53 protein-coding genes (1 of these 53 cut by a window edge) are annotated in these 56,353 nt (G+C 74.6%); 36 read left to right on the top strand and 17 right to left on the bottom strand.

The window, feature by feature from the left end; all coding sequences use genetic code 11:
* The 4 genes from IQ279_RS19740 to IQ279_RS28160 form a co-directional block, all read right to left on the bottom strand.
* A protein-coding gene (locus IQ279_RS19740) for a response regulator transcription factor (protein ID WP_206350105.1) crosses the window boundary here: on the bottom strand, positions 1-97 show its 5' portion. The gene continues 518 nt to the left of window position 1, outside the view; the window shows 97 of its 615 coding nt (coding positions 1-97); its start codon is at positions 95-97; its stop codon lies beyond the left edge, outside the window.
* Between the two features lie 49 nt (positions 98-146).
* A complete protein-coding gene (locus IQ279_RS19735; protein ID WP_206350103.1) occupies positions 147-1,412 on the bottom strand; it encodes a sensor histidine kinase in 1,266 nt (421 codons plus the stop codon).
* A 103-nt stretch (positions 1,413-1,515) separates the two neighbouring features.
* Positions 1,516-3,930, bottom strand: coding sequence for a TOMM precursor leader peptide-binding protein (locus tag IQ279_RS19730; RefSeq protein ID WP_307792439.1), 2,415 nt, complete (start codon positions 3,928-3,930; stop codon positions 1,516-1,518).
* A complete protein-coding gene (locus tag IQ279_RS28160) occupies positions 3,927-4,295 on the bottom strand; it encodes a hypothetical protein (RefSeq protein ID WP_241028407.1) in 369 nt (122 codons plus the stop codon). Before IQ279_RS28160 ends, IQ279_RS19730 begins: the two co-directional genes overlap by 4 nt.
* Before the next feature lie 239 nt (positions 4,296-4,534).
* Here IQ279_RS28160 and IQ279_RS19725 point away from each other — a divergent pair, with 239 nt between their 5' ends.
* The 9 genes from IQ279_RS19725 to IQ279_RS19685 all read left to right on the top strand — a co-directional run bounded on the left by IQ279_RS19725 (position 4,535) and on the right by IQ279_RS19685 (position 14,345).
* Positions 4,535-5,329 (top strand): AfsR/SARP family transcriptional regulator, encoded by a 795-nt coding sequence (locus IQ279_RS19725; RefSeq protein WP_206350099.1) that lies wholly within the window; start codon positions 4,535-4,537, stop codon positions 5,327-5,329.
* A gap of 215 nt (positions 5,330-5,544) precedes the next feature.
* Entirely contained in the window at positions 5,545-7,110 is a 1,566-nt protein-coding gene (locus IQ279_RS19720) for an acyl-CoA carboxylase subunit beta (RefSeq protein ID WP_241028418.1), read from the top strand.
* A 296-nt stretch (positions 7,111-7,406) separates the two neighbouring features.
* Positions 7,407-8,675, top strand: a complete 1,269-nt coding sequence (locus tag IQ279_RS19715; protein ID WP_206350095.1) for a beta-ketoacyl-[acyl-carrier-protein] synthase family protein — start codon at positions 7,407-7,409, stop codon at positions 8,673-8,675.
* Positions 8,672-9,946, top strand: a complete 1,275-nt coding sequence (locus tag IQ279_RS19710) for a ketosynthase chain-length factor (protein WP_206350093.1) — start codon at positions 8,672-8,674, stop codon at positions 9,944-9,946. Before IQ279_RS19715 ends, IQ279_RS19710 begins: the two co-directional genes overlap by 4 nt.
* Before the next feature lie 125 nt (positions 9,947-10,071).
* Positions 10,072-10,347 (top strand): acyl carrier protein, encoded by a 276-nt coding sequence (locus tag IQ279_RS19705; RefSeq protein ID WP_206350092.1) that lies wholly within the window; start codon positions 10,072-10,074, stop codon positions 10,345-10,347.
* A 184-nt stretch (positions 10,348-10,531) separates the two neighbouring features.
* On the top strand, positions 10,532-12,406 hold the full coding sequence (locus IQ279_RS28520; protein WP_277402558.1) for an acyltransferase domain-containing protein: 1,875 nt from the start codon (positions 10,532-10,534) through the stop codon (positions 12,404-12,406).
* Positions 12,403-12,606: a hypothetical protein gene (locus IQ279_RS28515; RefSeq protein WP_206350091.1), complete on the top strand. Its 204-nt coding sequence runs from the start codon at positions 12,403-12,405 to the stop codon at positions 12,604-12,606. Before IQ279_RS28520 ends, IQ279_RS28515 begins: the two co-directional genes overlap by 4 nt.
* Positions 12,607-12,738: 132 nt before the next feature.
* The gene (locus tag IQ279_RS19690; protein WP_206350090.1) at positions 12,739-13,347 is read left to right on the top strand and encodes an SRPBCC family protein; all 609 of its coding nucleotides are present in this window, start codon (positions 12,739-12,741) and stop codon (positions 13,345-13,347) included.
* A 101-nt stretch (positions 13,348-13,448) separates the two neighbouring features.
* The gene (locus IQ279_RS19685) at positions 13,449-14,345 is read left to right on the top strand and encodes a DUF4184 family protein (protein ID WP_206350089.1); all 897 of its coding nucleotides are present in this window, start codon (positions 13,449-13,451) and stop codon (positions 14,343-14,345) included.
* On the opposite strand, the gene IQ279_RS19680 is transcribed toward IQ279_RS19685, so the two are convergent.
* Together IQ279_RS19680 and IQ279_RS19675 are read right to left on the bottom strand one after the other, a co-directional pair.
* The gene (locus IQ279_RS19680; RefSeq protein WP_206350088.1) at positions 14,335-15,363 is read right to left on the bottom strand and encodes a rod shape-determining protein; all 1,029 of its coding nucleotides are present in this window, start codon (positions 15,361-15,363) and stop codon (positions 14,335-14,337) included. The genes IQ279_RS19685 and IQ279_RS19680 overlap by 11 nt on opposite strands.
* Before the next feature lie 171 nt (positions 15,364-15,534).
* A complete protein-coding gene (locus tag IQ279_RS19675) occupies positions 15,535-17,502 on the bottom strand; it encodes an ABC transporter ATP-binding protein (protein ID WP_206350087.1) in 1,968 nt (655 codons plus the stop codon).
* 278 nt (positions 17,503-17,780) lie between these two features.
* Here IQ279_RS19675 and IQ279_RS19670 point away from each other — a divergent pair, with 278 nt between their 5' ends.
* Both IQ279_RS19670 and IQ279_RS19665 read left to right on the top strand, forming a co-directional pair.
* Positions 17,781-18,146 carry a metalloregulator ArsR/SmtB family transcription factor gene (locus IQ279_RS19670; RefSeq protein ID WP_206350086.1) on the top strand — a complete coding sequence of 122 codons (366 nt, stop codon included), beginning with the start codon at positions 17,781-17,783 and terminating at the stop codon, positions 18,144-18,146.
* Between the two features lie 245 nt (positions 18,147-18,391).
* Positions 18,392-18,631 (top strand): DUF397 domain-containing protein, encoded by a 240-nt coding sequence (locus IQ279_RS19665; protein WP_093852146.1) that lies wholly within the window; start codon positions 18,392-18,394, stop codon positions 18,629-18,631.
* On the opposite strand, the gene IQ279_RS19660 is transcribed toward IQ279_RS19665, so the two are convergent.
* A complete protein-coding gene (locus IQ279_RS19660; RefSeq protein WP_206350085.1) occupies positions 18,618-19,226 on the bottom strand; it encodes an ATP-binding protein in 609 nt (202 codons plus the stop codon). The two genes, IQ279_RS19665 and IQ279_RS19660, sit on opposite strands and share 14 nt — an antisense overlap.
* A gap of 345 nt (positions 19,227-19,571) precedes the next feature.
* Between IQ279_RS19660 and IQ279_RS19655 the strand changes: the two genes are divergently transcribed.
* The 4 genes from IQ279_RS19655 (at position 19,572) to IQ279_RS19640 (ending at position 23,820) form a co-directional block, all read left to right on the top strand.
* Positions 19,572-20,411, top strand: coding sequence for a Sco1979 family transcriptional regulator (locus tag IQ279_RS19655; RefSeq protein ID WP_206350084.1), 840 nt, complete (start codon positions 19,572-19,574; stop codon positions 20,409-20,411).
* Positions 20,412-20,606: 195 nt separating this feature from the next.
* Complete coding sequence (locus IQ279_RS19650; RefSeq protein ID WP_206350083.1) at positions 20,607-21,170, top strand: DinB family protein; 564 nt, start codon at positions 20,607-20,609, stop codon at positions 21,168-21,170.
* Between the two features lie 103 nt (positions 21,171-21,273).
* Entirely contained in the window at positions 21,274-21,912 is a 639-nt protein-coding gene (locus tag IQ279_RS19645) for a PadR family transcriptional regulator (RefSeq protein ID WP_206350185.1), read from the top strand.
* Positions 21,913-22,095: 183 nt separating this feature from the next.
* On the top strand, positions 22,096-23,820 hold the full coding sequence (locus IQ279_RS19640) for a threonine/serine exporter family protein (RefSeq protein ID WP_206350082.1): 1,725 nt from the start codon (positions 22,096-22,098) through the stop codon (positions 23,818-23,820).
* A gap of 145 nt (positions 23,821-23,965) precedes the next feature.
* On the opposite strand, the gene IQ279_RS19635 is transcribed toward IQ279_RS19640, so the two are convergent.
* Positions 23,966-24,463, bottom strand: coding sequence for an inorganic diphosphatase (locus IQ279_RS19635; RefSeq protein ID WP_093657646.1), 498 nt, complete (start codon positions 24,461-24,463; stop codon positions 23,966-23,968).
* Between the two features lie 122 nt (positions 24,464-24,585).
* On the opposite strand from IQ279_RS19635, the gene dacB reads away from it, so the two are divergent.
* From dacB to IQ279_RS19575, 12 genes are all read left to right on the top strand, one after another.
* Positions 24,586-26,067, top strand: a complete 1,482-nt coding sequence (gene dacB, locus IQ279_RS19630; RefSeq protein WP_307792438.1) for a D-alanyl-D-alanine carboxypeptidase/D-alanyl-D-alanine endopeptidase — start codon at positions 24,586-24,588, stop codon at positions 26,065-26,067.
* Positions 26,068-26,285: 218 nt separating this feature from the next.
* Positions 26,286-27,422: an Rv3626c family coenzyme F420 biosynthesis-associated protein gene (locus IQ279_RS19625; RefSeq protein WP_206350081.1), complete on the top strand. Its 1,137-nt coding sequence runs from the start codon at positions 26,286-26,288 to the stop codon at positions 27,420-27,422.
* A gap of 155 nt (positions 27,423-27,577) precedes the next feature.
* Complete coding sequence (tilS, locus tag IQ279_RS19620; RefSeq protein WP_206350080.1) at positions 27,578-28,723, top strand: tRNA lysidine(34) synthetase TilS; 1,146 nt, start codon at positions 27,578-27,580, stop codon at positions 28,721-28,723.
* Between the two features lie 36 nt (positions 28,724-28,759).
* Complete coding sequence (hpt, locus tag IQ279_RS19615; RefSeq protein ID WP_093657861.1) at positions 28,760-29,299, top strand: hypoxanthine phosphoribosyltransferase; 540 nt, start codon at positions 28,760-28,762, stop codon at positions 29,297-29,299.
* Positions 29,300-29,579: 280 nt separating this feature from the next.
* Positions 29,580-31,622, top strand: coding sequence for an ATP-dependent zinc metalloprotease FtsH (gene ftsH / locus IQ279_RS19610; RefSeq protein WP_206350075.1), 2,043 nt, complete (start codon positions 29,580-29,582; stop codon positions 31,620-31,622).
* A 126-nt stretch (positions 31,623-31,748) separates the two neighbouring features.
* Entirely contained in the window at positions 31,749-32,354 is a 606-nt protein-coding gene (gene folE, locus IQ279_RS19605) for a GTP cyclohydrolase I FolE (protein ID WP_206350072.1), read from the top strand.
* A 99-nt stretch (positions 32,355-32,453) separates the two neighbouring features.
* Positions 32,454-33,320, top strand: coding sequence for a dihydropteroate synthase (folP, locus tag IQ279_RS19600; protein WP_206350070.1), 867 nt, complete (start codon positions 32,454-32,456; stop codon positions 33,318-33,320).
* Positions 33,317-33,814 carry a nuclear transport factor 2 family protein gene (locus IQ279_RS19595; protein ID WP_206350068.1) on the top strand — a complete coding sequence of 166 codons (498 nt, stop codon included), beginning with the start codon at positions 33,317-33,319 and terminating at the stop codon, positions 33,812-33,814. The genes folP and IQ279_RS19595 overlap by 4 nt, the downstream gene beginning before the upstream one ends.
* Before the next feature lie 145 nt (positions 33,815-33,959).
* A complete protein-coding gene (folB, locus tag IQ279_RS19590) occupies positions 33,960-34,319 on the top strand; it encodes a dihydroneopterin aldolase (protein WP_206350066.1) in 360 nt (119 codons plus the stop codon).
* Entirely contained in the window at positions 34,316-34,912 is a 597-nt protein-coding gene (gene folK / locus IQ279_RS19585) for a 2-amino-4-hydroxy-6-hydroxymethyldihydropteridine diphosphokinase (RefSeq protein WP_206350064.1), read from the top strand. Before folB ends, folK begins: the two co-directional genes overlap by 4 nt.
* Before the next feature lie 197 nt (positions 34,913-35,109).
* Positions 35,110-35,601 (top strand): DUF3180 domain-containing protein, encoded by a 492-nt coding sequence (locus IQ279_RS19580; protein ID WP_206350062.1) that lies wholly within the window; start codon positions 35,110-35,112, stop codon positions 35,599-35,601.
* Positions 35,602-35,642: 41 nt separating this feature from the next.
* Positions 35,643-36,854 (top strand): amidase family protein, encoded by a 1,212-nt coding sequence (locus IQ279_RS19575; protein ID WP_372445185.1) that lies wholly within the window; start codon positions 35,643-35,645, stop codon positions 36,852-36,854.
* A gap of 21 nt (positions 36,855-36,875) precedes the next feature.
* Here the strand turns inward: IQ279_RS19575 and IQ279_RS19570 are convergent, their stop codons facing one another.
* The 5 genes from IQ279_RS19570 to egtA all read right to left on the bottom strand — a co-directional run bounded on the left by IQ279_RS19570 (position 36,876) and on the right by egtA (position 41,912).
* A complete protein-coding gene (locus IQ279_RS19570) occupies positions 36,876-37,343 on the bottom strand; it encodes a hypothetical protein (RefSeq protein WP_206350060.1) in 468 nt (155 codons plus the stop codon).
* 80 nt (positions 37,344-37,423) lie between these two features.
* A complete protein-coding gene (gene egtD / locus IQ279_RS19565) occupies positions 37,424-38,398 on the bottom strand; it encodes an L-histidine N(alpha)-methyltransferase (protein WP_206350058.1) in 975 nt (324 codons plus the stop codon).
* Positions 38,395-39,210: an ergothioneine biosynthesis protein EgtC gene (egtC, locus tag IQ279_RS19560; RefSeq protein ID WP_206350056.1), complete on the bottom strand. Its 816-nt coding sequence runs from the start codon at positions 39,208-39,210 to the stop codon at positions 38,395-38,397. Before egtC ends, egtD begins: the two co-directional genes overlap by 4 nt.
* Complete coding sequence (gene egtB / locus IQ279_RS19555; protein ID WP_307792447.1) at positions 39,211-40,539, bottom strand: ergothioneine biosynthesis protein EgtB; 1,329 nt, start codon at positions 40,537-40,539, stop codon at positions 39,211-39,213.
* A 77-nt stretch (positions 40,540-40,616) separates the two neighbouring features.
* The gene (gene egtA / locus IQ279_RS19550) at positions 40,617-41,912 is read right to left on the bottom strand and encodes an ergothioneine biosynthesis glutamate--cysteine ligase EgtA (protein ID WP_206350052.1); all 1,296 of its coding nucleotides are present in this window, start codon (positions 41,910-41,912) and stop codon (positions 40,617-40,619) included.
* Between the two features lie 234 nt (positions 41,913-42,146).
* Between egtA and IQ279_RS19545 the strand changes: the two genes are divergently transcribed.
* Positions 42,147-43,394: a hypothetical protein gene (locus IQ279_RS19545; RefSeq protein WP_206350050.1), complete on the top strand. Its 1,248-nt coding sequence runs from the start codon at positions 42,147-42,149 to the stop codon at positions 43,392-43,394.
* Between the two features lie 50 nt (positions 43,395-43,444).
* Here the strand turns inward: IQ279_RS19545 and IQ279_RS19540 are convergent, their stop codons facing one another.
* Together IQ279_RS19540 and IQ279_RS19535 are read right to left on the bottom strand one after the other, a co-directional pair.
* Positions 43,445-44,761: a PH domain-containing protein gene (locus IQ279_RS19540; RefSeq protein ID WP_206350048.1), complete on the bottom strand. Its 1,317-nt coding sequence runs from the start codon at positions 44,759-44,761 to the stop codon at positions 43,445-43,447.
* A 25-nt stretch (positions 44,762-44,786) separates the two neighbouring features.
* Positions 44,787-45,329 (bottom strand): PH domain-containing protein, encoded by a 543-nt coding sequence (locus IQ279_RS19535; RefSeq protein WP_206350046.1) that lies wholly within the window; start codon positions 45,327-45,329, stop codon positions 44,787-44,789.
* A 226-nt stretch (positions 45,330-45,555) separates the two neighbouring features.
* Here IQ279_RS19535 and IQ279_RS19530 point away from each other — a divergent pair, with 226 nt between their 5' ends.
* The 4 genes from IQ279_RS19530 to IQ279_RS19515 all read left to right on the top strand — a co-directional run bounded on the left by IQ279_RS19530 (position 45,556) and on the right by IQ279_RS19515 (position 49,837).
* Entirely contained in the window at positions 45,556-46,650 is a 1,095-nt protein-coding gene (locus IQ279_RS19530) for an NADH-quinone oxidoreductase subunit D (RefSeq protein WP_206350182.1), read from the top strand.
* Between the two features lie 8 nt (positions 46,651-46,658).
* Complete coding sequence (locus IQ279_RS19525) at positions 46,659-47,732, top strand: SAM-dependent methyltransferase (protein ID WP_206350044.1); 1,074 nt, start codon at positions 46,659-46,661, stop codon at positions 47,730-47,732.
* A 36-nt stretch (positions 47,733-47,768) separates the two neighbouring features.
* Positions 47,769-48,995, top strand: a complete 1,227-nt coding sequence (locus tag IQ279_RS19520; RefSeq protein WP_206350042.1) for a sensor histidine kinase — start codon at positions 47,769-47,771, stop codon at positions 48,993-48,995.
* A 155-nt stretch (positions 48,996-49,150) separates the two neighbouring features.
* Positions 49,151-49,837 (top strand): response regulator, encoded by a 687-nt coding sequence (locus tag IQ279_RS19515; RefSeq protein WP_206350041.1) that lies wholly within the window; start codon positions 49,151-49,153, stop codon positions 49,835-49,837.
* A gap of 19 nt (positions 49,838-49,856) precedes the next feature.
* On the opposite strand, the gene IQ279_RS19510 is transcribed toward IQ279_RS19515, so the two are convergent.
* Positions 49,857-51,080, bottom strand: a complete 1,224-nt coding sequence (locus IQ279_RS19510; protein ID WP_206350040.1) for a threonine aldolase family protein — start codon at positions 51,078-51,080, stop codon at positions 49,857-49,859.
* Positions 51,081-51,163: 83 nt separating this feature from the next.
* Positions 51,164-52,273 carry a DUF5937 family protein gene (locus IQ279_RS19505; RefSeq protein WP_206350039.1) on the bottom strand — a complete coding sequence of 370 codons (1,110 nt, stop codon included), beginning with the start codon at positions 52,271-52,273 and terminating at the stop codon, positions 51,164-51,166.
* 98 nt (positions 52,274-52,371) lie between these two features.
* On the opposite strand from IQ279_RS19505, the gene IQ279_RS19500 reads away from it, so the two are divergent.
* From IQ279_RS19500 to IQ279_RS19485, 4 genes are all read left to right on the top strand, one after another.
* Positions 52,372-52,584: a hypothetical protein gene (locus IQ279_RS19500; RefSeq protein WP_206350038.1), complete on the top strand. Its 213-nt coding sequence runs from the start codon at positions 52,372-52,374 to the stop codon at positions 52,582-52,584.
* 151 nt (positions 52,585-52,735) lie between these two features.
* A complete protein-coding gene (locus tag IQ279_RS19495; RefSeq protein WP_307792437.1) occupies positions 52,736-53,647 on the top strand; it encodes a Rossmann-like and DUF2520 domain-containing protein in 912 nt (303 codons plus the stop codon).
* A gap of 32 nt (positions 53,648-53,679) precedes the next feature.
* Complete coding sequence (gene panC, locus IQ279_RS19490) at positions 53,680-54,591, top strand: pantoate--beta-alanine ligase (RefSeq protein WP_206350035.1); 912 nt, start codon at positions 53,680-53,682, stop codon at positions 54,589-54,591.
* 5 nt (positions 54,592-54,596) lie between these two features.
* Positions 54,597-56,300 (top strand): L-aspartate oxidase, encoded by a 1,704-nt coding sequence (locus tag IQ279_RS19485; RefSeq protein WP_206350181.1) that lies wholly within the window; start codon positions 54,597-54,599, stop codon positions 56,298-56,300.
* Positions 56,301-56,353: the final 53 nt, after the last annotated feature.

Genomic DNA, 56,353 nt, shown 5'->3' with positions numbered 1-56,353 from the left:
CCACGACGCTGAAGTCGGGCTCCAGCTCCAGCAGGGCGACCAGCGCCCCCCTGATCATGTGCACGTCCTCGGCGAGCAGGATCTTCACCAACAGCATTGGCCCCCCAGAACAGGATCGCGCCCGGCCCCCGGACCGGACGCTCGTGTCAGGCCGCGGATCTCGCGGCGTCCGCCGTGCCCGCCCCCCCGGTCTCCGGCTGATGCGCCGCCGCCGCGGGATGCGCGGGGGCCCGCGCGACGAGGTGGAACCGGCCGTCCTCGCGCACGCCCGCATCGACCCGGCCTCCGATCGCCGCGAGCCGGTCGCGGAGGTTGCCCAGGCCGCTGCCGCTGTGCGCCGAGCGGTCCGGACGCCGCTCGGCCACCCCGTCGTTCACCAGGCTGAGCACAACGGTCTCTCCTCTCGACTCGACCGATATCACGCAGGTCTGGGCCTTGCTGTGGCGGAGGATGTTGGTGACGCCCTCCCGCAGCGCGGTCGCCAGCACGGTGTCGGTGACCGGGTGCAGCCGCGTGCAGGCGACATCCGCCTGCGCCCGGATGTCGGCCGTCGCCAGGATCGCGGCGGCCGCCTCCGCCTCCGCCTCCAGCGACATGTCGCGGTAGCCGCTGGCCACCAGCCGTACGTCCGACAGCGCCTGCCGGGACACCTCCAGGACGGAGGCGATCTCCTCACGCGCCCGGTCGGGGCGGGAGTGCACCAGGCGGTAGATCAGCTCGCTCTTGAGCGTGATGGCCGACAGGCTGTACCCCAGCAGGTCGTGCAGGTCGCGGGCGAACCTCAGGCGCTCCTCGGTGACCGCCATCCGGGCCATCTCCGCCCGCGAGGCCTGGACCTCGGCCACCAGATCGCTCAGCCGCGCCGTCCCGTAGAGGATCAGCCCCGCCATCATGGTCGAGGTCGTCAGATAGGCGACCGTCACCCAGTCCAGGCCGGCCGAGACGGTCATGGCCAGCATGGTGCTCGTGATCACGCCGTAGGAGGGCCAGGCCACCCTGCCGGGCAGCAGGAGCAGCAGCGAGCCGGCCAGCGGGCCCGCCATGCTCCCCCAGTTGAGGCCGAAGAAGAGGAACGGCAGATAGGTCAGCACGGCCTGTGCGAGCAGGGTGGCGCAACGGCGGCGCAACGACCAGCGCTGCGAGCGGGGGGATATGTGGAGGAACTGGAAGACGAAGACCACGGTCACGCACCCCAGGCACAGCAGCACCTGGTTCCGCTCGGCGCCGCTGCGCAGGACGTTGAGCAGCGAGATCCCCGAGTAGTAGACAAGGGTGGCCACCGCGATCGTCCTGGCCAGCTTCGGCGCGGGCAGTTCGCGGTGGCGCGCCTGCGACCGCGGGGGAGACGTGCTCCGGGCCCCCGCTTGAGCGGGAGCCCGGAGGGAGGAGGCGCTGTCCGGGGTGTCGTGCACCTGGCTGCTCCTCGGTCAGAAGTCATGAAGTTGAACCATGAGTTGACCGCATCGTATTGGCCATTGGCTGACTCTGGCCACCGGTGAGGAGCGGCGTCCGAAATCAGACGAACAGCGGGATCGGATTGAGGTTCTCGTAGGGTGTCGGCCGCTCGAGTCGGCCGAGTGTCACCGGTATGTCGAACAGGCGACCCGGCGCGAAACGCGCCCAGAAGTGGCGCAGACCGGGAGCGATCACCCTGACCACCGGAACGCCCACGTCAGGGCGGGTCTGGTCGAGCACCAGCAGCTCCGTTCCGCAGGTCCCCAGAAGTGAGCGGGCCGCCTCCACATCGTCGTACAGGTCGTTACGCGGGGTGTACGGGTAGCCGTGCGGGGCCAGGGGGGTCGTTGACTGGTCCGGAGCCAAATATGGCTGGTTCTGTACGGTCGCGCGGCTCCACCAGTGCACCAGCTCGGGGGGCGCGGCACCATATCCGGCCCCTCTTCCGTCGTTTCCGTCCTTCCTGTCCTTCCCGCCGTTCCCGCCGACGCGGGCCACCGAGGCGGCCAGCTGCCCCATCTCCGTCAGCGCGCGACGCAGCGCCAGCCGGGGATCGAAGTGGGCGCCGAACCCCAGGACGATGTCCTGGGCGGGCTTGTCCGTGCGCCGCGAAAGCGCCGCCATCACGGGAATGCCCAGGTCGGCGGTGATATCCAGGACCCACAGTTCCCGCCTCATCCGCGCGTAGACCTCCCGCAGCCCGGCGAGCCAGGGTTCGTCGAAGGCGTCCAGGTCCACGGCCGGCTGGCGGGTGCGGTTGTACCACCACAGGGCCACCGCGTCGCGCTCGACCAGTTCCAGGAAACCCTGGACGACGGCGTCCTCCAGGCTGCTGCCGGCCGCGTTCCCGTTGGAGTCGGCGCGGGGCTCGCCCGAGCCGGGGGAGGCGCGGTGGCCGAAATACAGCATGGAGGTCGGCAGCAGCCGGTGGGCCCGGGCCGTCAGGGACCACACGGGCGTCCACTCCACCGGGCGGTCGGCGTCGAAGGGCGCGCACACCTGGTGGAAGGGGGAGGCGGTGGCGTTCCAGCGCTCCCGGTCCCGGAACTGCCGCTCGTCGAAGAGCTGGCACGCGTTGGGGTGGATCGCCCGCTCCCCCAGACCCCGCAGGCTGTCGTACACCACGGGTTCGTCGCCCTGGCGGGTGGCGCTGTAGCGCTCCACCGCCTCGCACAGCGCGCCGACCTCGGCCTCCAGCGCGGTGACGCCCTTGCCGCCGCTGAGACTGCGCAGCCCGCCGCGGAGATCGGCGAGCGTGTGGGCGTCCAGCGCCAGGTTGTGGCCCGAGACGTAGGAGTTGAGGCCGTCGGGCAGCCGGGCGTCCCGCCGCACCTCGCGCACTATCCCCGTGATCGGGTCCACCAGGTGCCCGTAGCGCTCCAGGACCTGCTCGGGGGTGAGGGAGCGGTCGTTGCTCCCGCCCCGGGCCGCCTTCGGCCGGGGCACCAGGGATACCGGCCGCCGCACCTGCCCGGAGACCAGCGACGGATCGCCGCACTCCGGGCACTGGGGGCGCCGGTGCACCGTGTGGTGGCCGGTGCGCAGGGTGAGGGTGTCCAGGACGCGGACGGCGCCCTGGCCCTCGTTGCGCACCCCCGCCAGCCACTTGGCCACCTCCAGCACCGCCATCCGCAGGCCCATCCCGCGCCCGGCCGCCAGGGAGGCGGACGGGCGGGGCAGGGGCGCGTCGCTGCCGATGGCCCGCTGGAGCGGCACCTCCGAGCGGCGGTGGATGCGGATCCGGTGCTCCAGGCAGGACCAGCAGGGCCCCGCGCCCGGCCGGAACACCGGCCCCACCCAGGGCTCGGGGCCGCAGGGGCCGGCCAGCAGCCAGGGCAGCCCCCGCTCGCGGTGCCAGACGTCCACGGACCGCAGACCGGGGGCCAGGTAGTCGTCGCAGAGCACCAGCGAGAAAACGTTACTGCCGGGCCCGTCGTCACCGCCTTCGCCGCCGGTGCGGTCACCGTTGCGGTCACCGGCGCCGTCCCGCCCGGCCCGCTCCCCCTCGGGAGCCGGGAGCGGACCCAGCACCCTCAGACCGGACTCCTCACAGGCGGCGCGGGCCTGGTCGCCGTCCACCCCGCCGACGGTGACCAGCCGTACGGCGGTACGGGCCAGCGCCGCGCCCGCGGCGCCGCCGTCCAGACCGGCCAGCTCCCAGTAGGCGGCCGCCGAGACGTCGGTCCCCTCACCGGGAGCGGACCGGTAGCCGACGAGGTTGGCCCGCGCCAGTTCCCCGATGATCCGGCCGGCCTCCGCCGGTGGGACCAGGGCGCCTGCCTCGCGCAGCACCCCGGCCACCGTGCGGGTGCCGTCCAGCAGCGGGGCGAGCGCCTCGGCGGGCCGGCCGTACAGCGCCCTGACCCCGCGCGGCGAGAGCAGGTAGACCGCCTCGCCGGGTACCACCTCGGCCCGCAGATGGCGACGGAAGCCCACGAAGGGGCCGCCGTCGGCAGCCTCTTCGCGTTGTCTCACGCCCCCACCGGCCCCGGAACCTCCAGGCGGAGGTCGTCCGCGCGGGTGCAGCCGAAGCAGGCCAGCTGCTCGGCGTCGCGGGCGTCGAGCTGCTCCAGGTCCTCGATGAGCAGCGGGGCGCCGGCGTAGACCGGCTCGGACGCGTACAGGCCGAGCTCCGCGAGGATCGCCACGGAGTCCGGCACGCCGCCGTGGGGCGCCTCGGCGGCGGGCAGGCCGAACCCGGACAGCACCGCGACCGGGTCGGCGGTGTACCGGGCCTCCAGACCGGGCTCCAGCCCGGTGCGCACGGCCAGCTCGGCGAAGCGCCGCTCCTCCGCGCCGGTGTTCTCCGTCGAGGCGGTGGCGGACGTGTAGGTTCGCATGTGAAGACCCCCTGTGAGTCGGACGGCCGAGCATTCGAATCAATCGTGATGATTGTGTGAGCCATGCCACCCGGGAGCCCAGTGCGGTGTTCACCACCGGCCCATGAGATTTTCACGACCGCGCTCATGAGCGCCTCACTGTGCGCCGCTCCCGCACCGTGCGAGCCTCACTCAATGCTCCGAGAGGAACCGCCAGGCGGACCGCCGGCGGAATGGGCTCGACAAGGGGAGAGCACACCATGGAGATCAAGGTTCTGGGTCCGCTCACGGCGGTGGAGCGGGGAGTGTCTGTGGTTCCGAGCGCCGCCAAGCCGAGGCAGATCCTCGCACTGCTCGCCCTCCAGGCCGATCACGTGGTGACCGTGCCGACTCTTATGGAGGAGATCTGGGGCGAGAACGTCCCGCGCAGCGCCGCCACCACCCTGCAGACCTACATCCTCCAGCTGCGCCGCAGGATCGCGGTGGCGCTGGAGGGCGATCCGGCGCGGGAGGCCAAGGACGTACTGGTCACCCAGCACGGCGGCTACCTGCTCCAGGTGCAGCCCGGCCAGGTGGACGTCCAGGAGTTCGAGCAGCTCGCCGCGTCCGGCCGGGCCGCCCACGACGCCGGCGACGACCGTACGGCCTCCGAGATGCTGGGCCGCGCGCTGAAGATGTGGCACGGCCCCGCGCTGGTGGACGTGCGGGTCGGCGGCGTCCTGGAGCTGGAGGTCCTGCGCATGGACGAGGACCGGATGGCGGCCCTGGAACGCCGCATCGACGCCGACCTGCGGCTGGGCCGGCACACCGAACTCGTGCCCGAACTCAGGGTGCTGTCGGCCCGTCACCCCATGCACGAGAACTTCTGCGCCCAGCTGATGGTGGCCCTGCACCGCTCCGGCAACTCCTGGCGGGCCCTGGAGGCCTACCAGCGGCTGCGCAACACGCTCATCGAGGAGCTGGGCATGGAGCCCTCGCCGAAGCTCCAGCGCCTGCACCACGCGGTGCTCTCCGGCGACCCGCAGCTGGACGCCACGGCGCACGCGGTGCGCTGACCGGCTCCGGCAGGCCGGCGAGGCACGGGCGAGGCACGGGCGAGGAAACGGCCCGGCGACTGCTCCAGCCGACCTCTAGGCGGCGTTCCTACGTTCGCCCGATGACGATCCTCGACGACATCACGACGAGTGCGCCGGCATCGCGGACCGCCCCGGACCAGGACCGGAACCAGCACCTGGACCTGGAGCTGGAGCCGGGCCGGGGGCCGGAGCGGATGGCGGAACCCGGACCCGACCTGCGCCGGGCCACCGCGGAACTGCTCCGGCTCAAGGAGGAGGTGGGCCGGGGCCCCGACCCGGACGCCACCCGCCGGCAGCACGCCAAGGGAAAGCTCACCGTCCGCGAGCGGCTGGAGGTCCTCTTCGACGAGGGCACCTTCACCGAGATCGAGCCGCTGCGCCGCCACCGCGCCACCGGCTTCGGCCTGGAGGACCGCAAACCGCACGGCGACGGCGTGGTCACCGGCTGGGGCACTGTCCACGGCCGCACCGTCTTCGCCTACGCCCACGACTTCCGCGTCTTCGCCGGAGCCCTGGGCGAGGCCCACGCCGCCAAGGTCCACAAGGTCATGGACCTGGCGCGGGCCGCGGGAGCGCCGCTGGTGTCCCTCAACGACGGGGCCGGCGCGCGCATCCAGGAGGGTGTGACGGCGCTGGCCGGCTACGGCGGCATCTTCCGCCGCAACACCGCCGCCTCCGGCGTCATCCCGCAGATCTCGGTGATGCTGGGCCCGTGCGCGGGCGGGGCGGCCTACTCCCCGGCGCTGACCGACTTCGTGTTCATGGTCCGCGACACCTCGCAGATGTTCATCACCGGGCCCGACGTGGTCAAGGCGGTCACCGGCGAGGAGATCACCCACAACGGGCTGGGCGGCGCCGACGCGCACGCCGCGGTCTCCGGGGTGGCCGGCTTCGCCCACGACGACGAGGCCGAGTGCCTGGAGGACGTGCGCTACCTGCTGTCGATGCTGCCGGCCAACAACCGGGAACTGCCGCCCGCCGTACGCGGCGGCGACCCGGCCGACCGGCGCTGCGAGGCCCTGGCCGACCTCGTCCCCGCCGACGGCAACCGCGCCTACGACGTGCGCGCGGTGATCGAGGAGATCGTCGACGACGGCGAGTACTTCGAGGTGCACGAGGCCTGGGCGCGCAACGTGGTGTGCGCGCTGGCGCGCATCGACGGTCAGGTGGTGGGCGTGGTGGCCAACCAGCCCCAGCAGCTCGCCGGCGTGCTGGACATCCACGCCTCCGAGAAGGCCGCGCGGTTCGTCTCCACCTGCGACGCCTTCAACATCCCCCTGGTGACCCTGATCGACGTGCCCGGCTTCCTGCCCGGGGTGGACCAGGAGCACGGCGGGATCATCCGGCACGGCGCCAAGCTGCTGTACGCGTACTGCAACGCCACCGTGCCGCGCGTCTCCGTCGTCCTGCGCAAGGCCTACGGCGGCGCGTACATCGTCATGGACTCCCAGTCCATCGGAGCCGACCTGACCTACGCCTGGCCGACCAACGAGATCGCGGTGATGGGAGCCGAGGGCGCGGCGGGCGTCGTCTTCCGGCGGCGGATCGCCGCCTCCGACGACCCCGAGGCCACCCGGGCGGAACTGGTCGAGGAGTACAGGTCCGAGCTGATGCACCCCTACTACGCGGCCGAACGCGGCCTGGTCGACGACGTCATCGACCCCGCCGACACCCGGCGGGTCCTGGCCCGCTCCCTGGCCATGCTCCGCCGCAAGCAGGCCGACCTGCCCGAACGCAAGCACGGCAACGTCCCGCTGTAGTGCGCGGACGCCCCCCTCGAAAGCGGTGGCCGCCGGCCCGTCCAGGCAGGCGCGAGTCCCCGTCTAGGGGCGGCTCCAACCATGAGTTCACCGGAAGCGGCGGCACGTCACGAGCGGGCGGCCGCCCGGCCCGGCACCGGGGCGGGGAGGGACCGAACCCCGAACCGCCCCGGCCGCCGAAACCCTCAGCAAGCGCCACGAGAGCGTCACGGACGAAGGGAACGGCAGTGGCCCGCACAGTTCCAACCGCCGGATGCCGACAGCGGCATCCGGTCCCGTCGAAGGGGAGGTAAGCGGTGGTACGCAGAGTCGTGATCACAGGTCTGGGCGTCGTCGCCCCCGGCGGGGTCGGCGTCAAGGAGTACTGGGAGCTGCTCACCGCGGGACGCACCGCGACCCGCACGATCTCCTTCTACGACGCCTCCCCCTTCCGCTCGCGGGTCGCCGCCGAGTGCGACTTCGACCCCGCGGCGGCGGGCCTGAGCCCGCAGGAGATCCGCCGGCTCGACCGGGCCGCCCAGTTCGCCGTCGTCTCCACCCGCGAGGCGCTGGCCGACAGCGGCCTGGACGTCTCCGCCCTGGACCCGTCCCGGATCGGCACCTCGCTCGGCAGCGCGGTGGGCTGCACCACCAGCCTGGAGCGCGAGTACGTGGTGGTCAGCGACGGCGGCCGCAAGTGGAACGTCGACCACGAGTACGCGGTGCCCGAGCTGTACCGCCACTTCGTGCCCAGCTCCATGGCCGCAGAGGTGGGGCAGGAGGCCGGCGCCGAGGGCCCGGCCGCGGTGGTCTCCACCGGCTGCACCTCCGGCCTGGACTCGCTCGGCCACGCGGTCGAGCTGATCCGCGAGGGCACCTGCGACGTGATGATCGCGGGCGCGACGGAGGCGCCGATCTCGCCCATCACCTCGGCCTGCTTCGACGCCATCCACGCCACCACGCCCCGCAACGACACCCCCGAGAGCGCCTGCCGCCCCTTCGACCGGACCCGCAGCGGGCTGGTCCTGGGCGAGGGCGCGGCGATCCTGGTCCTGGAGGAACTGGAGAGCGCCCGCAGGCGCGGGGCACATATCTACGCGGAGATCGCGGGCTTCGCCGCCCGCTGCAACGCCTACCACATGACCGGCCTCAAGCCCGACGGCCGCGAGATGGCCGAGGCCATCGACGCCGCCCTGGACGAGGCCCGCCTGAACCCGACGGCGATCGACTACATCAACGCCCACGGCTCCGGCACCAAGATGAACGACCGCCACGAGACCGGCGCCTTCAAGCGCAGCCTGGGCGACCACGCGTACGCCACCCCCGTCAGCTCCATCAAGTCGATGATCGGCCACTCGCTGGGCGCCATCGGCTCCCTGGAGATCGCCGCCTGCGCCCTGGCGATGGAGCACGGCGTCCTGCCGCCCACCGCCAACCTGCACGAGCCCGACCCCGAACTCGACCTCGACTACATCCCGCTGACAGCCCGGGAGCGGAAGACCGACACGGTGCTCAGCGTCGGCAGCGGCTTCGGCGGCTTCCAGAGCGCCATGCTGCTCGCCCGGCCGGAGAGGAGTGCCCGATGACAGCGACACCGACGGCGCCGGCGGTACGGCCCGCGGCGGCGACCGTGCCGGGCGCACGGACCACCGCGGTCGTGACCGGCCTGGGCATCGCAGCACCCAACGGCCTGGGCACCGAGGACTACTGGAGGGCCACCCTGGCCGGCGAGAGCGGCCTGGGGCGCGTCACCCGCTTCGACCCCTCCCAGTACCCCTCCACCGTCGGCGGCGAGGTCCCCGGCTACGTCGCCGAGGAGCACATCCCCAGCCGGCTGATGCCGCAGACCGACCACATGACCCGCCTGGCGCTCACCGCGGCCGACTGGGCCGTGGCGGATGCCGGCATCGTCCCCGGCGACCTGCCCGAGTACGGCATGGGCGTGGTCACCGCCGCCTCCGGCGGCGCGGTGGAGTTCGGCCAGCGCGAGCTGCAGAACCTGTGGAGCCAGGGCAAGGAGTACGTCAGCGCGTACCAGTCCTTCGCCTGGTTCTACGCCGTCAACACCGGCCAGATCTCCATCCGCCACAAGATGCGCGGCCCCAGCGGGGTGCTGCTGACCGAGCAGGCCGGCGGCGTCGACTCCATCGGCCACGCCCGCCGCCACGTCCGCAAGGGCGTGCCCATGGTCGTCACCGGCGGTGTCGACGCGGCCCTGTGCCCCTGGGGCTGGGTCCCGCAGATCGCCTCCGGCCTGATGAGCACCGTCTCCGACCCCTCCCGCGCCTATCTGCCCTTCTCGGCGGAGGCGAGCGGCTACGTGCCGGGCGAGGGCGGGGCGATCCTCATCGTGGAGGACGCCGAGTCCGCCCGGGAGCGCGGCGCCGAGCACGTCTACGGCACCGTCGCCGGCTACGCCGCCGGCCTCGACCCCGCCCCCGGCAGCGGGCGGCCCCCCGCGCTGCGCCGGGCCGCCGAGAACGCCCTGGCCGACGCCGGCCTGACCCCCTCGGACGTCGACGTCGTCTTCGCCGACGCGGCGGGCACCCCCGAGCTGGACCGGGCCGAGGCGAAGGCGCTGGAGGAACTCTTCGGCGCCCGCGGCGTACCGGTCACCGCGCCCAAGAGCATGACCGGGCGGCTGCTGGCCGGAGGCGCCGCGCTGGACGCGGCCACCGCGCTGCTGGCACTGCGCGACGGCGTCATCCCGCCGACCGCGGGCGTCGCCGAGGCCGACCCCGGCCACCGGATCGACCTGGTCACCGGCGCCCGCGAGGCGGACCTGCGCACCGCGCTGGTGCTGGCCCGCGGCCACGGCGGCTTCAACGCGGCGCTCGTCCTGCGCCGGGCCCACTGAGCCGGACCACCTGAGCCGGACCACCCGGACCGGACCACCTGGACCGGACCACCGAACCGGGCCCACCGGCCCCCGACCCCCCCACACGCACCGCGCATCCACGCACATCACAGAGAGGAACCAACATGTCCACGACCACCACGAAGACCGAGGTGACCCTGGCGGACCTGACCCGGATGCTGCGCGAGAGCGCCGGCGAGGAGGAGGGCGTGGACCTGGACGGCGATGTCCGGGACACCCCGTTCATCGACCTCGGCTACGACTCCCTCGCCCTGCTCCAGGTCATCGGCCAGATCCAGCGCGAGTACGGGATCGCGATACCGGACGACGCGGTCGTCGACGCCGAGACGCCGGGCGCCCTGCTGGACCTCGTCAACTCCGGCCAGGCCTCCCCCGCCTGAGCCGGCCCCGGGCCGCCCTGCCGAACGCTCTCCGGCAGGGCGGCCGCTCCCTTCCCCGCGCCCTGCCCACGCCGCGCGCCCCGTCCGCGCCCCGTCCGCACCGCAGCCCCCGTCACCAGCCAGTCCGCCTCCCGTTTGCCGAAGCCATCCGCCGCCGGGGATCCGGCCGCCGACAGGAGAGCCCATGCCGCTCACCGAACACACCGCAGTGGTCCGCAGACTCACGGTCAGCACCAGGGGGGCACCGGCCGGGGAGGCCGGCCGCGGCGAACCGGTCACGGCCACCGCCGCCGCCGTCTCCGCGGTGCTGCGCGCCTTCGGCCGCCCGCCGAAGGACCTGCCCGCCCGTACGGCCGTCTTCGTCGGCGCCGCCCGCATCGCCGCCGGCCTCGGCCCGGAGCACGAGGGCTTCCCCGTGCACACCGCGTCCTCGCCCGGCCGCGCACTGCGCCGGGCGCACCGCGAACTGCTCGCCAAGAACGTCGACCTCGCGCTCGTCGCCGGATTCGGCGAACCCCGGGCGGAGGCGGTCACCGTACACGCGGTGCGGCGCGCGGCCGAGGCCGTCGCGGACGGCGAATCCGTGCTGGGCGTACTGGACGTCTCCGAAGAGGCCCCCGGAACCCTCGGTGCCCCCGGGACCCCCGACGCCCTCGGCGCCCTCGACGACGCGCCCGTGGTCCGCCCCCTGCGGTACGGCGGCCGCGGCACCGACCCCGGCGGCGTACGGCTGCTGCTGTGGTCGGGCCGGGACGAGGCCGACGAGGCCCGGGTGCGCGGCGAGCTGTGCCCGATGGTCGACCGGCTCTTCCCCGAGGCCTTCCCCCTCCTGCCCACCGCGGTGCCCTGCGGACAGGAGCCCGGCCCGGTGCGCGCCGCGGCCGTCACCACCGGCGAACGGGCCGCGCGGGCGGTGCTCGGGGCGAAGGCCGTCACCACCGGCAGGCCGCGCCCGGTCGCTCTCCTCTTCCCGGGCCAGGGCTCCCAGCACACCGCGATGGCGGCCGGGCTGTACGGCCGGGAACCGGTGTTCACCGCGGCCATGGACGCCGTGCTCGACCTGTTCGGCGAGGACGGCGAGGACGTCCGGGCCGACTGGCTCGCCGACGGGACCGTCCGCACGCCGGGGATCGGCATCGACGACGTGCGCCGCGCCCAGCCGCTGCTCTTCGCCGTGGACTACGCGCTGGGCCGCACCGTCCTCGGCTGGGGCGTGCGCCCCACCGCGTTCCTCGGCCACAGCGCCGGCGAGCTGGTCGCCGCGGTCTTCACGGGCGTGGTGTCGCTGCCGGACGCCGTCGGCATGATGCGCGAGCGGGTGCGGTACGCGGTGGAGATCCCACCGGGCGGCATGCTCGCCGTCGGAGCCTCCGAGGAGGAGCTGCGCCCGTATCTGCACGGCGACGTCGCCATCGCCGCGGTCAACGCGGGCCGGCAGACCATGCTGGCCGGTTCGTGCGAGCCGCTGGGCGAGGTCGAGGCGGCGCTGCGCGCCGACGGCCACACCGTCGTCGCCGTCCCCGCCACCAGCCCCTTCCACTGCCCGGCGATGGCACCGGCGTCCGAGGCCGTCGAGCGCGCCTACCGCGGCGTACGGCTGAGCCCGCCCGCGCTCCCGCTCTACTCCGGCTACACCGGGGGCCCGCTGAGCCCCGAGGACGCCCTGCGGCCGGACTTCTGGGCCCGCCAGCTCACCGACACCGTGTACTTCAGGCCCGCGCTGGACGAACTGCTCGCGGCCGACGACATGCTGCTGATCGAGGCGGGCCCCCGGCAGACCCTCACCGCCTTCGCCCGCCGCCACCAGGCGGTACGGCTCAAGGCCAGCGCGGTGGTGCCGATGCTGCCGGCCCGCCCCGGCGGCCCGGAGGAGGACCGGCGCTCGGTGCTCGCCGCCGCGGCCCGGCTGTGGGAGGAGGGGCACGCCCTGGACCTGGACGCGGTGAGCCGGCTGTGGAGCTGGAGAGCCGACGCCCCGTCCGCCCCGGAGGTCCCCGCGGCGGAGGCTTCCGCGCCGGACGGCCGCTTCGGGGGGCACCGGCCCCTGACGGCCGTATGAGCGCCCGTACGGCCCCGGCGGGCATCTGGTGGGGCGTGTACCGGTCCCTGGCGGCGGCGTGGAACGGCCGGACGCCCCCGCCGCACCTCGCCCTCCCGGTGCCCGGCCACCACGGCTGGCTCCTCCCCGACATCCCCGACGTCCCCGACGTCCCCGGCGCCTCCGGCCTCCCCCGGCCGGCGGAGCGACCGCGGGCGTAACCCGAACGGCTCTCGAACGCAGGACACCGGGAACGCGCGCATCCAGCCTGGCTGTGTAGAGGTGGGCCCGGACGGGCCGGGGCGTTCGGCCGATCGCGTGGGGCCGGCGCTGTCGCTCGCTGGAGGTGCCGGATGCCGCAGGTGCGGGTGTACGTGTCCATACCGCTGCCGGTGGAGGAGGTGTTCGGGCGCCTGGCCGACGGGTGCGGGCTGGCGGCCTGGCACTCGGGCGTGGTGTCGGTGCGCCGGGTGGAGCCGCGGGAGGGGGAGTACCGGTACCGGTTCCCCGGGCGGCGGCGGGAGTGCGTGCTGCGGCGGGTGGTGTGCGAGCCGCCGTCACGGGTGTCGTTCGAGGGGCAGCGGATGTGGACGCCGCTCGGGTGGCAGATGCCGCGCTACGACTTCCGGCTGTGGCCCTGGGAGGGGGGCGGATGCCGGGTGGAGGTGGGGGTGAGGTGCGTGCTGGGGGGCGCGATGGTGCTGCTGTGGCCGGTGGTGGCGTGCGGGTGGCGGCGTGATCTGCCGGTGGACGCCCAGGCGCTGTACGAGCGGCTGACGGGAGTGCGGGAGGCGGAGGCCGCCGTGGCCGAGGCGGGTCCCGCGGCGGGCGGTGGCCCGTCCGGCACCGGCCTCGACCCCGCCGGGGCGGCCCGGAGCCGGGGCGCGGGTCCGCTGCCGCCCGCCTCCCCCCGGCCGCCCCGCTCCGCACGCCGCTTCCGCTTCCCCGCCCCGAACGGCTGACCGTCCCGTCCGCCCACGGCCGGAACGCCCGGCCGCCCCGGGCGATCGGGCGGAACGGATAGGGTGCGGCCGGGCGCACCGAGACGGCCCGGGGGGAATGGATGCCGTTCACACTCAGCCACGCCGCCGCCGCGCTGCCGGGGATCCGCGCGGACGGCGGGGGCAGGGGGCCGCTGGTGGCGTCCGCCCTGGTCGCCGGGACGCTCGCCCCGGACGCGGCCTACTACGCGGCCAGCCTCGCCCCGCGGATCATGCGGCTGGGCGAGTACACCCACTCGGCGCTCGGCACGGTCACCGTGGACGTCCTGATCGCGGCGGTGCTGCTGGGGGTGTGGCTGCTGCTGAGGGAGCCGCTGCTGGCCCTGCTGCCCGAGGGGGCGCGGGGGCGGGCGTACGCGCTCACCCGCGGCCGCCCCTGGCGCGGCCGGCCGCTCGCCGCTCTCCTGCCGTGGTGCTGGATCTCCGCGGCGCTGGGGGCGGCGACCCACGTCCTGTGGGACTCGTTCACGCACATGGACCGGTGGGGCGTGCGGTGGATCACGGTGCTGGACGAGCGGGTGCTGGGCGTCCCCCTCTACCACCAGCTCCAGTACGGCGGTTCCGCAGTGGCCCTGGTGGTCCTCGCGGTCTTCCTGGTCCGGGCGTGGCGCCGGCTGCCGCACTCCCCGGCGCCCGCGCTGTCCGTCCTCTCGGTCCTGTCCGCGCGCGGGCGGGCCGGCGCGGCGGCGCTGCTGGGCGCGGCGGCGGTGGCGGGCGCCGTCCACCGCTGCGTGAGGCGGGCCGGGGCGGAGCCGGAGGCGGTCCCGTGGGACGGGTACGTGCCCACCGCGCTGTTCGGCGCCGGCGCCGGGCTCGCGCTCGCCCTGCCGCTGTACGCGGTGGCCCTGCGGGCGGTGGCGGCCGCGCGGGACCGCCGTGCGGCCCGGACGTCCGGTGCGGGTGCGTCCGGTGCGGCCCGTACGGAGGAGCCGGCCGGCCGGCGGTCCGTCAGCGGCTGAGCGGATCGCGGTGCAGCAGCCGCACCCGCCCCTCCAGCATCGCGCCCAGACCCTCCACCGCGCAGACGGCCGGCTGCTCGGCGACGTGCACCGGCATCCCGGTGGCCTGCCGCAGCATCGAGTCCAGCCCCGGCAGCATCGCGCTGCCGCCGACCAGCATGATCCCGCGATCGGCGAGGTCGGCCACCAGGTCCGGCTGGCACTGGCGCAGCACGCCGCGGATGGCGTCCACCATCGCCGTCAGCGGGGGCCGGATGGCGGCACGCACGCTCTCGGTGTCCACGTTCACCGTGCGGAACAGCCCGGTGGACACGTCCCGGCCGTAAACCTCGGCCTCGGTCTGCTCGGACGGCGCGACGGACAGCGCCAGGTGGAGCGGGTGGACCGCCTGGTTGGGGAGCATCAGCTCGTGCTGGTTGCGCAGGTGCTGGACGACGGCGCGGTCGATGACCTCGCCGCCGACCGGCACCGTCTCGGAGGCGACGATCGACCCCAGCGAGAGCACCGCGACGTGCGAGGCGGCCGCACCGCACATCACGATCATGGTGGCCTCGGGCTCCTCCACGGGCAGCCCGGAGCCGACGGCCGCCGCGATGAGGCTGTCCACCAGCTCCACCCGCCGCGCGCCCATCCCGGTGAGCGTCTCGATCGCGGCGCGCTGGACGAGCGGCTCGGCGTCGTGCGGGATGCACACGGCGGCGCGCAGCATCGGCTTGCGCCGCCAGGCCCGGCGGATGCGGTCGCCCACCAGGGCGCGCAGCATCCGCCGGGCCATGTCGATGTCCACCACGGTCCCGCCCGACACCGGCCGCACCACCCGGATGTGCTCGGGGGTGCGGCCCACCATCCGCTCGGCCGGGGCGCCGACCGCGATCAGGGCCCCGGAGCGGGTGTTGACGGCGACGGCCGACGGCGCGTCCACGATGACGCCGAACCGTTTGAGGTAGACCCGGGTCCTGGCCGCACCGAGGTCGACGGCTACGGAACAGCGGCTCAGTTGCTCAAGACTGACGGTCACAGCGGCATCTCCCCGGACATGGCTCGATACGGGCCGCCGCCCGGCGGCCCCGATTCTCATCGTGGGGGCCGGGCGGCGGTCCCGCGCGCTGGACTGATCCGGATGGGCGAGGGCCGCCGCGGGTGCCGGATGCGGCCGAGTTCCGCGTACCGCCGGGGAGGTGATGGCTGGTCAGGAGGCGGAGCCGGGCACGGCCGGCTCCCCGGCGTCCCGCCCGGGCGGCGTGTCCGGCCGCGCGTCGGCCCGTGCGTCGGCCTGCGTGCCGGCCCGTGCTCCGAACTGGGTGCGGTACAGCTCCCGGTAGCGTCCGCCCGCCGCCATCAGCGTCTCGTGGGTGCCGCGCTCGACGATCCGGCCGCCCTCCACGACCAGGATCAGGTCCGCGGCCCGGACGGTGGACAGGCGGTGGGCGATCACCACGGAGGTGCGGCCGCGCAGCGCCTCCGCCAGCGCCTCCTGGACCGCCGCCTCGGAGGTGGAGTCCAGATGCGCGGTCGCCTCGTCGAGGATCACCACCCGCGGCCGGGCCAGCAGCAGCCGGGCGATGGTCAGCCGCTGCCGCTCACCGCCGGACAGGCGGTAGCCGCGCTCGCCGACGACCGTGTCCAGACCGTCGGGCAGGGAGGCGATCAGCCCGTCGAGCCGGGCGCGGCGCAGCACGTCCCACAGTTCGTCCTCGCTCGCGCCGGGCCGGGCGAACAGCAGGTTGGAGCGGATCGACTCGTGGAAGAGGTGGCCGTCCTGGGTGACCATGCCGAGCGTGGCACGCAGGGAACGGAAGCTCAGATCCCTTACGTCCACGCCGCCGAGCCGCACCGCACCGCCGTCGGCGTCGTAGAGCCGCGGCAGGAGCTGGGCGATGGTGGACTTGCCCGCGCCGGAGGAGCCGACCAGCGCCACCTTCCGCCCCGGCTCGGCGCGGAAGGACACCTGGTGCAGCACCTGCTCGCCGCCGCGCGCGTCGAGGACGGCGACCTCCTCCAGGGAGGCCAGGGAGACCTTCCCGGCCGACGGGTAGGCGAAGTCCACGCGGTCGAACTCCACCGGCACCGGGCCCTCGGGCACCTCGCGGGCGTCCTCGCGCTCCTCGATCAGCGGCTTCAGGTCCAGCACCTCGAAGACGCGCTGGAAGCTGACGAGTGCGCCCATCACCTCCACCCGCGCGCCGGCCAGCGCGGTCAGCGGGGCGTAGAGCCGGGTGAGCAGCAGGGCCAGGGCCACCACCGCGCCGGGGTCGAGCCGGCCGCGCAGCGCGTACCAGCCGCCGAGCCCGTAGACCAGGGCCAGCGCCAGGGCGGAGACGACGGTGAGCGCGGTGAGGAAGACGTGCTGGACCATGGCGGTGCGCACCCCGATGTCGCGCACCCGCCGGGCGCGTGCCGCGAACTCCCGCGACTCCTCCCGCGGTCGGCCGAACAGCTTGACCAGGGTGGCGCCGGGTGCGGAGAAGCGCTCGGTCATCTGCGTGCCCATGGCCGCGTTGTGGGCGGCGGCCTCGTGCGAGAGGCGGGCCAGCCGGGAGCCCATGCGCCGCGCGGGCAGCACGAACACCGGCAGCAGCACCAGGGCGAGCAGCGTGACCTGCCAGGACAGCCGCACCATGACCACCAGGGTGAGCAGCAGGGTGACGAGGTTGCCGACCACCGAGGAGAGGGTGTTGCTGAAGGCCCGCTGGGCGCCGATGACGTCGTTGTTCAGCCGGCTGACCAGCGCGCCGGTGCGGGTGCGGGTGAAGAAGGCGACCGGCATCCGCTGGACGTGGTCGAAGACGGCCGTGCGCAGGTCCAGGATCAGCCCCTCGCCGATGCGCGCCGACAGCCACCTGGCCAGCAGTCCGATCGCCGCCTCGGCCACCGCCACGACCGCGATCAGGGCGGCGAGCCGGCCGACCGTGCCCGCCGCCGAGCCCGCCACGATCGCGTCGACCACCCGGCCCGCGAGCAGCGGGGTGGCCACGGCCAGTGCCGCCGAGACGGTGCTGAGCAGCAGGAAGAGTGCCAGACGCCGCCGGTGCGGGCGGGCGAAGCCCGCGATGCGGCGCAGAGTGGCGCGGGACGGCGCGAAGGAGTGGCGCTGTCCCTCCTGCGGTGCGTGGCGCGCCTGGTACAGGGCGTCCCACGCGGCGGATTCCATACTCATCGCGGATCCTCAGGTCGTCGTTGCCGTGGCCTGGACCGTAGGGCTTCAAGTCGGCTTGAGGTCAAGGGCGACGGGGCCCGGACGCGGCCGTTCAGCCGGTGGGACAGGGTTCCGCTACGGGTGTCCGCCGGGGGATTATTTCGGGGACCACCGGTGGGCCGGCGATGGACCACCGGCCACCCGGGCGGACTGCGAGCGGCCCGGCGCCGCCGACCTGCGGCACCGGCCCGCCTCCTCTCCGCCACCGCCAACTGACCACTGGCTCACAAGGGGGAAACATGACCGCCGTCGACGTACCCGAGGACCGGCTCCGGGAGGACCGGCTCTTCTCCGCCCTCGCCAACCCGACCCGGCGCGAGGTGCTGAGGCTGCTGCGGGTGAAGGGGCCGCAGCCCGTGCAGCGGCTGGCAGACCACTTCGACATGCGCAGGCCGAGTCTCTCGGAGCATCTGAAGGTGCTCCGGGAGGCCGGTCTGGTCAGCGAGCGGCGCAGGGGGAGGGAGAGGCACTACCGGCTGGAGGCCGGACCGCTCAGCGAGGTGCGGCACTGGCTGGGTCCGTACGAGCGGTTCTGGCGCGGGACGGAGGGGCTGGAGGGCCTGCGCGGCCTCCTGGACGGGGGGCCCGGCGACACCGGCGCCTGAACGGCGCGACGGCCGGTGCGTGCGCGGCGGGACGGGGCGGGGAGCGCGCACCGTCCCGCCGCCCGGGCGCGGACCGGGCGCGGACCGGCCTCTCGACAGGTTGTCATGACGCCGTGACAGGCTGTCGTGCACGTGCATCTTCACGTGCATCCGCACGTGAACGGCGTTATGATCCAGGCTGGTTGACCAATTCAGCCCCTGACGCACCCGATCGCCGCCCCCGACCGCACAGCCGGGAGAGTCCGATGCCCCACGCATACAACGGCATGGCAGCCAGGGACCTCCACGGGGTCGTCTGGCAGAAGAGCAGACACAGCAACTCGCAGGGAGCGTGCGTGGAGTTCGCCAAGCTCCCCGGCGGAGAGGTGGCCGTACGGAACTCGCGCCATCCGGACGGCCCCGCACTGGTCTACACCCCGGCCGAGGTCGAGGCGATGCTGCTCGGCGTCAAGGACGGCGAGTTCGACCACCTCATACAGGACTGACGCCGGTTTCCCGTCCGGGGTTCACTCTGAACAGCGCCCAGACCACTTTTCCGGGCATGGCGCCGGCCATCGGCTGCCAGCCCCAGTCGTCGCTGAAGGACTCGACCAGGAAGAGGCCGCGTCCGGACTCCGCCGTGTCGTCGAAGAACCCCCCGCCGAAACCCCCGTCGAACTCGCCGTCGAGTTCGTCGCCGAAATCGCAGCCGATGCCGCCGAGTTCGACGGTGAACCCCTCGCCGGGCCTCTTCGCCACGGGTGCCTTCGCACTGGGATCGCGCACGGCGCACACCAGGCGGCCGGACCAGTGCATCAGATGGAGCCGCACGGGCGGGTCCAGGATTTCGCCGGGGACGGCGCCCGGCACGCCGTGGCGCAGGGCGTTGGTCACCAGCTCCGAGACCACCAGGGCCACGGTGTCGAAGTGCCCGGCCAGCCGCCAGCGCAGCAGTACGTTCCGGGTGAACTCACGGGCGGTCTTCACCGCCTCGTAGCGCGGCTGGAGCGCGCAGGAGGCCGAACCGGAGAGCGCGTCGGGGTCGAGCGACGGGAAGTCATGCCATAACCGGTCGAGCACGGTCGGTCCTTCGGTCCCCATGACGAGACACTCCTGGCATTGCGGCGGCCATGGCCCTGGCGGGCCCCGTCAGCGGTGGTGCTCCGTATCGCGTTCCGCTCGTTGCGCTGCGTCGGTGGATTGTTCGCATGCCCAAGTGCCCCAATCATGCGTGCACTTGTGCTTTCCCCATGGTTCCCAATGCCCACAGCAGATGCAAGGGCAGATGCACGTGCACGAAGGACTTTCGATTCTGTGTAACCACCCGGGCACACAACGAAGGCATTGGTGGCAGACTGCACTGGTGCAGGGGTGGAGAGCTGAATACAAACAGGAGCATTCCCGGTGAAAAACGGAGTGAACGGGGCCAACGGGTCGAGTGGTTCCATGGTGCGCCGCATCCTGCTCGGTTCCCAGCTGCGGCGGCTCCGCGAGTCCCGCGGGGTCACCCGGGAGGCGGCCGGATATTCCATCCGGGCCTCCGAATCGAAGATCAGCCGCATGGAGTTGGGGCGTGTGAGCTTCAAGGCGCGGGACGTGGCGGATCTGCTCACGCTGTACGGCATCACCGACGAGGCGGAGCGCGAGCCGCTGCTGAGCCTCGCCCGTGAGTCCAGCGTCGCGGGCTGGTGGCACAACTACAGCGACGTGCTGCCGAACTGGTTCCAGACGTACGTCGGCCTGGAGGGCGCGGCCTCGCACATCGGCGTCTACGAGGTGCAGTTCGTCTCCGGGCTGCTCCAGACGGAGGACTACGCGCGGGCGGTCGTCACCAGCGGCCACCGGTCGGGGCTGTCGCCGGAGGAGGTCGACCGCCGCGTCGCCCTGCGCCTGGAGCGCCAGAAGCTGCTGCTGTCCGAGCAGGCCCCGGAGTTCCGCTGCGTGCTGGACGAGGCCGCGCTGCGCCGTCCCTACGGCGGCCGCGAGGTGATGGACGCCCAGCTGCGGCATCTGGCGGAGCTCTGCGAACTGCCCCACGTCACGCTCCAGGTGATGCCGTTCGACACCGGCGGGCACCCGGCCGAGAGCGGGGCGTTCACGCTGCTGCGCTTCCCCGAGTCGGAGATCTCCGACATCGTCTACCTGGAGCACCTCACCAGCGCCCTCTACGTCGACAAGCCGGAGGAGGTCGCGCAGTACGAGGACGTCCTCGACCGCCTCCTGCGGGACAGTCTCGGCCCGGAGGAGACCCGTGCGCTCCTCCACGAGGTCCGCGGGCAGATCTGACCGGTCCGGCCGGCGGACGGCGTCCCGGCCGGGGCGCGCGGGGGCGCCGCCGGGGCCGGGAGGGAAATCCGGCCGGCTGACGCGCCGGGAGGGCATTGAGGACAGAAGCCGTCCCCAAGACCTCATAGCGTCGTTATCGGTGAAGGGGCCGGAAGGACGGCCCGACTACCGACCGACGTTGTGAGGAGACCCCCCATGCCCGTTCCTGTCGCTTCCGAGAACCGCGGCGACGAGCGCGGAGCCCTGCTCGACTACCTGGAAGCCCAGCGCGGCGGCATCCGCCGGGCTCTCCACGGCCTCACCGACGAGCAGGCGCGAAGCAGGCCGACCGTCAGCGCCTTCTCCCTGGCCGGCATCCTCAAGCACGTCGCGGTGGGCGAGCGGGGCGCGCTGGCGACGATGCGCGGCGAGCCCTTCGACTTCGAGACCAGGGTGAAGGGGTGGGAGGACAGCCTGGCCGTCAGGGACGACGAGACGGTCGAGGAACTGCTGGACCTCTACGAGCGGGTGGCGCGCGAGACCGAGGAGACGGTCCGGGCCCTGCCCTCACTCGACGACACCTTCGAGGCCCCCAAGATGCCCTGGGACGAGGGCGGGCCCCGCTCCTGGCGCTGGGGCCTGCTCCACCAGATCGAGGAGACCGCCCGGCACGCCGGGCACGCAGACATCATCCGCGAGACGATCGACGGCAAGGGCGCCTTCGACCTGGTCTTCGCCACGGGCGCGCTGCCGGAGCCGGACTGGTCGTCCTTCCGGTGACCTCCCGCGCCGGCGCCCGCCGCCGCCCGTCTACGCTGGTCGCCGGCGGGCGCCGGGAGGACCGGTGAGCCGGTGGGTCGGTGAGGGGACGGTGGTGTCGGTGGTGTCGGCGATCCGGTTGCTGGTGCTGGGCGCTGTCCGCCAGCACGGGCGCGCGCACGGCTACCAGGTCCGCAACGACCTGGAGTTCTGGGGCGCGCACCAGTGGTCCAGCGCCAAGCCGGGTTCGATCTACCACGCGCTCAAGCAGATGGCGAAGCAGGGCCTGCTGACCGCCCACGACACCGAGCCGAGCACGGCCGGCGGCCCGCCGCGCACCGAGTACGAGCTGACCGCCGCCGGCGAGGCGGAGTACCAGGGGCTGCTGCGCCGGTCGCTCACGGCGCACGACGAGAAGCCGGACGTGCTCACGGCCGGGGTCGGCTTCATCGTCGACCTGCCGCGCCGGGAGGCGATCGAACTGCTCGGGCGGCGTGTGGCGGCCCTGGAGGAGTGGAGCGCCGAGGTCGCCCGGGAGTGGACGCCCCCGGGCGCCCCGGAGGAGTGGGGCCACATCGGCGAGGTCATGAGGCTGTGGGTGCACAACGCCACCAGTGGCGCGGAGTGGACCCGGGGCCTGATCGAGCGTCTGGAGAAGGGGGCGTACGTGATGGAGGGCGAGGGCGAGCGGTCGTTGGAGGTGCTGCCCGAGGGCGTGGAGAACCCCTGCGCGGAGCGTCCGCACGACCGCCCACGCGGCTGACGCGGCGCAGGCGCCGCGCTCCGGCGCCTGCAACGCATCTCACACCCGACGGCCACCTTCACGCCCCCTTCCGGATGGGTGACCGGCCGTATCCTCGCTGAGGAGGAACGGACATATCCCGTCCGTAGCGGGAAGCCTGACGTCCGTGCGAGAAGACGACTGGAGGCGTGAGGAGCGACGAGCTTGGCCCTGGAGACCACGAGGAACAGCACGGTGACCGAGACCGGCCGTCCGGAGGACCGCAGGTCCGCACCGGAGGAGACCCACAGCGCCTTCGCCCCGCCCTCCGGCGTACCACTGGCGTCCCCGTACTCCGAGGACGAGCATTCCACCTCCGAGTTCGCCGTCCCCGAGGGGCTGAGGGCCCCCGCGCCCCCGCCGGAGGACGAGCACCCGACCTCCGAGTTCGCCGTGCCCGAGGGCGTGCGCAGGGCGTCGGCCTTCGAGCCCGGATCCGCCTTCACCCCGCCCGAGGGCATCCCGGTGATCAACAACCTGGTGCGGCCGGGCGCGCCCTGGCAGGACCGGATGCGCACCATGGTCCGGATGCCGCTGGGGGAGCGGCCGGTACCCGAACGGCCCCGGCGCACCGACGAGGACGACGCGGACACCGGGCCGTCGGCGCCCCGTGTGCTCGACCTGACCCTGCGCATCGGCGAGCTGCTGCTCGCGGGCGGCGAGGGCGCCGAGGACGTCGAGGCGGCGATGTTCGGGGTGGCCCACGCCTACGGACTGGACCGCTGCGAACCGACGGTCACCTTCACCCTGCTGACGATCACCTACCAGCCGTCGCTGGTGGACGACCCGGTCTCGCTGAGCCGCACGGTCCGCCGCCGCGGCACCGACTACAACCGGCTGTCGGCGGTCTACCGCCTGGTGGCCGACATCACCGACGGCGACGTGACGCTGGAGGAGGCGTACGGCCGCCTCGCCGAGATCCGCCGCAACCGCCACCCGTACTCCAAGGGCGCGCTCACCGTCGCCAGCGGTCTGCTGGCGGGCGCCGCGTCCACCCTGGTGGGCGGTGGCTGGCTGGTCTTCTTCCTGGCCGCGCTCGGCGCGATGCTCGGCGACCGGCTCGCCTGGTTCTTCTCCCAGCGGGGGCTGCCGGAGTTCTACCAGTTCGTGGCGGCGGCCATGCCGCCCGCGGTGCTGGGGGTGCTGGTCCAGCTGTTCGCCGCGGATCTCGGCCTGGTCATCAGGGCGTCCGCGGTCGTCACCGGCGGCCTGTTCCCGCTGATCCCCGGTAGAGCGCTGGTGGCCGCCGTGCACGACGGGCTGACCGGCTTCTACATAACGGCCTCGGCCCGTCTGCTGGAGGTCGTCTACCTGGTCGTCGGCATCGTCTGCGGTGTGCTGCTGGTGCTCTACATCGGCGCCGAGATGGGCGCCGAGTTCGACCCGGAGGGTCTGGACATCCGCAGCCGGCCGCTGATCCAGCTCCTGGCGGCGATGCTGCTGGCGCTGGCCTTCTGCGTCCTCCTCCAGCAGGAGCGCTCCACCGTGCTGCTCGCCACGCTCAACGGCGGCGTCGCCTGGCTGGTGTACGGCGCGATGACCGACGTCGGCGAGATCGACCCCGTCGCGGCGACCGCGGCGGCGGCGGGCCTGGTGGGCCTTTTCGGGCAGCTGATGTCGCGCTACCGGTTCGTCTCGGCGCTGCCGTACATCACGGCGGCCATCGGTCCGCTGCTGCCCGGTAGCGCCATCTACTTCGGGCTGATCGGCATCGCCCAGGGGGACCTGGACCACGGTCTGCCGAACCTGTCGAAGGCGGCCGCCCTGGCGCTGGCGATCGCGATCGGCGTCAACCTGGGGAACGAGCTGGCCCGCCTGTTCATCAAGGTGCCGGGCCAGGAGACCCCGCTGCCGGGGCGGCGCGCGGCCAAGCGCACCCGCGGCTTCTGATCCCGGCCCCCGCGGACGGGCACGCCCACACGACGGGGCACGTCCCGGAAACGGGCCGTGCCCCGGGGCGTACGCGGCGCGGTGGCCGCATACGCCCCGGGGCACGGGGAGCCGGGACGGGTCCGCCGGGGCGGACCCGGCGGTCTCAGTGGTGGCCGCCGCCCGACGCCTCCAGGCGCTTGATCGATGCCTCGACCTCGGCCTCGGCGTCGGCACGGCCGACCCAGTCCGCGCCCTCGACCGACTTGCCGGGCTCCAGGTCCTTGTAGACCTCGAAGAAGTGCTGGATCTCCAGCCGGTCGAACTCGCTCACGTGGTGGATGTCGCGCAGGTGCTCCATGCGCGGGTCGGACGCGGGCACGCACAGCAGCTTGTCGTCGCCGCCGGCCTCGTCCGTCATGCGGAACATGCCGATCGCCCGGCACTTGATGATGCAGCCGGGGAAGGTCGGCTCCTCCAGCAGCACCAGCGCGTCCAGCGGGTCTCCGTCCTCACCCAGGGTGTTGTCGACGAAGCCGTAGTCGGCCGGGTACACGGTGGAGGTGAACAGGTGCCGGTCGAGCCGGATGCGACCGGTCTCGTGGTCCACCTCGTACTTGTTCCGCGAACCCTTCGGGATCTCGATGACGACGTCGAACTCCAAGGGAGACTCCTCCGTATGCTTCAGCACTCGTCAGTGGCCCGGGGGCTTCCCCCGGAGAGCGGCGATGTGGTGGTTAAGTGTCCCTCACGCAGATGTGTGGTCGCGAAAGGGGCTGGTCCGAGGTGCGGGACACATGGCGGGTGGTGGCCGGTTCCGCCGCCGCCGGACTCGCGGTCGCGGTGACGGCTGTGGCCGTCGCCGGACCCTGGGACTCCGGCCAGCGTACGGCCGAGCGGGCCCGCGCCGCCTCCTGGGACCGCGGCAGTGGCACGGACCACACCGGGGCGGGCCCCGCCCCGGCGCCCAGCGCCGCCGAGGTGCTCACCGCCCTGGGCGCGGCCCCCGCCGGGGAGGGCCGGGAGGGCAGGGGCGGCCGGGGCGAGGAGGCCGCCGGCGAGGCCGCGCCGGAGCCGGGCGAGGCGCCCGCCCCCGACCCCGCCGCGCTCGCCGACACGCTCCGGCCGCTGCTGGAGGACGGCGTCCTGGGCACGCTCCGCACCGCCTCGGTGGTGGACGTGGCCACCGGGCGGGAGCTGTACGGCGCCAGGGCCGGCCGTGCCGTCGCGCCCGCCTCCACCGTGAAGATCGCCACGGCGGTCGCCGCCCTGTCGGCCCTCGGCCCGGACCACCGCATCCCCACCCGGGTGGTGTGGGACGCGGACGGCGAGCGGGTCTTCCTGATCGGCGGCGGCGACCCCACGGTCACCCCCGCCGCGCTGCGGCGGCTGGCCGACGCCACCGCCCGGGAGCTGGGAGAACGCGGTGTGAGGCGGGTCGAGCCGGCCTACGACGTCTCGCTCTACTCCGGGCCCGTCCGCCACCCGATCGGGCCGAACGAGAACATCGCGCCGGTCGTCGCGCTGATGGTGAACGAAGGCCGCCTCGACGACAGCACCCGCGGGCCCGCCCCCCGCTCCGGCGACCCGGCCCGGGACGCCGCCGGTATCTTCACCGACCGCCTGCGCGAGCGCGGTATCGGAATCGAGGGCTCCGAGCACCCCGGCCGCGCCCGCGAGGCGCCGCGGGGCGCCGAGGAGCTGGCCGTCCACCGCTCCGCGCCGCTGGCGGAACTGGTGGAGCGGATGATGCTCCACAGCGACAACGACATCGCCGAGGCCCTCTTTCGGCAGACCGCCGTCGCGCGCGGCGAGCCCGCCGGCTTCGCCGGCGCCGGACGGGCGGTGCGCGCGCAGCTCGCCGAGTACGGCAGGGCGCTGCCGCTTGAGGGCGCCCGCTTCGCCGACGGCAGCGGGCTGGACCGGTCCGGCAGGGTCTCGGCCGGCCTGCTGACCCGGCTGCTGGTCCTCGCCGCCGATCCCGCCCGCCCCGAACTGCGGTCCGCGCTGACGGGGCTGCCCGTGGCCCGTTTCAGCGGCACGCTCGGCGGTCGCTACGACGACGAGGCGACCCGCACCGGAGCGGGCCTGGTCCGTGCCAAGACCGGCACACTGACCGGGATCAACACCCTGGCGGGCACGGTCGTGGACGCCGACGGCAGGCTCCTGGCCTTCGCGTTCGCGGCGTCGGGCACCACCGACCGCTACGGCGCCCACGAGGCCCTGGACCGACTCGCCGCCGCCCTGGCCGACTGCGGCTGCCGCTGACCGGGCCGGCCGGCCGCTCCTCCGCCCGGAGTCCGCTCCGGGGCCGCTCCGGGGCCGTTCCGGGGCCCTTCCGGGGCCCTTCGGATCCCGCCCGGTCCCGTCATGACCCCCGCCCGGTGCCCGCCGCCCGGGCAGGAGTGACGGGCAGCCCGCGCGGGCACCCCTGCCCGGGCACCGGTCCGCTCCCGTTCGGGGGCACCGGCACGTACGGTGAAGTCATGACGAGCCTCGGTGGTGTGGAGATGGTCGACTGGAATCTCGCGGTGGCGACCGCGACCCGGCTCGTGAAGCCCGGGCCCGAAGTGAGCCGCGAGGAGGCGCGGGAGGCCGTCGCCGAGCTGCGGCGGCACGCCGCGGCGGCCGAGGAGCACGTGCGCGGCTTCACGCGGATGACGCCCGACGGCGCAGCGGACACCCCCGTGCTCGTCGTGGACCGGCCCGGCTGGATCCGGGCGAACGTGGCGGGCTTCCGCGAGCTGCTGTCGCCGCTGCTGGACAAGATGCGGGCGCGCCGCGGCGCCGGCCCCGGCAACGCGGTGCTCGGCGCGGTCGGCGGCAAGGTGACCGGCGTCGAGGTCGGGATGCTGCTGTCGTTCATGGCCTCGCGCGTCCTGGGCCAGTACGAGACCTTCGCCCCGCCCACCCGCGACCTGCCGGGGGCCCCGGGGGAGGGCGGCGGGCGGCTGCTGCTGGTCGCGCCGAACATCGTGCACATCGAGCGTGAGCTGGACGTCGACCCGCACGACTTCCGGCTGTGGGTGTGCCTGCACGAGGAGACGCACCGCACCCAGTTCTCCGCCGTGCCGTGGCTGCGCGACCACATCGAGGGGGAGATCCACGCCTTCCTGGGGGAGACCGACATGGAGCCCTCCGCGCTGCTGGAGCGGTTGCGCGAGGCCTTCCAGTCGCTGGCCGGGAGCGGCCGCCCGGAGCCGGGCGAGGGCGGGGAGCCGGACGGGGGGCACAGCCTCGTCGAGCTGGTGCAGACCCCGGCGCAGCGCGAGGTCCTGGGCCGCATCACCGCGGTGATGTCGCTGCTGGAGGGGCACGCGGACTACGTGATGGACGGCGTCGGCCCGCAGGTGGTGCCGACGGTCGCCGAGATCCGGGAGAAGTTCCAGAAGCGCCGCGCGGCCGGCGCGGGCCGTCTCGACCAGGCGCTGCGCAGGCTGCTGGGGCTCGACGCCAAGCTGCGCCAGTACCGCGACGGCGAGCGGTTCGTGCGGACGGTGGTCGAGGAGGTCGGGATGGACGGCTTCAACCGGGTGTGGACCTCGCCCAACACGCTGCCCACCAGGGCGGAGATCGCCGAGCCGGCGGAGTGGATCGCGAGGGTGCACCGGAAAGCGGACTGATGACCGCCGAACGCCGGGACAATCACTCTTACGAGGGACCGTGGGCGGCGGGTGCGCGTGCGATGCTCAGGGACACGGCACTTCTCTGTCACCATCGACGCACTCAGCGTAGTCATCGACTGCGCGACCACGACTCCCCGAGGAAGTGAACGGACATGGGTCCCCACCCCGCGGTCGCCGCGATACGCCTGGCGGTTCGCCGCACACTCCGTGACGTACTCCAGGACGCCCCCGGCGCCCCGGCCGGCTCCTTTGCCCCGCACCGGCGCCCTCCGCTCGTGCTCGTCGCCTGCTCCGGTGGCGCCGACTCGATGGCGCTCGCCTCCGCCCTCGCCTTCGAAGCCCCCCGCCTCGGCCTGCGGGCCGGGGGCCTCACCGTCGACCACGGCCTGCAGCCCGGCTCCGGCGACCGGGCCCGGGAGGTCGTCTGCCGCCTCACCGAGCTCTCCCTCGAACCGGCCGAGGCCCTCACCGTGGCCGTCGGCCGTGACGGCGGCCCCGAGGCCGCCGCCCGCACCGCCCGCTACACCGCCCTCGACGAGGCCGCCGACCGCCTCGGCGCCGCCGCGGTCCTCCTCGGGCACACCCGCGACGACCAGGCCGAGACGGTACTCCTCGGCCTGGCCAGGGGCTCCGGCACCCGCTCGCTGTCCGGTATGGCCGCCGTGTCCGGCTCGCCGGCCGGGCGCCGGGATCTTGGGCACCGCTATCTGCGGCCGTTCCTCACCGTGGACCGGCAGACCACCCGCAAGGCGTGCATGGTGCAGTCGCTGCCGGTCTGGGACGACCCGCACAACACCGATCCCGCGTTCACCCGCTCCCGGGTGCGCCACGACGCGCTGCCGGCCCTGGAGAAGGCGCTCGGCAAGGGCGTGGTCGAGGCACTGGCCCGCACCGCGCAGCTCTCGCGGGACGACGCCGACGCCCTCGACGCCTGGGCCCGCGAGGCCGAACGGGAGGTCCGCGCGGAGCTTCCGCCGTCCCGGCGGGCGCCCCGGCCGGCGTCCCGGACCGGAGGGGGCGGCCGGGACGGCGATGCCGCGAATGTCGCGGATCTCACAGAGGAGTCCGGGTCCGCCCTCGATGTCGCCCGGCTCGGCGCCCTGCCGCCCGCCGTCCGCCGGCGCGTGCTGCGCCGCGCGGCGGTCGCGGCCGGTTCCCCGGCGGGTTCGCTGTTCGCCCGCCACATCGAGGAGGTGGACCGGCTGGTCACCGAGTGGCACGGCCAGCGGGCCATCACCCTGCCCGGCCGGGTGGCCGCCCGTAGGCAGGGTGGCACACTGGTCATCCGGCAAGTGTGATCCCCGACCGAGAGCAGCAGGGTGGACGACAAGGACATGGGCGCCGACCTCAAGTCGGTGCTCATCACCAAGGAAGAGATCGACGCGAAGCTGGCCGAGCTGGCGGAGGCGATCGACGCGGAGTACGAGGGCGAGGACCTGCTCCTGGTCGGGGTCCTCAAGGGCGCGGTGATGGTCATGGCGGACCTCGCCCGGGCCCTGTCCTCGCCGGTCACCATGGACTGGATGGCGGTGTCGTCCTACGGCGCGGGCACCCAGTCCTCCGGCGTGGTCCGCATCCTCAAGGACCTGGACACCGACATCAAGGGGCGCCACGTCCTGATCGTCGAGGACATCATCGACTCCGGCCTGACGCTTTCCTGGCTGCTGTCGAACCTCGGCTCGCGCGAGCCCGCCTCGCTGAACGTCTGCACCCTGCTGCGCAAGCCGGACGCGGCGAAGGTGGCGATCGACGTGAAGTGGGTCGGCTTCGACATCCCCAACGAGTTCGTCGTCGGCTACGGGCTGGACTACGCGGAGAAGTACCGCAACCTGCCGTTCGTGGGGACACTGGCGCCGCACGTCTACGGAGGCTGACGGGCCGGGGCGGGCCCGGGGCGCCGCCCGGGAACGTTCGGGGGGTCTCCCGGCGTTGGAACGGGCGGACGGGGATGTTGTCCACCGTCCGCCGGCGGCGCCCGCCTCGGCAGTGCTTCGGGCTGTGATCCTGGGGTACCGTCCGAAGGTCGGTCTGTTGGGGCAATCTGTTCGTAGGCCGAGCAAGCCGGAGTAATACACCGTACGCACAGGCGATCTCACCCGGGGTCGCGGTGCCTCACTGTGGCAGGAGGGACGGGGCGCACGCCGCCCCGTGTGGATGGACGTGAAGCGCTACTTCCGTGGTCCCGTCATGTGGATCGTGCTGGCCGCCCTCGCCGTGGTCGTGTTGATGAACGTCGTCGGCTCGTCCGGCGGCTACAAGACGGTGGACACCGGCCAGGTCGTGCAGGCGATCAACGAGAACAAGGTCAGGTCCGCCGAGCTGACGACCGGCGACGAGCAGACCGTCAAGGTCGAGCTCGCCGAGGGCACGAAGATCGAGGGCAGTGACAAGATCAAGGCCAGCTACATCGACGACCAGGGCGTCGATCTGGCCAAGCAGTTGCAGTCCAAGTACCAGGACGGGCAGATCAAGGACGGTTACACCGTCTCGCCGCAGAAGCAGAACCCGTTCCTCGGGATGCTGCTCTCCCTGCTGCCGTTCGTACTGATCGTGATCGTCTTCCTGTTCCTGATGAACCAGATGCAGGGCGGCGGCTCCCGGGTCATGAACTTCGGGAAGTCCAAGGCGAAGCTGATCACCAAGGACACCCCCAAGACGACCTTCTCGGACGTCGCCGGTTCGGACGAGGCGGTCGAGGAGCTCCACGAGATCAAGGAGTTCCTCCAGGAGCCCGCCAAGTTCCAGGCCGTCGGTGCGAAGATCCCCAAGGGCGTGCTGCTCTACGGCCCGCCCGGCACCGGCAAGACGCTGCTCGCGCGCGCCGTCGCGGGCGAGGCGGGCGTCCCGTTCTACTCGATCTCCGGCTCCGACTTCGTCGAGATGTTCGTCGGCGTCGGCGCCTCGCGGGTGCGCGACCTGTTCGAGCAGGCCAAGGCGAACGCCCCGGCGATCGTCTTCGTCGACGAGATCGACGCCGTCGGCCGCCACCGCGGCGCCGGCATGGGCGGCGGCCACGACGAGCGCGAGCAGACGCTGAACCAGCTGCTGGTCGAGATGGACGGCTTCGACGTCAAGGGCGGCGTCATCCTGATCGCCGCCACCAACCGCCCGGACATCCTCGACCCGGCGCTGCTGCGCCCGGGCCGTTTCGACCGGCAGATCGCCGTGGACCGCCCCGACATGCAGGGCCGTCTGGAGATCCTCAAGGTGCACGCCAAGGGCAAGCCGATGGAGCCCGACGTGGACCTGTCCGCGGTCGCCCGCCGCACCCCCGGCTTCACCGGCGCGGACCTGTCCAACGTGCTCAACGAGGCCGCGCTGCTCACCGCGCGCAGTGACAAGAAGCTGATCGACAACCACTTCCTGGACGAGGCGATCGACCGCGTCGTGGCCGGACCGCAGAAGCGGACCCGGATCATGAGCGACAAGGAGAAGAAGATCACCGCGTACCACGAGGGCGGCCACGCCCTGGTCGCGGCGGCCTCACCGAACTCCGACCCCGTCCACAAGATCACCATCCTCTCCCGCGGCCGGGCACTGGGCTACACGATGGTCCTGCCCGACGAGGACAAGTACTCCACCACGCGCAACGAGATGCTCGACCAGCTCGCGTACATGCTGGGCGGGCGCGCGGCCGAGGAACTGGTCTTCCACGACCCGACCACCGGCGCCGCCAACGACATCGAGAAGGCGACCGCCACGGCCCGCGCCATGGTCACGCAGTACGGCATGACCGAGCGGCTGGGCGCGATCAAGTTCGGCTCCGACAACTCCGAGCCCTTCCTGGGCAAGGAGATGGGCCACCAGCGCGACTACTCCGAGGAGGTCGCCGGGCTGGTGGACGAGGAGGTCAAGAAGCTGATCGAGACCGCCCACAACGAGGCGTGGGAGATCCTCGTCGAGAACCGGGACGTCCTGGACAACCTGGTGCTGGCCCTCCTGGAGAAGGAGACCCTCGGCAAGGAGGAGATCGCCGAGATCTTCCGGCCGATCGTCAAGCGCCCGCCGCGCCCGGCCTGGACGGGTTCCGCGCGCCGGATGCCCTCCACCCGCCCGCCGGTCTCCACCCCCAAGGAGCTGGCCCTGACCAATGGCACGCAGCCCGGTCAGGAGAAGGGCAAGGAGATCGGCCCGACGGACACCGCGCTCTCCAAGGAGACCCGCCTGCCGTCCGACGAGCCCCGGCCGGAGAGCTGACCGAGGCTCCCGGCGCCGGCCCCCGGGCCGGTGGTGACGGACTCCGAGGAATGCCCGCCGCGCCCCTCCGGTTGACTACCGGAGGGGCGCGGCTTTTCGCCATCCGCAATCGAGAAAGAGGACCACATGATCGACCCGGTGACGCTGGAGGGCGAGGGTCCCGTCGGAGAGTTCGACGAGAAGCGTGCCGAGAACGCCATACGGGAGCTGCTCATCGCGGTCGGCGAGGACCCCGACCGCGAGGGCCTGCGCGAGACCCCGGCCCGGGTGGCCCGGGCGTACCGGGAGATATTCGCGGGCCTGCGGCAGCGGCCGGAGGACGTGCTGACCACCACCTTCGACCTCGGCCACGACGAGATGGTGCTGGTCAAGGACATCGAACTGCTGTCCTCCTGCGAGCACCACCTGCTGCCCTTCCACGGGGTGGCGCACGTCGGCTACATCCCGGCCGACTCCGGCAAGATCACCGGCCTGTCGAAGCTCGCCAGGCTGGTGGAGGTCTTCGCCCGCCGCCCCCAGGTCCAGGAGCGTCTGACGACGCAGATCGCCGACTCCCTGATGGAGATCCTGGAGGCGCGCGGTGTGATCGTCGTCATCGAGTGCGAGCACATGTGCATGACGGTCCGCGGCGTCCGCAAGCCCGGGGCCAAGACCATCACCTCCGCGGTCCGCGGCCAGCTCCGCGACTCCGCCACCCGGGCCGAGGCGATGAGCCTGATCATGGCCCGCTGACCGACTGCCGACCGGCCGCCCGCTGACCGCCGACCGGCCGCGCGCCGCCCGACGGGGCGGTGGCGGGGAGCCGTCCTCGGAGCGCCTACGCTGGAGCGCATGAGTACCTTGCGCGTCCCCCGCGGGGAAGTGGCCGGACTGCCGGCATGGGACCGGTGCGCGGTCATGGGCGTGGTGAACGTCACGCCGGACTCCTTCTCCGACGGAGGCCGCTGGTTCGACACCGGTGCCGCGGTCAAGCACGGTCTGGCCCTGGTCGCCGAGGGCGCCGACCTGGTCGACGTGGGCGGCGAGTCCACCCGGCCCGGCGCGACCCGTGTGGACGAGGCCGAGGAGCTGCGCCGGGTCGTCCCGGTGGTCCGCGAACTGACCCGGGAGGGCGTGGTCATCAGCGTGGACACCATGCGGGCGTCCGTCGCCGAGCAGGCGGTGGAAGCCGGCGCCCGGCTGGTCAACGACGTCAGCGGCGGGCGCGCGGATCCGCGCATGGTCCCGGTGGTCGCCGCCGCCGGGGTGCCGTACGTGGTGATGCACTGGCGCGGCCAGAGCATCGACATGAACGACAGGGCCGTGTACACCGACACCGTCACCGAGGTGATCGGCGAGCTGCACGACGCTCTGGAGCAGGCGGTGGCCGGCGGGATCGCCCCGGAGCGGATCGTCGTCGACCCCGGGCTGGGCTTCGCCAAGCAGGCCGCCCACGATCTGGCCCTGGTGGACGCCACCGCCCGGCTGCGCCGCGAGTTGGGACGGCCGGTGCTGGTCGCCGCCTCCCGCAAGCGGTTCCTGGGCCGGGTGCTGGCGGGCGACGGCGGCGAGGTGCCGCCCGCCCGGGAGCGGGACGCGGCCACCGCCGCGGTCTCGGCGCTCGTGGCGCGCGAGGGCGCCTGGGCGGTACGGGTGCACGAGGTGCGGGCGAGCGCGGACGCGGTCCGGGTGGCCCGGGCCCTGGAGGGAGCCAGGTGAGCGGAGAGGCCCGTACGGACGTCGAGGCCGTGGAGGCGGCCAACGCCGCGCTGTACGACGCGGTGGAGCGCGGCGACCTGGACGCCCTGGCCGAGACCTGGCTGCACGACGACGTCAGCGTCGTGCACCCGGGCTGGCCGGTGCTCACCGGACGCGACGAGGTGCTGCGCTCGTACGCGCTGATCATGGCCAACACCGAGTACATCCAGTTCTTCCTGACCGACGTCGAGGTCTCCGTGGCCGGCGACACCGCCCTGGTCACCTGCACCGAGAACATCCTCAGCGGCGGCCCCGCCGAGGAGGACGGCTCGGCCGGGCCACTGGTCGGCGGGCTGGTGGTCGCCACCAACGTCTTCCGCAGGGCGGAGGGCGGCCGGTGGCGGGTGTGGGCGCACCACGGTTCCCCGGTGCTCGTCGAGGACGAGGACGACGACGAGGACGGCGGGGGCGAGGGGATCGACGGTGTCGACGGCGAGGGCGGGACCGTGCTCTGAACACCGATCTGAGAGAGTGGCTCCCGTGTCCGGTGGGACCGGCGCCGGCCGAGATCCGGCGCCGGTCCCACCGGACACCTGGGTGCGGGGCGTGGAGGCCGCCGGCCCACCGCCGCATCCGTACGACCGACGGGAGTGAGAGCGCGTGGACCGTGTCGCGCTGCGCGGACTGAGGATCCGCGGGCATCACGGGGTGTTCGAGCGGGAACGGGAGCAGGGACAGACTTTCGTGGTGGACCTGGCGATGGGCCTGGACACCCGCCCCGCGGCCGCGGACGACGACCTCACGAAGACGGTGCACTACGGCATCGTCGCCGAGGAGGTCGCCGCGATCGTCGGCGGCGAGCCTGTCGACCTGATCGAGACCCTCGCCCAGCGGATCGCCGACCAGTGCCTGACGCACGACGTGGTGCGCGAGGTGGAGGTCACCGTCCACAAGCCCGAGGCCCCCGTCACCGTCCCGTTCGACGACGTGACCATCACCATCAAGCGGAGCCGCGTATGACGCCGAACAGCGACCCGACCGTACAGCCGGTGCCCGCCTCGGTGGTGCACCAGGTGGACGCCGCCGATGTGACCCTGCACAACCCCAAGCGCGCCGTCGTGGCGCTCGGGAGCAACCTGGGCAACCGCATGGAGACGCTCCAGGGAGCGATCGACGCGCTGGAGGAGACCCCGGGAGTGCGGGTCAGGGCGGTCTCCCCGGTGTACGAGACCGAGCCGTGGGGCGTGGAGCCGGGCAGCCAGCCCTCCTACCTCAACGCCGTCGTCCTGCTCAAAACCACCCTGCCGCCCGGTTCGCTGCTGGAGCGGGCCCACGCCATCGAGGAGGCCTACGCACGGGTCCGCGACGAGCACTGGGGCCCGCGGACGATCGACGTGGACATCGTGGCGTACCAGGACGTCGTCTCCGACGACCCGGAGCTGACGCTGCCGCACCCCCGGTGCCACGAGCGCGCCTTCGTCCTGGCGCCGTGGCACGATGTGGACCCCGGGGCCGAGGTCCCCGGGCACGGTCCGGTGGCCGACCTGCTGGGCGCCGTGGGCCGGGAGGGCGTGGCACGCCGGGAGGACCTGGAACTGAGCCTGCCGGACTGACCGGCATGGGCCGCCGGGGGCCTGCCGGAGCCGCCGGCTCCGGCAGGCCCCCGGCGGGTCCGGGAGTGTGGACGGTGCCGTACGGGCAAGGTTCCTCAACGGCGGCCGCAACGGCTTCGACGCGGCTTCGACGCGGTTTCGACGGTGCTGTTTGGGCGGCGCCCCCTCGGGGAGCGCCGAGTGACGTGGGGAGTCCCGTGAGGGAACTACGGATCAGAACGCTGGCCGGTATCTTCGCGCTCGCGCTGGTGCTGTCCTGGGCAGGGGCCCGGATGTGGGACGCGCTGGGCACCCTGCCCGCCGTGCCCGTCGCGGCCCCGATCGTGCTCGCGGTGATCGCCACGGTCCTGACAGCCACCGCGCTGTCGATCCGCGCCCGGCTGCGCGCCCAGCGCGAGCGGCGGCCCGGCGCGAAGGGCGTGGAGCCGATGATGGCCGCCCGCGCCGTCGTCCTCGGGCAGGCCAGCGCGCTGGTGGCCGCCCTGGCCGCGGGCGCGTACGGCGGCGCGGGCGTCTATCTGCTCTTCGGCGCGATGGACGTGCCCGCACGCCGGGACCAGGCGGTCTACGCGGGCCTGTCGGTGCTGGCGGGCGCGGCGGTGGTGGCGGCGGCCGTCTTCCTGCAGCGGGTGTGCAGGCTTCCGGAGGACGACGAGGAGCCCCCGCCCCCGGCGGCCGAGACGGTCTGAGCCGTACCGCCCGCGCGGGCCAGGAGCGGTGGGGGGAAGCGGTGACGGACGAGGACGGGTACGCGCGGCTGTCGGCGGTGGCGCTGGCCCGGGCCGTGGCACGGCGTGAGGTGTCCGCCGCCGAGATGGTGGAGGCGGCACTGGCCCGGATCGCCCGGCTGGAGCCGTCGCTGTGCGCCTTCCGCGAGGTGTGGGCGGACCGGGCGCGGGCGCGGGCGGCGGAGGTGGACCGCCGGGTCGCGGCGGGTGAGCGGCTGCCGCTGGCCGGGGTGCCCATCGGGGTGAAGACCGGCGCTAAGGGCGCGGCCGGGGTACGGGCCGGGCCCGCCCGGCGGCTGCTGGCCGCCGGCTGCGTGGCGGTCGGCGCGACCTCCGTGCCCGGGCCCGGTACGCCGTGGCGGACCTGGGGCCTGGGCGCGGGCGGCCGTACCGCCAACCCCTGGCGGCCGGACCGGTCGCCCGGCGGCTCGTCCGCCGGTTCGGCGGCGGCGGTCGCGGCCGGGATGGTGCCGATGGCCACCGGCACCGACGGCGCCGGGTCGGTGCGCATCCCGGCCGCGTGGTGCGGGGTGCTCGGGCTGAAGACGACCAACGGGCTGCTGCCCGTGGCGGACCGCTCGGGTCTGGCCGCGCCCGGTGTCCTCGTCCGGTGCGCCGCGGACCTCGCGGCATGGCTGGAGTGCGTGTCCGGCGTACCCGCCCAGAACACCGGAGAGGGAGTCGGCGAGCCGGTGGCGGCGGTGTGGTCGCCGGACCTGGGGTTTGCGGAGAGCGACCCGGATGTCGTCCGGGTGGCGAGGGCGGCGGCGGAACGGCTGGCCGCGGCGGGCTCCGTACGCCTGGAACCCCCGGAGGGGCCGGAAGGGGACGCCGTGCTGCTGGATCCCGGCCCGGCGTGGCTCGCCCTGCGAGCCCCGGACGGGGACCGGGCGGCGGCGGAGCGGACCCGGGCGGAGAACGACGCGCGTCTGGACGCGCTCCTCGCCGGCGACCGGCTGCTGCTGACCCCGGCCACCCCCAACCGGCCTCACGGCCACGACGGACCGGGCGACCGGTACAGCACGGCACTGACCTGGGCCTTCAATCTCAGCGGCCACCCGGCGGTCAGCGTTCCGGCGGGTTTCACCGGTGACGGCTGCCCGGCCGGGCTCCAGATCACGGCCGCCAGGGGAGGGGAGGCGCGGCTCGCCTCGGTGGTGCGGGCGGCCGAGGGCGCGGGCCTGGTGGTGCGGGCGCCCGGCGGAGAGGGATGACCCGTCCGCCGGGCGGCTCCGTCACCGGGGGGCGCGCCCCCGCAGCGCCCGGAGCGTCGCGCCTGCGGCGAGGCCGTACACCAGGTGCGGCACGATGTCCGACAGCCATGCGGAGCGGCTCCAGGAACGGGGATCGGTGACACCGAGCGCGGTGGCGGCCACATCACTGCCGGCCATGGCGGCGGCTCCGAGCAGCGGCGCGGTCACCGATACGGGCGGCGTCCGCCTGCGGCCGCTCACCAGCGTGTAGGCCGCGGTGACGCCGAGGCCGGTGACGAAGCCCAGCAGTGCCCCGGCCGCTTCCCTGCGGTTCGACGCCTCCTCGCCCCCGCCCAGCCCGACACCGGTGCGCTCGGCGAGCCGGTCGACGACCTCGGAGGGCACGGAGCTGGCGGGCCGTGCCCGCAGCAGCATGTCTCCGTAGGTCGTGATGTTGAGAGCGGCCGTGCCGACGGACCCGGCCACCAGTCCCTGGGTCAGTGGACGCATCGCTGTCTCCTTCCGGTCGGGGCGCCCCGGGTACCCTCCCGGCCCGCCGGCATGTCAGTCCGGCATGTCAGTCCGGCATGTCAGCGGGGCACGGCCAGCAGCAGGGCGAAACGCTCCTGGGCGTCGGTCCACCAGCGGGTCACCGTGAAGCCGTGCCGACGCAGTTCCCCGGTCAGTCCGGCGCGGCGGAACTTCACCGAGATCTCCGTGCGTACCTCCTCCCCGCGTGCGAAGGAGATCTTCACACCGAGTGCGGGCAGGGTCACGGTGTGCTCGGTACGGGACCGCAGCCGCATCTCCACGCGCTCCTCCTGCCGGTTCCACAGGGCCAGATGGTCGAAGGAACCGGGGTCGAAGTCGGCGCCCAGCTCGCGGTTGAGCACCCGCAGCACGTTCCTGTTGAACTCCGCGGTGATCCCCCGCGCGTCGTCGTAGGCACGCACCAGGACGTCCTCGTCCTTGACCAGGTCCGCGCCGAGCAGCAGGGCGTCCCCCGGGCCGAGGGAGGAACGCAGCCGGTCGTGGAAGGCGGCGCGCTCCGCCGTGCCGAGGTTGCCCAGGGTGCCGCCCAGGAAGGCGACCAGCCGCGGGCCGGGACCGGTCGGCAGGTGTGGACGGTCGCCGAAGTCGTCGACGGTGGCCGCGATGCGCAGCCCGGGATACTCGTGGCACAGCGCCTCGCCCGCCGCTGACAGGGCGGACTCGCTGACGTCGACGGGTGCGTATCCCTCCAGGGTCCCGCGGCGCAGGAGCGCGTCGATGAGCAGGCGGGTCTTGTCCGAGGACCCCGAGCCGAGTTCCACCAGGGTGCGGGCGCCGGTGAGCTCCGCGATCTCGGCCGCGCGCAGTCGCAGGACCTCTCGTTCGGCGCGGGTCGGGTAGTACTCGGGCAGCCGGGTGATCTCGTCGAACAGCTTGCTGCCGCGGGCGTCGTAGAACCACTTGGGCGGCAGGGTCCTGGGCGGCGCGGTCAGCCCGGCGAGGACGTCGGCGCGCAGCGAGTCGGCGAGGTGACGCTCGGGGAGCCGGCGGTCGAGGGTGAACCGGGACGTCATGCGGTGGGCATCCTCTCGGACGGGGGAGGGGCGGGGCGGGGAGCGGGCGTGGCGGGCAGCGGGGTGATCTCGACGCTCTCCGCCGTGGCCCGAAGCAGGGAGTACTCGGGGACCTCCCGCCAGCCGCCCCCGCCGGAAGGTTCCCCGCCCGACGGACCGGAGGGCTCGGATGCGACGAGCACGGCACCGGGCGCCGTGCGGTACCACAGGGTGTCGCCGCAACGGGTCGCGGTGATGCTCCGGCCGTCGGTGAGGAGCAGGTTCACCCGTGCCTCCGGGCACGCCCGCGCGGTCCGCGCGGCGACGTCGGCCAGCGCCGGCCCGGCGGACCGCCCGGCCCGCAGGCGGTGGCACACCAGGAGCCACAGCAGTGCGGAGTCGCAGCGGGACTCCACCGCCAGCAGGTCCGCGGCCGTCAGGTCCCCCACGAGCCCGGTCAGCGCCCGGGGCCAGTCGGGTACGGCGCCGTTGTGGCTGAACAGCCACCGCCCGTCCCGGTACGGCGCCGCGGCCGACTCGTCCTGGGTGGTGCCCGGCGTGGCCGAGCGGACCGCCGCCAGCACCGCGCCACTGCGCACGGTACGGGCCAGGTCGGTCAGGTTGCCGTCGGCCCACACCGGCACCGCACGCCGGTAGCGCGCGGGCGGCGCCCCGTCCTCCGGATACCAGCCGATGCCGAAACCGTCGGCGTTGACGGTGCCGTACCGCTGTCTGCGAGGGGCCCAGGACTGGGTGTACAGGCCCCCGGGCGGGTCGACCAGCAGCTCGCGCAGACTCAGCGGGGGGCCCAGATAGGCCAGATGGCGGCACATCTACCGGCCTCCGTCTTCCGCGGGGGCGGCATCCCGGGCGGTGCGGAAACCGCAGAAGATCTGCCGCCGGACGGGGAGGTCCCAGTTGCGGAAGGTGCCGCGGCAGGCGACCGGGTGCGCGGCGAAGGAGCCACCGCGCAGCACCTTGTACCCGGCAGGTCCGCCCGGCCCACCGGGGAAGAACACCGCGGAGTACTCCCGGTAAGGGAAGGCGGCGAAGCCGGGGTAGCCGGTGAAGTCGGAGGATGTCCACTCCCACACGTCGCCGAGCAGTTGCCGCGCCCCGCACGGCGCGGCCCCCGAGGGATACGCACCGGCCGGAGCGGGCCGCAGGTGCCACTGGCCGAGATTGGCCAGCTCAGGGGTCGGCTCGGCGTCCCCCCAGGGATGACGCAGCGAACGGCCGGTGGCCGGATCATGGCGGGCGGCCTTCTCCCACTCGGCCTCGGTGGGCAGCCGGCGGCCCGCCCAACGGGCGTACGCGTCGGCCTCGTACCAGCACACGTGCATCACGGGCCCGTCGGGCGGCACCGGTTCGGTGCGGCCGAAGCGGCGGCGCAGCCAGACGCCGTCGCGGCGTTCCCAGAACAGCGGGGCGGACAGCCCCGCCTCCCGCCGGTACGTCCAGCCCTCCAAAGTCCACCAGCGGGGGTCGCCGTATCCGCCGTCGTCGATGAACTCCTGGTACGCGCCGCAGGTGACCGGGACGGTGTCCAGATGGAAGGCGGGCACGTCCACGGTGTGACCGGGCCGTTCGTTGTCCAGCGCCCAGGGATCGGTGGAGGTGCCCATGGTGAACGTGCCGCCGGGCACCAGTACCTCGCGCGGCAGGTCCGCGCCGCCGGCGGGAGCCGCCGGCGGCGCGGGGGCGTCGAGTACCGCGGGGCCCCGGCGCAGCTGGTGGGTGGCCAGCATCGTCTCGCAGTGCTGCTGCTCGTGCTGGGCGGTCATGCCGAAGACGAAGGCGTTCTCCAGCAGGGGCGAGCCCTCCAACGGGGACTCGGCCAGTACCCCCAGCACCCGCTCGCGCACCTCGGTGATGTAGCGCCGGGCCTCCGGCGGGCGCAGCAGGGGCAGCGCCGGGCGGTCGGCGCGGGGGTTGCGGAAGGCGTCGTAGAGCGGATCGAGGTCGGCGCGTAGCGGCTCCCGGCCGCCGACCTCGCGCAGCAGCCAGATCTCCTCCTGGTTGCCCACATGGGTCAGGTCCCAGACCAGCGGGGACATCAGGGGCGAGTGCTGGGCCATCAGCTCCTCGTCGTCGAGGCAGTCGGTCAGGGCCAGTGTCCTGCGCCGCGCGGCCCCGAGTGCCTCCAGTGCCCGGGCCCGCACATCGGTTTCGGGCGGGGAAGCGGCCTGGGCGGTGGCGGCGGTCGCCGTGGCGCCGGCGGGGCCGCCGTGGTCGTGTTTCACTTCGTCTCCTTCCGGTGTGCGGCCGCCGTGTTCCGGCGGACGGTGTCCAGCAGGTCGTCGGCGGGGCAGCGGTCGCGGTCCGCGTAGCGCTCGGCGAAGCGGTCCACGGCGTCGCGCACCCCGGCGGACACCCGGGCCCGGGCCAGGGCGGCCTCGGCGGCGGTGAAACAGGCCCGTACGGCCTTGCCCAGTTCCGGAGCGGCGGGGCCGAGCCGGGCCGCGCGCAGCCACACGGCCGTGGCGGGCGGTTCCCCGGGCGGGGCGAGGGACTCGGTGGCCGCGAGCGCGGCGTCGGCGGCGAGGGGATCGTCCAGCAGGGCGGCGGCGACCGCGGTCGGTACGATCCAGCCGTCACCGGGCTGGGCGTCGATCATCCGCAGTTCCAGCCAGCCACGCGGTCGGACGGGCGGGAACAGCGTGCTGAGGTGGTAGTCCAGGTCCCCGGCGGTGGGAGGCCGCTCCCCGCGCGGATCACGCAGCCAGGCGCGGAAGCTCAGCCCCGGCGGCGCCGCCCAGTCGGTACCGGAGCGGCGCAGGCACATCAGCTCCGCGTCCAGCGCGTAGCGGGCCCAGGCCGTACGGGGGTCGCCGCCGCGTGGTGTGCGGGTGCGGCCCGGGTCGAGGCGTGCCCAGACCGCCTGCCTGGTCGAGCGCCAGCCCGAGGGGCGGCCCCGCCAGAACGGGGAGTTGGCGAAGGCCGCCACCAGCACCGGGCCGAGGCGGTGTGCCAGTTCCCAGCGGAGGCGGAAACCCGAGGTGTCCGCGGTGTCGTCACCGGAGTCCAGGGACACCTGGACCGACGCGGTCCCGCACATCATCACCCGGCCCCACGGGCCCGAACGGGCGAAGAAGGACTCCATCGCCCGGTACCGGGGATGGTCCAGCACCCGGCCGAGCGGGCGGATGTCGTCCACACCGCGGCCGACGAGCCGCAGTCCGGACGACTCCACGGCCTGCCGCAGGACCTCCAGATCGGCCGCCACGGCCGCCAGACACTCGTTCAGGGAGTCGGCCGGGGCGGAGCTGAGTTCGAGCTGCCCGCCCGGCTCGCGGGTCAGCGCGCTCCCGCCCGGCAGGCCGCCGGGCGGCTCCAGTGGGGCCACGGCGCCGGTGAGGCGCTCGGCCGACAGGGCGCTTCGTGGGTCGTCCCGGTCGTGTACCAGCCACTCCAGTTCCACGCCGACGCGGCGGGGAGGACCGGTTCTGAAGCATCTCTCCGCGATCCGCGCCTCGGCGGCGTCCTCGGTCAGCAGTCCGCTCCCGCCGCTCTCGTCCGGTTCTCCGTACGCCATGGGGCCCTGCCTCCTCGGATGCGGCCGGTACCGCGCGCAATCACCCTGCCGGTGTCGTCCGGGACGTCCGCCTTGCAAGGACGGGCGGACGGCTGTGGCGTGGCCGTCTGCTCGCTGTCCGCCCGTACCCGCGAGCGCGGTCCGGTAAGCCACGGCATTCGGTTGGACTGCGAACGCACAACGAATACGGACGGAGACCTCTCCGGAGGCGGCGCACAGGGTAAATTCCAGGCCATGCCACGAGGACGCCACCGCCACGCGCCGCCCCTGCACCGGATGCTCGCGCCGTCCGCCGTGGTGGCCGCCGCGCTCGTCAGCGCGGCGGTCTCCTGGCTGGTCGGCGACGTGGGCGATACGGAGGCGGTGACACTGCGCCTCCTGGCCGCCGCGGCCGCGGCGGCCGCCGTCACCGGGGCCGTGCTGCTGCGGCGGTGGGACCGCGAGGCCGGCCGACGGGTCGGCGAGGTCAGGGCGGCCAGGGCCACGGCCGAGTGGCGGGCCGAGGAACGCCAGGCCGAGCTGGAGACCGAGCTGGAGGAGTCCCTGGAGATCCGCCGGAAGGCGGAGGACACGCTCCGGAGCAAGCGCGCCGAGCTGGAGAGGCTGCGCACCGAGCATGCCGCGCTGCTGCGCCGGTACGCCACCGCCGAGACCGAGCGGGCCAGCGCCCTGGAAGGGCGGCGGCAGCTGGCCCTGGAGACCGCCGGGCCCGCGAAGGCGCTCACCACCGGGGCCGCCGACCACCGCAGGGCGTCCGGCGCGCCCACACCCCTCACCTACCTCCAGGCGGACGAGGCGCTCAGGCGGCTGCGGCTCAACGCCGCCCGGCAGCGGGAGCGCGCGGAGCGCGAGGCGGGGGAGATGCGGGACGGGGCCGCGGCCGTACCGGCTCCGGAGCCGGGCGCTCCTTCCCAGCAGGCCCAGCAGGCCCAGCAGGCCCGGCAGGCTGGGCAGGGCCGGCAGCCCCAGCGGGGCGAGCAGCCCCGGCAGGCCCCGCCGGAGCAGGCGGCGCGGCAGGCACCGCGGCCGCGGCAGAGCGGTACGGCGGGGGCGGGGGAGCCGCACGGGCAGAGGCAGAGCTCCGAAGGCCGCGGGAGCGGCACCCCCAGGCGCGGCGGATTCGACTTCTTCGGCACCCAGGGCACCCGGAAGCGGCGCAGGACGCCGGGGACGCAGAGCCCCGCGGCCGGACCGTCCTCCGACCAGGAGGACGACCCGGCCCGCCCGGGCGACCCCGGTGACGCCCCCGTTCCCGGCACAGCCCCCGAGGTCCCGGCCCGGACTCCCCCGCCCGCCGTCGCGGGCAAGGTCATCGACCTGGGCGAGCCCGGCGAGGACGAGAGCGAGGACGGGGGCTCCGCTCCCACGGCCGGAGACGGCGGCAAGGGGGCCGGTGGCAAGGGGGCCGGTGGCAGGGGAGCGGGCGGCACGCCGCGGACGGCGGGGCTGGTCAGGGGCCTGCGCCGCGCCCGGTCAGCCTGATCCGCCGGCCCCCTTGCCTCTCGCGCCTCTCGCGCGCCCGTCCGGCGCGCCTACGTGAGCCAGCGCTCCGGGCGCGCCCGGCGGCGCCCGGTGCGGGAGCGCCCCGCCTGGGCGGCCACCACCGCACGGGCCTCCTCCACCGCCCGCAGCCGGGCCGCCACCGTGCCGTTCGCGCCGTGGTCGACGTGGACGTCCGCCAGTTTGAAGGCCCGCTCCCAGGGGCCCTGGGTGAGACGGACGCTCTGCACCTTGGCGTGCGGGACCAGCGACAGCGTGCGGCACAGCAGCCCCTTGCGGGAGGCGAACACCGTCTGCGTCACCCCGTGGCGGTATCCCCGCCACCACAGCGGGACGACCCAGCGGGCCCGGCGCGGCACCGGGACCAGGGACGCCGCCGCCTCGGCCGGGTCGAGGCCGGGAAGCACCCGTGCCAGTACGCCCCGGGCCGTCTCGCGGGTGGCGACCGGCAGCAGCAGGCCGCCCTCGTTGCCCCCGGCGGCCACGTCCAGCTCCACCCGGACCCAGCCGCGCCGCCGCCACAGCCACGGCTCGACGATCCGGACGGCCTGGACACGGCCGGGCGGGACGGTGGCGTGGGCGCGGTCCAGCAGCCCGTGGTCCAGCCGTATCCCGTCCGGTGACTCGGCGACGACCCAGTCGAACTCGGTGAGGAAACGGCCCACACCGCTGCGCCACACACCGCTGAGCAGCGGCACCGCCACCGCCAGGGCGGGCCAGAGGCTGCCGCTCGCCCACCAGATCAGCAAGGGCACCGCCAGCGCCGCGGCCAGCGAGCCCCAGACGCTGCCGAGCAGCAGCAGTGAGACCACCAGCATCCGCGTGCCGACCCGCACCAGCTCCCGGGCGGGCGCCTCGCCCACCTCCGCGGCCGCCTCGGGCGCCATCCCCGCGGCCCGCGCCAGCAGCTCGGCGCGGAGCGCGACGGCGTCCCGCTCGCCCAGGAACGCCAGCTCGTCCTTCTTGTCCGTGCCGACCACGTCCAGCTTGAGCTTGGCCACGCCCACAACACGGGCCAGCAGGGGGCGCCCCACGTCGATCGCCTGGAGGCGGTCCAGACGGATGTGGGCCACGCGCCGGAACAGCAGGCCGGTGCGGATGCGCAGCTCCGTCTCGGTGACCGTGTAGCTCGTCATCCACCAGGACAGGAAGCCGTACGCGGCCGCCGCCGGCAGCAGCAGCGCGAGGACCGCCAGCAGCCGGCCGGCCGTCAGGGACTCCACGCCCTGCCGGGCCCGCTCCGGGTCCTGCGCGGCGAAGGCGAACAGCGCGGCCATCGGCGCCCACGCACGCCGCCACGGGGTGACCGGGTGCAGCCGCCTGCCCTCGGGGCGCTGGAGCAGTGCCATCACAACCCCCTCGCGGCCGGGCCCGTCACAGCCCCGCCGAACGGGCCTCGCCCAGCTCGGTGAGCCGTTCGCGCAGCCGCTCGGCCTCCTCGGGGGCGAGTCCGGGTATGTGTGCGTCGGTCGTCGCCGCGGCGGTGTGCAGTTGCACCCGGGCCAGCCCGAAGTGCCGCTCCAGCGGCCCCGAGGTGACCTCCACCAGCTGCATCCGGCCGTAGGGCACGACGGTCAGCCCGCGCCACACCACCCCGCGTTCGATCAGCAGGTCGTCGTCGCGCTCGGAGTACCGCCAGGAGGCCCAGTTGCGGGCGATCGCCCCCCATCCCCACAGCGCGACCGCCGCCGGCGCCGCGGCGAGCACGGCCCACCACGGACCGGCGGCCAGCCACAGGACCGGGCCCAGCACCGCGACGAGCGGCACGGACACGGCCGTCAGCAGCGTCCTGCGCATCCGCAGCAGCCCGCGCTCGACGCCGCGCCACCGCCCGGCGTCCTCGGGCCTCCCGGCCTCCCCGGCGTGTCCGGCCCGCCCGGCCTCCCCGCCGGACGATCCCCCTGTCAGCTGACTCATACGGCAAGGGTAGGCGGCGGTGGTGACAGTGCGTATCCGCCGCGGGGAGGAGAGGGGAGAGGGCGGCGCTCCTCCCGGCGGAGCTGCCAGACTGAGAGCCATGAGCGATCCCGGTAGCACCGCCGAGTCCGCCGTGCCCGCCGCGTCCGCCGAGCGCCCCGGGCCCGGGGGGAACACCGCGGCCGTGACCACCGTCGGCGTCGGCGGCGCGGCGGAGAGCACCGACATGGTGCTCAACATCGGCCCCCAGCACCCCTCCACCCACGGCGTACTGCGGCTGAGGCTCGTACTGGACGGGGAGCGGATCGGCTCGGCCGAGCCGGTGGTCGGCTACATGCACCGGGGCGCGGAGAAGCTGTTCGAGGCGCGCGACTACCGGCAGATCATCGTCCTGGCCAACCGCCACGACTGGCTGTCGGCCTTCTCCAGCGAACTCGGCGTCGTCATGGCCGTCGAGCGGATGCTGGGCATGGAGGTCCCCGAGCGCGCCGTGTGGGCGCGCACCCTGCTGGCGGAGCTGAACCGGGTCCTCAACCACCTGATGTTCCTCGGCTCCTATCCGCTGGAGCTGGGCGCCATCACGCCCATGTTCCACGCCTTCACCGAGCGCGAGGACCTCCAGCGCGTCATGGAGGAGGTCTCCGGCGGGCGCATCCACTACATGTTCAACCGGGTCGGCGGCCTGAAGGAGGACCTCCCGGCGGGCTGGCCCGGCCGCACCCGGCAGGCGGTGGCCGCCGTCCGCGCGAAGCTGGGCATCTACGACCGGCTCGTCCTGGGCAACGAGATCTTCCGCGGCCGCACCCGCGGCGTGGGCGTGCTCGCCCCCGAGGCCGTCCACGCGTACGGGGTGAGCGGCCCCATCGCCCGCGCCTCCGGCGTGGACTTCGACCTGCGCCGGGACGAGCCCTACCTGGCGTACGGGGAGCTGGCGGACGTGCTGCGGGTCGTCACCCGCCCCGAGGGGGACTGCCTGGCCCGCTTCGAGGTGCTGCTGGAGCAGACCCGCAACTCCCTCGACCTCGCCGACGCCTGCCTGGACCGCCTGGCCGAGCTGCCGCCCGGCCCGGTCAACCAGCGGCTGCCCAAGGTGCTCAAGGCCCCGGAGGGCGCCACCTACGCCTGGACGGAGAACCCGCTGGGCATCAACGGCTACTACCTGGTGTCCAAGGGGGAGAAGACCCCGTACCGGCTCAAGCTCCGCTCGGCCTCGTACAACAACGTCCAGGTGCTCTCCGAACTGCTGCCGGGCACGCTGGTGTCCGACATGGTGGCGATCCTGGGGTCGATGTTCTTCGTCGTCGGCGACATCGACAAGTGAGACGGCGGGTGGCGGGGGCGACAGGAGGAACGGCGGGGGGCGCGCGACGCTGGCGGGAGGCGGCCGGGGAGGCGCTCTACGGCCCGGAGGGCTTCTTCGTACGCCACGCCCCCGCCGCCCACTTCCGCACCTCCGTGCACGCCTCGCCGCTGTTCGCGGGCGCGGTGGCCGAGCTGCTGCGGCGCGTGGACGAGGTGCTGGGGCACCCCGCCGAACTGGCGCTGATCGACTACGGCGCCGGCCGCGGCGAACTGCTGACCGGCGTACTGGCGGCGCTGTCCGGGCAGCCCGGCTCACTGGCCGCCCGGGTACGCCCCCATGCCGTCGAACGCGCTCCCCGGCCGGAAGGACTCGACCCGGCCGTCGCCTGGTCCGCCGAACCACCGTGCGGCGCGGCCGGGCTGCTGTTCGCCAACGAGTGGCTGGACGACGTCCCCCTGGACATCGCCGAGACCGGCGGGGACGGCGTCCCCCGGTACGTCCTGGTCGAGGCCGACGGCACCGAGCACCCGGGCGAGCCGGTGAGCGGCGGGGACGCCCGGTGGCTGGACCGCTGGTGGCCGCTGCCGCCCGAGCCGGGGCTGCGCGCGGAGATCGGCGGTCCCCGCGACGCGGCCTGGGCACGGGCGGTGTCCTGCCTGGACCGCGGGCTGGCCGTCGCCGTCGACTACGCCCACACCCGCGCCGCCCGCCCCCCGCTGGGCACGCTCACCGGCTACCGGGAGGGCCGCGAGGTGCGGCCCGTCCCCGACGGCCGGTGCGACCTGACCGCCCATGTCGCCCTCGACGCGTGCGCGGCGGCGGCCGAGCGCGCCGGCGCCCCGGCGACCGGCCCGGGGCTGGCGCTCTCCCAGCGCGAGGCGCTGCGCGCCCTGGGCGTGAGCGGCGGGCGGCCGCCGCTCGCCCTGGCGTCGCAGGACCCGGCCGCGTACGTACGGCTGCTGGGGCGCGCCGGTGAGGCCGCCGAGCTGACCGACCCGGCGGGCCTGGGCGCCTTCACCTGGCTGCTCCAGCCCCGCGGGATCCCGCTGCCTCCACCCTGGGGAGTACACGGGGAGACGGGGGATCGGCCGTCCGGTTGACCCCCGCGTGTACCCGGCCTGCCTACGCTGGGTTATGTGCACCGGCTCTACGAGTTCCTACGCAGGCATCCCACCCTCGTCGACGGGGCGTGGGCCGCCGTCCTGCTGGTGATGTCGGCCGTGTGGCTCGTGGGGATCATGACGCATCCGCCGTCGGCCGAGTCGCTGGGGCAGGGGGACGTCCAGCAGGCCGCCTCCGTCCCGATCGTCCTGGTCCTGTGCACCGTGGTGACCTTGCGGCGCCGGGCGCCGGAGAAGATGCTGCTGCTGGCCGCCGGGGCGGGGCTGGCCGAGGTGGTGACGGGCGCGTTCCCGGTGCCGGCCAACTTCGCCCTGCTGGTGATCGTCTTCACCAACGCCTCCCGCAACGTCCGCTGGGCTTCCCGCCTCGCCCTCGCCGGCGCACTGACCGCGCCCACCGTCCACACCCTGCGCTGGCCCAACGAGGGCCAGGGCACCACCACCGTGGTGCTGGGCACGGTCTTCCTCACCGCCACCTTCCTGCTGGCCTGGGTGCTGGGCGACTCGCTGCGCACCCGGCGCGCCTACTACGCGCAGCTGGAGGAGCGGGCCGCCCGCCTGGAGCGCGAGCGCGAGGCGCAGGCCAAGGTCGCCGTCGCGGCCGAGCGGGCCCGGATAGCGCGCGAGCTGCACGACGTGGTCGCGCACAACGTCTCGGTGATGGTCGTCCAGGCCGACGGCGCCGCCTACGTCATGGACACCGCGCCCGAGCAGGCCCGGCAGGCGCTGGAGACCATCTCCGGCACCGGGCGCCAGGCGCTGTCGGAGATGCGCAGACTGCTGGGCGTGCTGCGCACCGGGGAGCACTCCGAGGGCGGCGAGTACGTGCCCCAGCCCGGTGTCGAACAGCTCGCAGACCTCGTCGAGCAGGTGCGCGGCGCGGGCCTGACCGTGGACTTCCGTATCGAGGGCACCCCCCGCCCGCTGCCCAGCAGCGTCGAACTGACCGCGTACCGCATCGTGCAGGAGGCGCTGACCAACACCCGCAAGCACGGCGGCCCCGACGTCGGCGCGACGGTGCGGCTGACCTACGGCGCCGACGACCTGACCCTGCTGGCCGAGGACGACGGCCGCGGCGCGCAGCGCGAGCTGTACGAGGTCGGCGGGCTGGACGGGCTCGGCCAGGGACTGATCGGCATGCGCGAGCGCGTCGGCATGGTCGGCGGCAGCCTGGACGCCGGGCCGCGGCCGGGGGGCGGCTTCCGGATCAGCGCGGTGCTGCCGCTGAAGAGCGCCGTGTGAACGGGCCCGCGCGGAGCGCTCCGTCCGCCACAGGACCGTCCGCCGCCGGAGCGTTCACCGCCGCACCGCCCGCTGCCGTCCGCCGCCCGCCCGCTGCCGTCCGCCGCCCGCCCGCCCCCGTTCCACCGCCCCACGAAACCGCCTCAGGGGAGACCATGACCGTCCGTGTGATGCTCGTCGACGACCAGGCGCTGCTGCGCACCGGCTTCCGCATGGTGCTGGACGCCCAGCCCGACATGGAGGTCGTCGCCGAGGCCGGGGACGGCGCCGAGGCGCTGGCCAGGCTCCGCGCCACGGCCGTGGACGTGGTGCTGATGGACGTGCGGATGCCCCGCCTCGACGGGGTCGAGGCCACCCGCCGCATCTGCGAGGGGGGCGAGGGAGGTCCCGGCAGCCCCCGGGTGCTGATCCTGACCACCTTCGACCTCGACGAGTACGCCTTCTCCGCCCTGCGGGCCGGGGCCGGGGGATTCCTGCTCAAGGACGTGCCGCCGGGCGAGCTGCTGGCCGCGATCCGCGCCGTCCACAGCGGCGACGCGGTGGTCGCGCCCTCCACCACCCGCCGCCTCCTCGACCGCTTCGCCTCCCTGCTGCCCGCCGCCTCCGACCGGTCCGTGCCCAAGGAGCTGGAGCGGCTGACGGACCGCGAGCACGAGGTGCTGCTGCTGGTCGCCCAGGGGCTGTCGAACGGCGAGATCGCCCGGCGCCTGGTGCTCTCGGAGGCCACCGTCAAGACGCACGTGGGCCGCATCCTCACCAAGCTGGAACTGCGCGACCGGGTGCAGGCGGTGGTGCTGGCGTACGAGACGGGGCTGGTGCGGGCGGGCGGCAGGGGCGCCTGAGCGGCCGGATCCTTTCGGATCAGCCCCGCTCCGGGACGCGGGCGAGGAAGCCGTACAGCGCGTCACGCACGTCCCGCGGCCCCCAGCGCAGCCCCGGGGCGCCCACCGTCACCTCGGCCACGGCCGTTCCGGGCGGGCCGGGCGTGCCCGGCGCCTCCCAGACGCGGAACAGCACCGTCCCCTCCTCCTCCGCCTGCCGCACCCCCGCCTCCGTCAGACCGTCGGCGCCGTAGGGCAGCCACACCTGGAACTGGTGGGTGTGCGGCTCGGCCGGATGGATCCGGAACCACGGCACCCCGGCCTCCGCCAGCTCCTCCCGCAGCGCCGCCGCGACCATCCCGGCCCGTGCGACGTATTCCGGCAGCCGGGGCAGCTCCCGCTCCAGTCCCACCAGGGCGGACAGCGCGGCGGGCCACTGCTGGAAGACCTGCCCGCCGTAGCGGTGCCGCCAGGCGCGCGTCTGCGCCACGAAGTCGGCGGGACCGGCCAGGGCGGCGCCCGAGAGGCCGCCCAGGGACTTGTAGAAGGAGACGTACACGCTGTCGGCCAGGGCGGCGATCTCCGGGAGCGTACGCCCGAAGTGCGCGGCGCACTCCCACAGCCGTGCGCCGTCGAAGTGCACCACCGCGTCCCGCTCCCGCGCGGCCTCCACCACCGCCACCAGCTCGTCCCAGGTGGGCAGCACGAAACCGGCTTCGCGCAGCGGGAGTTCGAGCATCAGCGTGCCGAAGGGCTCCTCCAGCTCCCGCACCTCCCCGGCGGTGGGCGGGTGCGGCTCGGCGGTGGGGTGCACGGTGCTCAGCCCGCTCAGCAGCCCCAGCGCGCCCCGCTCGTGCCGCTCGGGGTGCGCCATCGGGTGCAGGGCGACGACCGGGCTGCCGGTGCGTCCGGCCCAGCAGCGCAGGGCGACCTGCTGGGCCATGGTGCCGGTGGGGAAGAACGCGGCGGCCTCGGTCCCCAGCACGGCGGCGGTGCGCTCCTCCAGACGGGCGACGATCCCGTCGCCGTAGATGTCGGGGCTGCCGTCGAGGTCGCAGACCCCGGCGCCCTCCTCCACGAGCCGGGCCAGCCGGCCGGCGATCGTTCCGTCCACCGGGCCGTCGGAGAGCTTCCGCCGCGCCGCGGTCCACGCCGCGAGCCTGCGGGCCCGCTCGGCGTCGGAGTCCAGGGCGTCCTCGGCGGGCCCGGCTTCGAAACCCCCGTGCGCTTCCTCTGCTTCCCCGGTTCCCTCGTCGGCTGTCATGCCCCCGATGATCCCCCACCGCGCGGGTCGGGCGCCGCTCTTTTCCCCGCCGGACCCGCCGGACCCGCCGGTTCGGCGCGGGCTCAGCGCAGCACCGCCTCCAGGAAGTCGCTGCCCAGCCGCGCCACGACGGTGACGTCAAGGCGGTGCTGCACGTACCGCCCGTGCCGGCGCGTCGTCAGCAGGCCCGCGTTCCGCAGCACCTTCAGGTGCCGGGAGACCTCCGGAGCGGTGATCCCCAGCCCGCTCGCCAGCTCGCCCGTGGTGTACGGGGCGCGGGCCAGGCTGCGGCACAGCCGGACCCGCACCGGGTGGGCCAGGGCCTCCAGCCGGCGCTCCATCACCTCCACCGAGTCAGGGCTCGCGCGCAGCTCGCGCGAGGCGACCGGGTACTCGATCACCGGCCGCCAGCCGGGGGCGTGCAGCACCACCAGGTGCGGCCGGCCGAAGGCGGTGGGCACCAGGGTCACCCCCGGCCCGACCGCCGGATCCACCGCCGTCGTCCGGCTCTGCGCCAGCTTGTCGACGACCAGGCGCCGCCCGTCGCCGTCCTCCTCCACGGCGATCGCGGGGGACGCGGCGGCCAGCGCCTCGGGCAGCCCCTTGTGCCGCAGCAGGTCCGTCTTGTGCCGGGCGTCGGCGGCGAGCTGCCCGCGCACCCGCTGCCAGGCGTCGGCGAAGAACGCCCGGTCGCAGTCCTCCAGCAGCCGCCGTATCCAGGACCGCACGGAGGGCGGGTCCGCCAGCAGGTGCCGTACGAAGCCGAGCTGCCCCGGCCCGCGCGCGGCGGCCCGCTCCAGGGCCCGCCGCCGGGCCGCCTCGTCGACCAGCGGGGACGGTCCGCCCTCGCCGTAGTCGGCGGAGCAGTTGATCTCCAGCGCGGCCTGGACGTACCGCTCGTCGTCCATCGCGTCGACGTGGTCCAGCTCCTCGGCGAGCGTGGCGCCGGGCCGGGGGCGGCTGGGCAGCAGGATGTCGGAGCGGGTGGAGCGCCACAGGATGTCCGCCTCGGAGAGCCGCCCGGCGAGGTCCGGCTCCAGCCCGGCGAGCGTCGTGGTGGTCCAGCTGTGCAGCCCGGGGTGGTGCGAGGGCTCGGAGAGGGCGTGCAGGGCGGCGCTGAGCTCCGCCAGCGGGGAGGGGGAGAAGACGAAGTGCTCGTCGGGCAGGCCGGTGACGTCGATGACCACGCTCATGCGGCCATCCTTCCCTCCGGCGGCCGCTCCGGGCCGTCGATTGACGGCCGGGGTCAATCCGCGTGCCCGGCCGCCGCGGACGGGCGCAGCGTGGGGGCATGAGCCTCCAAGCCGAGTACGCACTCGCCCAGTACCGCGCCGCCGCGCAGGGGCAGGAGCCGCCGCCCCTGCCCGGCCTGACCGACCCGCGAGCCGCCCGGGAGTTCCGGGACGCGCTCCTGGACGCCCGGACCGGCCGCCGCCCCGCCGTACCGCTCCTCACACGCCTGCGCCGGGCGCTGCCGGCCCGGCGCAGGCGCGAGCCCTGCTGAACCCGCCGCCGGCCGGCGGGGCGCAGGGGCCGGGCCCGGTTCCCCGTCCCGGCCCGCGGGCGGGCGGAACGGGGAACCGGCGGGTCCGCGTAGCATGGCGGTAATCGTCCGGTACCGGGTCCTGCGGACTGGAACGGAAGGCCGAAACCACGTGAACCAACCCCCCTCCGGTGCCGCCGGGGACCGTCCCGCGCGCCTGACCGTCGGCGTCGTCGGCGCGGGCCGCGTCGGCCCCGCCCTGGCCGCGGCCCTCGCCCTGGCCGGGCACCGCCCGGTGGCCGCCTCCGGCGTCTCCGACGCCTCCCGCCGACGGGCCGATGCCCTGCTGCCGGGGGTGCCGCTGGTGGAGCCCGCCGAGGTACTGGCCCGCGCCGACCTCGTCCTGCTCACCGTCCCCGACGACGCCCTGCCCGGCCTGGCCGCGGGCCTGGCCGAGACCGGCGCCGTACGCCCCGGCCAGCTCCTGGCGCACGCCTCGGGCCGCTACGGCACCGCCGTCCTCGGCCCCGCCACCCGGGCCGGGGCCCTGCCGCTGGCGCTGCACCCGGTGATGACGTTCACCGGCACGCCCGTGGACGTACAGCGGCTGGCGGGCTGCTCCTTCGGCGTCACCGCGCCCGAGGAGCTGCGGCTGGCCGCCGAGGCGCTGGTCATCGAGATGGGCGGGGAGCCCGAGTGGGTCGCCGAGGAGGCCCGCCCGCTCTACCACGCGGCCCTGGCCCTCGGCGCCAACCACCTGGTCACACTGGTCGCCCAGGCCATGGAACTGCTGCGCACCGCCGGGGTCGGCGCACCCGACCGGATGCTCGGCCCGCTGCTCGGCGCGGCCCTGGACAACGCCCTGCGCTCCGGCGACGCCGCGCTGACCGGCCCGGTCGCCCGGGGCGACGCGGGCACGGTCGCCGCCCACGTCACCGAGCTGCGCCGCCATGCCCCGCATGCGGTGTCGGGCTACCTCGCGATGGCCCGCACCACCGCCGACCGGGCCCTGGCCGGCGGGCTGCTCAGGCCGGAACTGGCCGAGGACCTGCTGGAGGTCCTCTCCGACGGGGACACCCGGTGACCGGACCGACCGCCGACCACAGGAGCCCAGCCGTGCCCGAGCCCGCACCCACACCCGTGCCCGTCCTGCACACCGCCGCCGGGCTGCGCGCACTGCCGCGCCGGGGGCGGCGGGCGGTGGTGATGACGATGGGCGCCCTGCACGAGGGCCACGCGGCCCTGGTCCGCGCCGCCCGCGAGAAGGCCGGGCCCGAGGGGCAGGTGGTGGTCACCGTCTTCGTCAACCCGCTGCAGTTCGGCGCGGGCGAGGACCTGGACCGCTACCCGCGCACCCTGGACGCGGACGTCGTGGTGGCCGCGGGCGCCGGCGCCGACGCCGTCTTCGCGCCGCCGGTGGAGGAGGTCTACCCCGGCGGGGAACCGGAGGTGAGGATCGGCGCGGGCCCGATGGGCGAGCGACTGGAGGGCGCCAGCCGCCCCGGCCACTTCGACGGGATGCTCACCGTCGTCGCCAAACTGCTCCACCTCACCGCCCCCGACCTGGCGCTCTACGGGGAGAAGGACGCCCAGCAGCTCGCCCTGATCACCCGGATGGTCCGTGACCTGAACTTCCCCGTGGAGATCGAGGGCGTGCCCACCGTGCGCGAACCCGACGGACTGGCCCTCTCCAGCCGCAACCGCTACCTGTCGGCCGCCGAACGCACCACCGCCCTGGCCCTCTCGCGCGCCCTGTTCGCCGGACGCGACGCGGTGGCCGCGGGCGGGGCGGGCCCGCGCGAGGTACGCCGGGCCGCCGAGGCCGTACTGGCGCGGGCCCGGCGGGCACGGCCGCCGCTGGAGCCGGACTACCTGGCGCTGGTGGACCCGGCCCACTTCACGGAGATCCCGGCCGAGCCCGGCGTGTACGAGGGCGAGGCCGTGCTCGCGGTGGCGGCGCGGGTGGGCACCACACGACTGATCGACAACGTCCGGCTGCGCCTCGGACGCCCCGGAGGGGTTCGGTGAACGGGATGACAGGCCTGCGGCTGGACGCGCCGCGCTCCGGCTGGGCCATCGTGGCGGACGTGGTGGTGGTCGGCTCCGGGGTGGCCGGCCTGACCGCCGCCCTGCGCTGCGCGGCCTCCGGCCGGAGGACGGTGATCGTCACCAAGGCCCGGCTGGACGCCGGCTCCACACGCTGGGCGCAGGGCGGGATCGCCGCCGCGCTCGGCGAGGGCGACACCCCGGGCCAGCATCTGGACGACACCCTGGTCGCCGGCGCGGGCCTGTGCGACGAGGAGGCGGTGCGCACCCTGGTCACCGAGGGGCCGGACGCGGTACGGCGGCTGATCGGCGCCGGGGCGCGGTTCGACACCTCCGCCGGGACCGGCGAGATCGCCCTGACCCGCGAGGGCGGCCACCACCGCCGCCGCATCGCCCACGCGGGCGGCGACGCGACCGGCGCGGAGATATCCCGTGCCCTGGTGGCGGCCGTGCGCGAGGCCGGAATAGAGACGGTGGAGAACGCCCTCGTCCTGGACCTGCTCAAGGACGCCGGCGGGCACGCCGCGGGCGTCTCCCTCCATGTGATGGGCGAGGGGCGGCACGACGGGGTGGGCGCCGTCCACGCCCCGGCGGTGGTGCTGGCCACCGGCGGCATGGGCCAGGTGTTCTCCGCCACCACCAACCCGCCGGTCTCCACCGGCGACGGCGTCGCGCTGGCGCTGCGGGCCGGCGCGGAGGTCTCCGACCTGGAGTTCGTCCAGTTCCACCCGACCGTGCTCTACCTGGGCCCGGACAGCGAGGGCCAGCAGCCGCTGGTGTCGGAGGCCGTGCGCGGAGAGGGTGCGTACCTCGTCGACGCCGGCGGCGAGCGCTTCATGGCCGGGCAGCACGAACTGGCCGAGCTGGCCCCGCGCGACATCGTCGCCAAGGGCATCATGCGGCGGATGCGCGAGCAGGGCGCCGACCGCATGTACCTGGACGCCCGGCATTTCGGCGCACGGATGTGGAGCGAGCGCTTCCCCACCATCCTCGCCGCCTGCCGGGCCCATGGCATCGACCCGGTCACCGAGCCGGTCCCGGTCGCGCCCGCCGCGCACTACGCCTCCGGCGGGGTGCGCACCGACCTGTCGGGCCGCACCACCGTGCCCGGCCTGTACGCGTGCGGCGAGGTCGCCTGCACGGGTGTGCACGGCGCCAACCGGCTGGCCTCCAACTCCCTGCTGGAGGGGCTGGTCTTCGCCGAGCGGATCGCCGCCCACATCGCCCGCACCCCCGCGCGCGTCCCGGTGCCCGCCGAACCCGGCGGCCCGGGGGCCACGCGGACCGTCCCGCTGCCGCCGGCCGAGGCGCGGTACGCGATCCAGCGCACCATGACCGCCGGGGCCGGGGTGCTGCGCTCCGCGGACAGCCTGGCGCGGGCCGCGCGGGAGCTGGCGGCGCTGGCTCCGGGCCGGGCCGGAGCCGGGCCCGGCAAGCCGGCCGAGCCCGGGGTCGAGACCTGGGAGGCGGCCAACCTCCACCTCGTCGCCGGTGTCCTGGTCGCCGCCGCCCTGCGCCGTACCGAGACCCGCGGCTGCCACTGGCGCGAGGACCATCCCGAACGGGACGACGAGACCTGGCGCCGGCACCTGGTCGTCGCCCTGCGCCCCACGGCGGAGGGCTTTGACCTCGTCGTCCGTACGACCGGCTCGACGGCGTTTCCCCCGGTCATGGACGGGGGGACCCCGTGAGCGTCGCGCGCGCGGCCGCCGGGCCGCGGACGGCTGCGAAGGCCGTGCCGTTG

Source organism: Streptomyces verrucosisporus (genome assembly GCF_017114865.1).
GTDB classification, from domain to species: domain Bacteria; phylum Actinomycetota; class Actinomycetes; order Streptomycetales; family Streptomycetaceae; genus Streptomyces; species Streptomyces fenghuangensis.
The sequence above is the reverse complement of the archived record's forward strand: the minus strand, read 5'-3'. Positions and strand labels throughout refer to the sequence as shown.

What these genes read in the sequence shown, in the direction of transcription:
- IQ279_RS19685 (WP_206350089.1), top strand. Translation starts at nt 13,449, where the DNA reads ATGCCGTTCACACTCAGCCACGCCGCCGCCGCGCTGCCGGGGATCCGC.
- IQ279_RS19625 (WP_206350081.1), top strand. Translation starts at nt 26,286, where the DNA reads ATGACGAGCCTCGGTGGTGTGGAGATGGTCGACTGGAATCTCGCGGTG.
- IQ279_RS19530 (WP_206350182.1), top strand. Translation starts at nt 45,556, where the DNA reads ATGGTGCTCAACATCGGCCCCCAGCACCCCTCCACCCACGGCGTACTG.
- IQ279_RS28160 (WP_241028407.1), bottom strand. Translation starts at nt 4,295, where the DNA reads ATGCGAACCTACACGTCCGCCACCGCCTCGACGGAGAACACCGGCGCG.
- tilS (WP_206350080.1), top strand. Translation starts at nt 27,578, where the DNA reads ATGGGTCCCCACCCCGCGGTCGCCGCGATACGCCTGGCGGTTCGCCGC.
- egtA (WP_206350052.1), bottom strand. Translation starts at nt 41,912, where the DNA reads ATGGCGTACGGAGAACCGGACGAGAGCGGCGGGAGCGGACTGCTGACC.
- IQ279_RS28515 (WP_206350091.1), top strand. Translation starts at nt 12,403, where the DNA reads ATGAGCGCCCGTACGGCCCCGGCGGGCATCTGGTGGGGCGTGTACCGG.
- IQ279_RS19545 (WP_206350050.1), top strand. Translation starts at nt 42,147, where the DNA reads ATGCCACGAGGACGCCACCGCCACGCGCCGCCCCTGCACCGGATGCTC.
- IQ279_RS19650 (WP_206350083.1), top strand. Translation starts at nt 20,607, where the DNA reads ATGCCCGTTCCTGTCGCTTCCGAGAACCGCGGCGACGAGCGCGGAGCC.
- hpt (WP_093657861.1), top strand. Translation starts at nt 28,760, where the DNA reads ATGGGCGCCGACCTCAAGTCGGTGCTCATCACCAAGGAAGAGATCGAC.
- folK (WP_206350064.1), top strand. Translation starts at nt 34,316, where the DNA reads ATGACGCCGAACAGCGACCCGACCGTACAGCCGGTGCCCGCCTCGGTG.
- folE (WP_206350072.1), top strand. Translation starts at nt 31,749, where the DNA reads ATGATCGACCCGGTGACGCTGGAGGGCGAGGGTCCCGTCGGAGAGTTC.
- IQ279_RS19665 (WP_093852146.1), top strand. Translation starts at nt 18,392, where the DNA reads ATGCCCCACGCATACAACGGCATGGCAGCCAGGGACCTCCACGGGGTC.
- egtD (WP_206350058.1), bottom strand. Translation starts at nt 38,398, where the DNA reads ATGACGTCCCGGTTCACCCTCGACCGCCGGCTCCCCGAGCGTCACCTC.
- IQ279_RS19510 (WP_206350040.1), bottom strand. Translation starts at nt 51,080, where the DNA reads ATGACAGCCGACGAGGGAACCGGGGAAGCAGAGGAAGCGCACGGGGGT.
- IQ279_RS19690 (WP_206350090.1), top strand. Translation starts at nt 12,739, where the DNA reads ATGCCGCAGGTGCGGGTGTACGTGTCCATACCGCTGCCGGTGGAGGAG.
- ftsH (WP_206350075.1), top strand. Translation starts at nt 29,580, where the DNA reads ATGGACGTGAAGCGCTACTTCCGTGGTCCCGTCATGTGGATCGTGCTG.
- IQ279_RS19570 (WP_206350060.1), bottom strand. Translation starts at nt 37,343, where the DNA reads ATGCGTCCACTGACCCAGGGACTGGTGGCCGGGTCCGTCGGCACGGCC.
- IQ279_RS19705 (WP_206350092.1), top strand. Translation starts at nt 10,072, where the DNA reads ATGTCCACGACCACCACGAAGACCGAGGTGACCCTGGCGGACCTGACC.
- IQ279_RS19485 (WP_206350181.1), top strand. Translation starts at nt 54,597, where the DNA reads ATGACAGGCCTGCGGCTGGACGCGCCGCGCTCCGGCTGGGCCATCGTG.
- IQ279_RS19670 (WP_206350086.1), top strand. Translation starts at nt 17,781, where the DNA reads ATGACCGCCGTCGACGTACCCGAGGACCGGCTCCGGGAGGACCGGCTC.
- IQ279_RS28520 (WP_277402558.1), top strand. Translation starts at nt 10,532, where the DNA reads ATGCCGCTCACCGAACACACCGCAGTGGTCCGCAGACTCACGGTCAGC.
- IQ279_RS19535 (WP_206350046.1), bottom strand. Translation starts at nt 45,329, where the DNA reads ATGAGTCAGCTGACAGGGGGATCGTCCGGCGGGGAGGCCGGGCGGGCC.
- IQ279_RS19500 (WP_206350038.1), top strand. Translation starts at nt 52,372, where the DNA reads ATGAGCCTCCAAGCCGAGTACGCACTCGCCCAGTACCGCGCCGCCGCG.
- IQ279_RS19655 (WP_206350084.1), top strand. Translation starts at nt 19,572, where the DNA reads ATGGTGCGCCGCATCCTGCTCGGTTCCCAGCTGCGGCGGCTCCGCGAG.
- IQ279_RS19675 (WP_206350087.1), bottom strand. Translation starts at nt 17,502, where the DNA reads ATGAGTATGGAATCCGCCGCGTGGGACGCCCTGTACCAGGCGCGCCAC.
- IQ279_RS19515 (WP_206350041.1), top strand. Translation starts at nt 49,151, where the DNA reads ATGACCGTCCGTGTGATGCTCGTCGACGACCAGGCGCTGCTGCGCACC.
- IQ279_RS19540 (WP_206350048.1), bottom strand. Translation starts at nt 44,761, where the DNA reads ATGGCACTGCTCCAGCGCCCCGAGGGCAGGCGGCTGCACCCGGTCACC.
- egtC (WP_206350056.1), bottom strand. Translation starts at nt 39,210, where the DNA reads ATGTGCCGCCATCTGGCCTATCTGGGCCCCCCGCTGAGTCTGCGCGAG.
- IQ279_RS19505 (WP_206350039.1), bottom strand. Translation starts at nt 52,273, where the DNA reads ATGAGCGTGGTCATCGACGTCACCGGCCTGCCCGACGAGCACTTCGTC.
- IQ279_RS19660 (WP_206350085.1), bottom strand. Translation starts at nt 19,226, where the DNA reads ATGGGGACCGAAGGACCGACCGTGCTCGACCGGTTATGGCATGACTTC.
- IQ279_RS19710 (WP_206350093.1), top strand. Translation starts at nt 8,672, where the DNA reads ATGACAGCGACACCGACGGCGCCGGCGGTACGGCCCGCGGCGGCGACC.
- IQ279_RS19720 (WP_241028418.1), top strand. Translation starts at nt 5,545, where the DNA reads ATGGCGGAACCCGGACCCGACCTGCGCCGGGCCACCGCGGAACTGCTC.
- folP (WP_206350070.1), top strand. Translation starts at nt 32,454, where the DNA reads ATGAGTACCTTGCGCGTCCCCCGCGGGGAAGTGGCCGGACTGCCGGCA.
- IQ279_RS19725 (WP_206350099.1), top strand. Translation starts at nt 4,535, where the DNA reads ATGGAGATCAAGGTTCTGGGTCCGCTCACGGCGGTGGAGCGGGGAGTG.